Raw genomic sequence first — 57,671 nt, 5'->3', positions numbered from 1 at the left:
TTGCCCTTCTCAGCTTCTGTTCGCTCATAATTTACGTGACCTAATGATTGCCAAGCCGTCTTACTGTCTTTGCATAATTGCGCTAGTTCTTTTGGCTCAAGCGAGAAACTATCGTCCGCGCCTCCACCATTTCTATCCATTGTGACGTGCTTTTCAATTAAACACGCCCCCAGAACAACTGAAGCGACAGCCGTTGCATTGTCGATAGTGTGGTCCGAAAGGCCTGATAATACGTCGTAACGTTCTGATATGTCTGCGATGGTACGAAGGTTGTATTGATCCGCCGGTGCAGGGTAACCACTGACGCAGTGCAGGACTATTAGCTGTTCACACCCATTGCTTCTCGCGCAGTCTACGGCTTCTTGAATTTCATCTTGATTTGCCATGCCCGTAGACATGATCATCGGTTTACCTGTTTTTGCGACTCGAGCGATAAGTGGTAAATCAATCAGTTCAAAAGACGCTATTTTGTAAGCAGGAGCATTTAATTCTTCGAGTAAATCAACCGCTGTAAAATCAAAAGGCGAACTAAAAATGGTAATATCCAGTTCTTTAGCTTTTGTAAATAGTAGTTCATGCCATTCCCATGGCATGTGTGCGCCTTTGTATAGCTCATATAACGTCTGCCCATCCCACAAGCCACCATGTATCTGGAACTCCTCAGAGTCACAATCCATTGTGATGGTGTCATGAGTGTAAGACTGTAGCTTTATCGCATCTGCGCCCGCTTTCTTTGCTTCTTCCATAATTTGGTAAGCACGATTAATATCACCATTATGGTTTGCTGACAGCTCTGCGATGATATATGGCGAGTAATCCGGTCCAATTTTACGACCGTCAATAGTTATAAATTTATTCATGTTCTTCTCAAATTAGTGGGTAGCGTACAAAAGAGCTCGTTGAGGTTTGGTCATAGTTTACAGAACGAAAAAGGTGCTGAGACGCACTGTTTTCTTCCATAACGGTCGCGTGAATGGTGATATCAGGGTGAAGTAGGTCTACATTAATCAGCGCTTGCTTAGCGTAACCTTTCCCAAAGCATTCTGGTTGAATAAATATAGAAATTAGATATTCATCATTAACCTGTTTGTCTAAACGAACAACACCGATGTTAGTACCTGTAGAGAGTGACTCGATCATATAAAAGTAATCACTGGCAACATCTAGTTTCGCTTTCATCCACTTTTTATGATCTTCCCATTTAGGTACATCTGGAGTAAGCGCGTATTTTCTGGTTTCAGGTAAAATCTGCCAGTCATACACTTGACGAATGTTAGTGTAAGTTGCAGGACGTAATAAGATTGAATTTTTCTGTTCATCGAATAGGCTACTAATACACTGGGTGACTCGAAAAGCGCCTAAGCCATCGCACAAGTTCAAGTTAGCAGATTGGAAACTAGCCCACTCATTCAGTACGGTTTGATAAGCACTTCTCAAACTATTGCTTATATCAGACAAGTTAACCTGAATTGCAGCATTAGCCTTGACTAGTTGCTCAGTAACCATTTTCTGGTTATCTGCTAGTGGGACAATAATGTTCGGTAAGCCTAAACAAGCCCTTTCCCAAGACGTAGTACCCGGAGCTCCTATCGCCATATTGTGCTGTAACATCAACTCAGCCATATTATCAACAAAATCGATATGCCTTAGCCAGTCATCATTTACACTGCAAAATTCTTGAACACTGCCATAATTCGGAGCTTTCGGACTCAACAAAACGGTAACCAATGGTCTATCATCAGAAATAGCCGACAACTCATGCAATACTTTCAATGTTGCATTGGGTTGATCAATTCCCCCCATGCTAACAAGAACACGTGGTTTCGATTTGTGAAGTGATGATTGAATAGCTTGTCGGCGGTATTTAACAAAGTTGGGATTTAATAAAGCAAAGTCACAGCCAGTTAAAACGGTTGTTTCCAATTCGGGGTAATCATATTCAGAAGGAGTTCGGGATAACGTTTGGTCGAGAATCATATCTGCGCTATGTGGACGCAATAAATCATCTATCGCAAACACCTTGCACCCTAACTGCGTTTTACAATGCTCTTCCCACTCAGCATTGATGCCATAATGATCTACAATCACTAAATCAATACTATCAAATATTGATACAAAACTGTCTACGTCAACTTTCCAAGATACTTGTAACCACGCTGAATAATCAGCACTGTTTTTAGGTATTAACCATTCTGTTGGTACAACAAGCTCTTTGACTTCAAACCCTTTATTTCGAACAAAATCGATTAAATCCCCCTGCTGAGGACGACATGCAAAACTAACTTGATGCCCTTTCTCTTTCAGCATAGAAGCTAATACTAAGCAGCGCATTATATGCCCGCTACCAATATGAATCGAAGAATCAGTTCGGAAAGCTATCTTCATAATGACCTCTACAGAACGCTAAATAGTGACTCTGCCAACTCCCAATCTTCCGGAGTATCGATATCTTGAACGCGCTTTCTTGGTAACAGAATCGCTTTAGAATGCTCGGAAAAAATCGCTTTACCCGCTAAAAATGCGGATGATTTACCCCAGTAAAACTGGCCTGCATCGTGGTACGCTTCTTCAAGATCTTGAGAACGAGTATTCGCAAATTCAGGAGAGAACATCGCAACGGAACCATTTTTATCTACAGATATTGCACGCTGAATGGCAAAAGGAAAGCTCGTCGCACTGAAAGCATACTCGACACTCTCCGAAGACAGGGCTTCTAACCCCTGCTGGATATATTTAGGCAAGATGAAAGGTGCCGTTGCATAGATACAACACACGTTGTCAATATCGAGCTTCTGATCCAAACACCACCTTATTGCATGCTGCATGACATCCATGGTGGTTGCGAAGTCATCAGAGATATTCTCAGGACGTAAAAAAGGCACGTCAGCACCACACTTTACAGCAACGTCGGCTATCTCTTGGTCATCCGTCGAAACAATCACTTTATCAAAGCAACCCGAGCTACGGGCTGCTTCAATAGAATAAGCAATCATCGGTTTACCATGGAAAGGTTTGATGTTTTTACGTGGGATACGCTTACTCCCCCCACGAGCAGGGATGATTGCAATATTCATATTACCCCTGCAGTACCTTAGTTAATACTGAAACCACTTCATCTTGTTGTTCAACGGTCATTGCGTGAAACAGTGGCAATGAAATTGCTTCCTGATAATAATGTTCAGAAGCTGGGAAATCACCCAAGCTGAAACCAAGTTTTTGATAATAGGGTTGCGTATGCACAGGAATATAATGCAAATTCACGCCAATTCCATTAGCACGCAGTTCATCGAATACTTGCTTGTGCGTTTTATCAATATTATCTAACTGCAAGCGAATGACGTATAAATGTAAACCTGAATAAGTTTCTGATAACTGGTAAGGCAAAGTAATAGGCAAACTATTAAGCAGTTCGTTATAGCGATTCGCTAATACGTGTCTCGCAGCAACAAACTCACTGAGACGAGACATTTGTGAAACACCTAAAGCCGCCTGTAACTCGGTCATTCTGTAGTTATAACCAAGCTCAATCTGTTGGTAATACCAATCACCGTCAGATTCGCCTACCATTAATTCAGGGTCACGAGTAATACCGTGGCTTCTAAAGAGGTTCATTTGTGTGGCTAGGTTTGAGTCATTGGTTAATGCAGCACCACCTTCAGCAGTTGTCACTATTTTTACAGGGTGAAAACTGAATACTGTGATATCTGAATACTGACATGAACCAATTGGGCTATCAAGATAGCTTCCTCCAATGGCATGCGATGCATCTTCAATCACTTTGAAGTTATATTCTTTAGCCAAACGGCTAATTGCTTTCATGTCACAAGGCTGGCCACACAAGTGAACTGCAACGAGTACTTTAGGCAATTTGCCCTGAGCCTTAGCTGCAATTAACTTTTCTTCTAGCTTAATAGGGCAAAGGTTATATGTCGCTGCGTCAATATCAACAAAGTCGATTGCTGCACCGCAATATAGACCACAATTACTCGAGGCTACAAAAGTAACTGGAGTAGTCCATAACAAATCACCCTCACCTAACCCTAGGGCTAAGCAAGCAATATGTAAGGCAGAAGTGGCACTGTTAACCGCTAATGCATGTTTAGCACCAGTAAAGTCCGTTAATGACTTTTCAAAGGCTGGAACCTGAGGACCTTGTGTTAAAAAGTCCGACTGTAATACATTAATCACAGCATCAATATCTTGCTGTGAAATCTCTTGCTTGCCGTAAGGTATCATTTCTTAAGCCTTAAAATTAGGATCTACGTGATCAACGATTAACTGACGTAAACCTTCTACCGTTTCCCACTCAGTATTGGTGCCTGAATTATATTTAAAACCAAAAGGTACTTTTTCTGCTTTGTGGTGCTTTATGTACTCAGCTTCACTGTAAGTGTAAGAGACCGAAGGCAGAATGGCGTAATACGGACCTAAATCAATCGTGTTTAACGAGTCAGTATCTGTGATCATTTCTTCATGTAGTTTTTCACCAGGGCGAATACCTACGTCACGAGTTTCACACTCAGGCGCTACAGCTTCAGCAATATCCAAAATCTTATATGATGGGATCTTAGGAATGAAGATCTCGCCACCCAAATGATTGTCTAAAGCAAACATCACTAGGTTTACACCGTCTTGCAGTGAAATATTAAAGCGAGTCATTTCTTTATGAGTGATCGGAAGAATACCGTCTTTACGCTTCTCTAAAAAGAAAGGGATCACAGAGCCGCGAGAGCCCATTACGTTGCCGTAACGCACAACACTAAAACGAATATCTTTTGAGCCGCGGATGTTGTTTGCCGCTGCAAATAGCTTGTCCGAAGCTAACTTTGTAGCGCCGTATAAGTTAATTGGGGCACATGCTTTATCTGTCGATAGGGCAACAACATCTTTAACACCACAAGCTAGAGCCGCATGGATAACGTTTTCAGCACCGTCTACGTTAGTGCGAATACATTCTGTTGGGTTATATTCTGCAGTGTCTACTTGCTTAATAGCAGCCGCATGAATAATCACGTCGACACCTTCACAAGCTTGTGTCATACGCTCTTTATCACGCACATCACCAATAAAGAAACGTAGTTGAGGGAAGTCGTATGCTGGGTATGATTGTTTAATTACTGATTGCTTCAGTTCATCGCGAGAGTAAATGATGATTTTCTTAACTTCAGGGTAACGCTCAAGAATTGTTTTGATAAATTGCTTACCAAACGAACCTGTACCACCAGTAATTAAAACTGTTTTATTATTTAACATAGAATACTTCACTTTTTTTTAAGTTTTCACTACCACGGAAACCACATAACAACTGATTTGTCCGGGTAACTAATTGTAAGCAATCAACACTCAAAGTACGCTATGTACCAGTACCAAATGCTACTTTAAATTTAGATGTTTCACTTCAACACGCATAACTACAACATATTATAGACAAGCTACCGCCCATTGATAACAAGGCGAAATCACACTACGCAGTTGAAGCCAAGTAGGCTTTGAAAATTCATTACACCTATAACTGTGCCCACATTATCCATAATGTGAACAAACTAAGCAAAGTTTTTGTCTGCTTTGAACAGCTTGAATGTCTCACAAAAATAGTGTCCTCAAAGCATATTAGAGAAAGCTTTTGAGATGAACTCGCAACTAAAAAGTAACAATAGCCCCTTAAAGGAGCAGTAATGCTCTTCAGCACCAAAATATCAGAAAATCAATCAACGTGACGTCCAATCTTATGTACATTATCGCTTCAATCTCGCTATACTCCTGACCTATAGTTTTTCGCCCAATAACGAATAAGAGTTCAAGATATGCAAGAGTTAGTGCCATTTGTTCAAGAGAATATGATTTTAGCCATCGTATGGATCGGCTTGGTTGTTGCCATAATTGCGAACGTTATCAAGACATCAAACGCAGCCTACAAAGAGATCACGGCAGCGCAAACCACACACATGATTAACCGTGAAAACGGCATTGTGGTTGATATTCGTACTAAAGATGAGTTCAAAAAGGGCCATATTACTGACGCAGTTCACATTTTGCCGTCAGATATCAAAGCAAATAGCTTTGGTAGCCTTGAAAGCCACAAAGCAGACCCAATCATCGTAGTATGCAAGACAGGTCAAACCGCTCAAGAAAGCGCGAACTTGCTGGTTAAAGCAGGTTTCGAAAACGTAAGCGTACTGAAAAGCGGCTTAGTGGCTTGGAGCGAAGCTAACTTACCTTTGGTTAAAGGTAAGAAGTAGTTCAAGGTAATAAACCGTTAACGACAAGAAGTAATCTGACCTGATTACACGAATATGACTTTAAGGTTTTGTTCGGCTGATATGACGAACAAAACCTAATTATAAATTTTTAAGGACAAGAAAATGGCTGAAGCAGCACAACAAGACGCACAACAAAACTTCGCAATCCAACGCATCTTCCTAAAAGACGTATCTTTCGAAGCGCCAAACTCTCCAGACATGTTTCAAAAAGAGTGGAACCCAGATGTAAAACTGGACCTAGACACTCAAAGCCGTGAACTTGGCGAAGGCGTTTACGAAGTAATCCTACGTCTAACGGTTACGGTTAAGAACGCAGAAGACACTGCATTCCTTTGTGAAGTTCAACAAGGCGGTATCTTCTCTGCAAGCGAAATGGAAGCTGGTCAACTGGCACATTGCCTAGGTGCTTTCTGCCCGAACATCCTATTCCCATACGCTCGCGAAACGATTTCTAGCCTAGTGGTTAAAGGTACGTTCCCACAACTGAACCTAGCACCAGTAAACTTTGATGCTTTGTTCATGAACTACCTACAAAACCAAGCTCAGCAAACTGAAGGCGAGCAAGCTTAAGTCTCACAGTAGAACTTAACTCTAGCGAACGCTTAAATAGCTTATGTTATAAGAAGCTTAGCTTTTAAATGCACATCGCAGCTTCTGCGATGTGCATTTTTTATTTACACTGTACTTTGATAGAGAGATTTTTTTCTTAGTAGAGCACTTTTTCTTCTTAGTAAAGAGTTTCTCCCGAACTCTTCGATTTCCCTCATTATTTTTTAGGTGGAAGCATGACAGAAACAACTCGCCCGACTCACGCGACAGACGCTTACGGTAAAGATAGCGCTTACGGTAAAGACATTGCGATGACAGTGATAGGCGCAGGTTCTTATGGGACATCTTTAGCGATATCTCTAGCGCGTAACGGTGCCAATGTTGTTCTTTGGGGGCATGACCCTGTTCATATGAATCGCCTCGAATCAGAGCGTGCGAACAATGAGTTTCTACCAAATATTGAATTCCCAGAAAGTCTGATCATTGAATCTGACTTAGAAAAAGCCGTGACTTCAAGCCGAGACCTTTTGGTTGTCGTTCCAAGCCACGTATTTGGTATCGTTTTAAATAGCCTAAAGCCTCACTTAACAGAGAACTCTCGCATCTGTTGGGCAACCAAAGGCTTAGAGCCAGAAACAGGCCGCCTACTTAAGGATGTCGCGCACGATGTACTTGGTGATGGGTACTCGTTAGCGGTTCTATCAGGACCAACCTTCGCCAAAGAGTTAGCGATGGGCATGCCAACGGCTATCTCTGTCGCTTCACCTGATGAAGTTTTCCTAGAAGAGCTTCAAGAAAAAATTCACTGCGGTAAAACATTCCGCGTGTACGCAAACTCAGATTTCATTGGTATGCAGCTTGGCGGCGCAGTCAAGAATGTTATCGCTATTGGCGCAGGCATGTCGGATGGTATTGGCTTTGGTGCTAATGCACGTACCGCACTCATCACTCGCGGTTTGGCTGAGATGAGTCGCTTGGGCGCAGCACTTGGTGCCCAGCCAGAAACCTTCATGGGCATGGCAGGGTTGGGTGACTTAGTACTCACCTGTACTGATAACCAATCACGTAACCGTCGCTTTGGTCTGGCACTTGGCGCAGGTAAAGATGTCGATACCGCACAAGAAGAAATTGGCCAAGTCGTTGAAGGTTATCGCAACACCAAAGAAGTTTGGTTATTATCAGAACGTATGGGCGTTGAGATGCCAATTGTTGAACAAATTTATCAAGTATTGTATCAAGGGAAAGATGCACACCTAGCAGCGCAAGATCTACTTGCTCGAGACAAGAAGTCAGAAAGATAGTAAGAGCAGTAGAGAGATTCGTACCTCTCATCCCGCTACACGTATCTGGTTTAAATGAATGGATGGTAAAATGAAACACTGTGAACAACAAAAAGTTTGGCAATGCATTGTGAAGGAAGCTCGACAGCAGTCGGAGCAAGAGCCTATGCTTGCGAGTTTTTATCATGCCACGATCATCAACCATGAAAGCTTGGGGGCTGCACTCAGCTACATTCTGGCAAACAAGCTTAAGACAGCGTCGATGCCAGCAATGGCGGTACGTGAAGTGGTTGAACAAGCGTTTAAGCAGGATCAATCGATTATCGATGCGGCAGCTTGTGATATCTGCGCGACGGTAAATCGAGATCCTGCGGTCGAGATGTACTCGATGCCTCTGCTTTATCTGAAAGGCTACCATGCTCTACAAGGCTACCGAGTGGCTAACTGGCTATGGAAACAAGGTCGCATTGCGCTTGCCACTTACTTACAAAACCAAATTTCGGTTGCTTGCCAAGTGGATATTCACCCAGCAGCTCGTATCGGCAAAGCTATCATGCTCGACCACGCGACAGGCATTGTAATTGGTGAAACAGCCGTCGTTGAAAATGATGTATCGATTCTTCAAGACGTGACCCTTGGTGGTACAGGTAAAGAAGGTGGCGATCGTCACCCTAAAATCCGCGAAGGCGTAATGATTGGTGCCGGCGCTAAAATACTCGGCAACATTGAAGTGGGTGAAGGGGCGAAGATTGGTTCTTGCTCTGTGGTTCTACAAGCCGTACCACCTCATACAACAGTCGCTGGGGTTCCTGCAAAAATTGTCGGTAAACCGAAAACAGACAAACCCTCTTTAGATATGGATCAAGGGTTCAACGGTCGTTCTCAGAACTTCATCCATGGTGATGGAATTTAAGAGCAGATACGGGATGCGAGTAACCGAGATGCGAAAAGATTTAAAAGCGGCTGTTGATAATGAATAAGAGCAAAATGACGATAATGATGAAACCAGTCCAAGCAATTAGCACTGTTCTTTTGATATCTGCCAGCCTTTGTGTTGCTCTTTTATCTACATCGTTATTTGCCGCCTCTCAGGGGGAACTAAAAGGCGTATCGAGCGAAATATCTCGCCAACAAAAAAACCTTTCCTCACAGCAGAAAAAACTCGATAGCCTACAGGCAAACCTCAAGAAACAAGAGCTCTCCATCGCTTCGCTTGAAAAAGCGATTCTAGACAGTAAAAAGCAACTCAATACTGCTAATGCTAATATTGCGAACTTAAGTACCAAGATAGAAGCACTCACAGCACAAAAAAAAATTCAGACAGACAAATTAGAACAGCTCATTCAAACTTACTACATGACAAGCCGAGCTAAAGCCTCTTCTCACATCCTCAATACTGGGGTAGAAGAAGATCGCATCAGTCATTATTACCAGCACCTTGCCAAAGCTCGCTCCGCAACCATTAAAACGATTGAACAGACGCAACTCGAATTAGAAGAAAGCCACAAACAGCGCCAACTCGAGCAAGAACAGATAGCAACACTGCTAAAACAGCAAACCACCAAGCGCGATACGTTAGCCAAAACCCAAACACAACGTAAGAAAACCGTTGGCAGCATTAAGAAGAATATTTCTGGCGACAAAAATTACCTGGCAGAGCTTCAGCGAAATGAAACTCGCCTGAAAGCTGAAATAGCAAAAGCAGAAAAAGCGGCTCGAGAACGACGTAATGCAGTCCCGATGGATGGCCTAGCAAAACGTAAAGGTAAGCTACCTTGGCCGATCAAAGATAAAGTTCTACATAACTACGGTTCACGTCAAACGGGGCAAATTAACTGGAAAGGCATGGTGATCAACGCCAAGTACGGTCAGCAGGTTAAATCCGTTTACTCAGGTACGGTGGTATTTGCCGAGTATCTGCGAGGCTATGGTTTAGTGGTTCTTCTCGATCATGGTAAAGGTGATATGACGCTCTATGGCTTTAACCAAGCACTACTGAAGAAAGAAGGTGACAAGGTTAAAGCGGGTGAAGCCATCGCGCTTGCAGGTGACACTGGCGGCCAAACACGCCCATCATTGTACTTTGAAATTCGTAGAAACAGCCAAGCTCAGAATCCAAAGAGCTGGTTGGTTCGATAAAGAGCAGATACGGGATGCAAGTATCTTTCTTCGAATCCCGTATATCGCTTACTCGTCTCTTTCTATTTAGAGTTCAACGCCCTTACACCATCTTCCAATAATGTCAGCTGCTCAAAACCTTGAGCTGTCGCAATCGGTTTAACCGTCGCGATCATCTGCAGCATTCCTTGATGTACCACTTGCTCGGTAATTTGGGCTTTTGGAGACATCGCCGATTGATAAGCTAACCAACCCGATGCGATCAAGTGAAGAGAAGTGACCATCGATTTCATTTCCGAATCCGTTGCTTTAAGCAAGTTCAACTCAACAAAGGCCCTCATGATATCGACAAGGTTGGTTTGCAATCTTTCTTGCACTGCCATGTAATCAAGGTGGAGTTTTTCATCACGTGACAATATTTCAGGCAGATTCGCATAGAAGAATCGGTACTTCCACATCAGTGTGAAGATAGAATCTAAGTAGGTCTTTAGTAGCGTCAGGCTTTCTTGTTGGCCTTGAATCGGCGTGAACCTTTCAAGCAACTCTGTTGAATAGAGAGTAAAGATATCACGGACAATTTCTTGTTTATTACGGAAGTGATAGTAGAGGTTACCAGGGCTAATCTCGATATGTTCAGCAATATGATTGGTCGTAATACTGCGCTCGCCGTGCTCATTAAAAAGCTCTAGAGCAGCGTAAACAATCTTGTCACGTGTTTTCATTAGTTATTAGTATCCCTATCCGTTTAGGGGGTCAGTATATCGCCACTAAACGGATAGATCGAGCTGTTAACATCTGGTCTAATTAGCATTAGCTAAAAAAGAGCAGTATCAATCGCTGCCAAACAGATCTCGTGTGTAAACCTTATCTGCAACATCTGCAATCTCTTCTACCATTCTGTTAGATACAATCACATCGGAAACAGCTTTGAACTCTTCGAGGTCAGAATAAACCTTCGAGTTAAAGAAATGCTCCTCCTCTAACACAGGTTCGAATACGACCACTTCGATACCTTTGGCTTTTAAGCGCTTCATTATTCCTTGAATCGAAGAAGCACGGAAGTTGTCCGAACCAGCCTTCATGATCAAGCGATAGATCCCCACCACTTTAGGCGAGCGCTTGATAATTGAATCCGCAATAAAATCTTTTCGGGTGCGGTTAGCATCAACGATGGCACCAACAATGTTGTTTGGTACATCTTGATAGTTAGCTAATAGCTGCTTGGTGTCCTTAGGTAAGCAGTAACCACCGTAACCAAATGAAGGGTTGTTATAGTGATTACCAATGCGAGGATCTAAACCCACACCTTCAATAATCTGGCGAGAATCCAAACCGTGAGCTTCGGCGTAAGAATCTAACTCATTAAAATAAGAAACACGCATCGCTAGGTAGGTATTTGAGAATAGCTTTACCGCTTCTGCTTCTGTGGAATTAGTAAATAGTACGTCGATATTCTCTTTTTCTGCGCCTTCAACCAGCAGATTCGCAAACACTTTAGCGCGTTCAGAACACTCACCAACGATAATACGTGATGGGTGTAGGTTGTCGTACAGCGCTTTACCTTCGCGTAAAAACTCAGGTGAGAACATGACGTTTTCGCAGTTCAGCTCTTGCTTGATACGCTCGGTATAGCCAACCGGCACCGTTGATTTAATAACCATCACCGCATCAGGATTGATCTCCATGACGTCTTTGATGACTGATTCTACAGAGCTGGTATCAAAATAATTGTTTTTAGGGTCATAATCGGTAGGTGTAGCAATGATGACAAATTCAGCATTTTTGTAAGCGGCTTTATCCGTTGTTGCCATGAAGTTCAGCGTCTTATTTGATAGAAAGTGCTCAATCTCATTGTCTACAATCGGTGACTGCTTATTGTTTAGCATTGCCACTTTTTCATCGATGATATCTACCGCAATGACTTCATGATGTTGTGCCAAAAGCATAGCGTTTGATAGACCCACATACCCTGTACCGGCTACTGCAATCTTCATGATAATACCTATATTTTTGAGTAATTAACTCAACATAATTTATAACTTAGCTTGCCGTATCATACTCTGGTTGGGGAATTATTCCACTAGCCCGCTTTATCCATTCCTTGCTATACTCGTGACAGTTTTGTATTCAAAAGAGTTAGAAAATTATGATTATCGTAACGGGTGGTGCTGGCATGATTGGCAGCAATATTGTTAAGGCGCTTAATGAAGCGGGCCACAACGATATTCTAGTCGTCGACAACTTAAAAGATGGTAAGAAATTTAAGAACCTTGTAGACCTAGACATCACGGATTACATGGATCGTGATGACTTCCTAACTCAAGTCATGGCCGGTGATGATTTTGGTCATATTGAAGCTGTTTTCCATGAAGGAGCATGCTCTGCTACCACTGAGTGGGATGGCAAATACATGATGCTCAACAACTATGAATACTCAAAAGAGCTACTTCATTACTGTGTTGAGCGTGAAATTCCTTTCTTGTATGCCTCTTCAGCTGCAACTTACGGTGAGACCGACACTTTCATCGAAGAGCGAGAGTACGAAGGTGCATTGAATGTCTACGGCTATTCAAAACAACAATTTGATAACTACGTTCGTCGCTTAACCGCGGATGCAGCAGCACACAACGAAACGCTTTCGCAAATCGTAGGGTTTCGTTACTTCAATGTTTATGGTCCACGCGAGCAACACAAAGGCAGCATGGCCTCTGTCGCTTTCCACCTAAACAACCAAATGAATGCCGGTGAAAACCCGAAATTGTTCGCAGGTAGCGAAACCTTTAAGCGTGATTTTGTGTATGTGGGTGATGTCGCGGCTGTAAACTTGTGGTTCTTAGAGAATGGGGTATCAGGCCTCTTTAATCTAGGTACTGGCAATGCTGAGTCGTTTGAAGAAGTCGCCAAGGCAGTTATCAAGCACCATGGTAAAGGCGAAATCGAAACGATTCCTTTCCCTGAGCATTTAAAAGGCGCTTATCAGGAATTCACTCAAGCAGACCTAACGAAGCTTCGCGGTACAGGTTGCGATATCGAGTTTAAAGCAGTAGCCGATGGCGTTGCTGAGTACATGAAGATCGTAAACGCTTAACGGTATATTTCAGATTAGGACCAATAATACACCCTACTTTTAGCGTGTATTATTGGGAATGTCTAACGAATATAATCATTCCCAGAGTGACCGATATTAAGTTAACTCTCTGATTTAAATAATGTAGTGAATGAATGACCACACAACGCAATGATTTTGATCCAAAAGCTTACAACCCTGAGTTTGAATGGGGTTTTCTAGCACCTAAATACTGGGGAACTTGGATTGCTGTTTTGTTATCGTCTTTAGTCTGCTTCTTACCTAACAGCATTCGTTTAGCATTAGCTAAGTTTATGGCTAAGCAAGCTGTAAAAATTAAGAATAAGGCTAACCGCCGGGCTCGAGTTAACCTTGAGATGTGTTTCCCTGAGCAATCTATCGAAGAGCGCGAAGAGACTCTCTATCAGTCATACGTTACTTCCATCTCATTTTTGATGGGATTTGCTTCACTGACACTCAAGAGTAAAACTTGGCTAGAGAATAACACTTCGATAAACGGCCTGAGCAACCTAACCGATATTACAGACAGTGGCGAGAATGTGATCTTGCTGGTGCCACACACATGGGCTATCGATATCCCAGCGGTATTATTAGCTTCACGCAATTTACCTGTATCTGCAATGGCGAAAGCACAAAAAAACAAACTCAGTGACTGGCTAATGCACCGACAGCGCGTGCAATACGGCGGTCGTGTTTATGATCGCAGCGGTGGTATCAAACCTTTCATCAAGTCGGTACGTGATGGGTACCTGGGTTACTACCTCCCTGATGAAGATCTTGGCCGTGAGCACAGTGTCTTCGTTGACTTTTTCGCGACTCAAAAAGCAACTATCTCAGGCCTTGGTCGCCTATCAAAACTAAGTAAAGCTAAAATTGTGCCCTTGTTTGCTCAATACGATAGCAGTACAGGCCAATACGCCCTGGACTTCTACCCTGCTCTACCCTTCCCAACAGGAAGCGAAGAAGAGGACGCACGTATGATGAACCAATGTATTGAAAATTACGTGAGCAAAAACCCAGAACAGTATATGTGGATCTTAAGGCTGCTTAAGACTCGTCCTGATAGTAATATAAATCCTTATAAGAAGTAGTTTCCATACCATGTCTCCAACTCACCTATCTCACACAAAAGCAGTGCCATTTTTTACTGCTTGCTTTCCTGTTATATGTGTCGCTTATGGCTCTGGCTACAACTACTCAAGTATCTTCCTACTACTCACTTGTATTACCAGTTTATTTATTACCAAACATAAGCTTCGATTAAGCTCCAATGAAAAACTTTTTATATACGCACTTCTTTACTATTTCTGTACTTTTCTTTTTCTGAAGTTTTTTCATGGTGAAAAGTGGAGCTTTATTGATAAGCCAAGTAGAGCTCTATTAACCATACCAATTTTTATTGCCTTATTACGAAACCCACCATCGTGGAAAAATATCACTATTGGGATAAATATTGCCTCAATTTGTTCAGCTATCGTCGCTTTATTCTACCTAAAGCAATATCCAGAGCTTAGAGCATTCGATGGACGTATTCCCAACGCTTGGTTTGAAGGATATATGCAAATACAAACTGGCGGAATAGTAACAACATTTGCGATATCGAGTCTTGCTATAGCTCTATTTGAACTAAAGAATAAAAAATTCCTATTATCCATATTCTCTTTAATCGCCTTTCTTTTTGCTTCTTGGGCAAGCTTACAATCTGAAAGTAGAGGATCTTGGTTACTTGTTCCTATAACTATTTTATTTATAGTTCATTACAAGTTCAATCTGTTACGCATTAAAATAATAACATCAACCATATTGCTCACAGTTATTGCAGGATTCTATCTCAGTACGAACGATACTGTAACATCACGAGTTGATGAAGCGCTTAGTGATTATAACAAATATAGCTCGAACGCTAATGCATTTACTTCAATCGGAATTCGACTCAACTTATGGAAAAGTGCTTCTATTACATTTCTCGAGAATCCTTTTTTTGGTGCAGGAAAGGACGGAAGACTAGAGAGAAGGAAATCACTTGGTGATCTTGGTGTCATAGATAAAAAGGTTTCAAGGATGACCTATCATGAGCACAATCAATTTCTTGAAGCAGCGTCAGTTGGAGGGGTTGTAGGGATAAGCGCTCTCGGTGTTATATTCTTTATGCCACTACTCATATTTTATAAGATCATTCGTAGTTCAAAATATAATGAGAAAGCTCATGACATTTGCTTGCTAGGGATAATAAATGTAATTCTAATGATTGGGTACTGCTTGACGCAAGCGTTCTTTAATCATAATTCTGGGACAATTTTTTACTTTGTATGGACGTGTATTCTCTTAGGTATGGCTATATCGAATAAAGTAGAGACGAATAATGAATAATAAAAATATTTATATTTGCTCAACCGTTAGACATTTATTATTTAGTTTATATAAATCTCATGATAGCTCGAATCCTTCAGTAATAGTTTTCTTCTATGATTATCAAGATATTGACCCTAAGAGTATAAATTGCAATGAACTGCCAGATAACATTGAATTAATATTAATTAGTAGAAATTCATTAGTGAATGATATAAAGAGAAGTGGATTTATTGGAAGGTATATCTTGTTTTCTTCATTGCATGGAATAGCAATATCTAAAACTATAAAAATTAAACTAGCTGATTTATTACATAAGAAAGGCATAATTATCGATATAGAGAGTACTACTTACAAACTATTTCTATTTAACGATAATAATAAAATGTCTAGATTGTTTCGCCTTCTATTCAAATCATACTCAATAATTGAAGATGGAATGGGAAACTACATAGAACACAAAATACACTCAAAAACCAAGCAAGCCATTCGATTTTTATCAAATAACAACCCTCGACACTATGTGTTTGGAGAAAAAAAACAGTGCGATGAAATTTATGTGGTGCACCCGGATAAATTACCTAAATCTGTATTACATAAAGGCAAAAAAATAACATTATCTAGAGATATTAATATCATATCAAGTATAAAAAAATGTTTTATCTTCGATGAAAATGTAGAGATTGATAATAAATCACTAATTATTGCCACGCAGCCAACCTTCAATAAAATAAAAAAACGACTAAAAGATAGCCAGTTTTTTTTGAAAATTTATGATTCAATCATATCTAAAAGTAAAGAACATAATCTAAATCCAGTATTAAAACTCCATCCGAAGGAAAATAAGCAAGCTTATCAAAAACTCAAAGATAAAGGAGTGGTTTTACTGTCAAACAAAATACCATTAGAGATCTACTTGCTATCTAATGTAGATAAGGTGAATGTAATATCTATTAATTCTTCGGTAGGGATTGGTATGGAAGATTACTGTAATATATACAAATTAATCCCTGATAGTGAAATTTCCAACTTTGAAGAAATTATTATAGCATTTGAAAATAATAATGATAGCCTTGAAGATGCGATATCTCTTCAGCTATCAAATATAATATAGTTCTATTATTTACACCCTAAAATCAGATATTTAAGACTAATTTACTTCACTAGTAACTTCTCAAAAAACTCCAAATGCTTCTTCACTGTCACTCGTGAACTAAAGCTTTCATCTAGGCGCTTCTTAGCCGCTTCACTCATTGTTGTGCACTTTGCCTTATCTTGTGCGAGCTTGTCCATAGCCTCCCCTAACGCCTTGGCGTCACCAGTCGGGACAATATAACCAGTCTCGCCATCTACAACGAGTTCAGGAGCGCCACCGGTAGTTGTCACTACTGAGGTTGTGCCATTTGCCATCGCTTCGACAATCGTGCGTGGTAGCCCTTCTCCGCTAATCGATGGCTGAACTTGAAAATCAGCCATACACATGATTGAAGGGATGTCAGTACGATGACCAATGTAGTAAATGCGCTCACTCATAGGGCTTGCTTTCATCTCATCAAAATGAGGCTCGTAGCCGCTGCCCGCTAAGATCAAATGGAAGTTCGGTGCAGTAATGTATTTGGTCGCCTCAAGTAAGACAGAGATGCCCTTACTTGGCCTTACGTGCGCTGCAGTAATCGCGACGACATCATCTTCATTCAAACCAAACTCAGAACGCTCGGTTGGTGGTACTTTATACCAATCCAATTCATGCCCTTTGTATATGGTAACAACGTTATCTTTGTTCTTCCAAACACGCTTCACCACATCTTGTCGAACCGCTTCAGAAACACAAACTATGCCATCTACACGAGGATGTAGCTGTGTTAGATAAGCACTTGGGTCATGTCGATATAAACCTCCAGTAGTGCCTCGATAAACGACTAATTTAACCTTAAAGCCAATACAGGCAAACGCCGCATTAGGTATCGTTTTTGAGTTGAAAGCATAGCAGATGTCGTAATCATGCGTTTTCAGCTCGTGGCGAATCTTTTTAATGGTGTCAAAACAAACTTTACGCTTTGGATAACCATCAACGACTCGAATACCGCACTCTTCTAGCTTTGATACGTGCTCAGACTCACCTTGGGTCATGATAGTGACTTGGTGACCTTGACGCGCAAGCTCTATAAAAATCGCAGCTTCTGGACGCAAACTATTCCATGCATGTAAGTAAGATGCACAAACTAAAATCTTCATCTCTCGGTTCCTATTTGGCTTGGTCGTTTGAGCGGTTTTCAAGAATCCACAAACCGACGTATTTATTGAAATTCACTTGAGCATAAGTCATCGCCATAATGAAGCCGACACTGCCATCCATAAAGCCACGGCGAATGATATACACAAGGAAGAACGTCCATATTGCACGTAATAAAGCTAAAAATAAGCCGTGTGATTTCTTACCTTTGCGATGATACTTTTGCGATCCAAGCCAAGCGTACTGCGCTGCTTTGTCTAAACCATGACCATAATCGCGATGGGTGTAATGAAGAAGAAACCCCTTCAGTACTCCTGTAGAGCCTTGCTCAGGAACGACGGTCTCGTGAACCTCGTCTAACGTATATCGAGAGCCTTCTCTCTTAAACAGTCTTAATACTGCACGAGCACTGCGGCCATGTTTTAGAGTCGTGCCATAAAGAGTCACTCCCCAAGGCAGTTTGTACGCAGTGTGTTTGATTTGATCTTGTTTTAATAGTTCAACAAGAGCGTCGCTCATCTCTTTATCGAGAGCTTCGTCAGCATCAATTGATAGCACCCAATCACATGTCGCTTTATCTAGCGCTCGCTGTTTTTGCTTACCAAAGCCAGGCCAATCTGTGATTGTCACGTTATCTGTATATTTTTGGCATATTTCAACGGTTGCATCTGTTGAGCCACTGTCTAAAACAATCAGTTCATCGGCAATATCAACAACAGATTTAAGGCAAGTTTCAATTCGGTCTTCTTCATTCTTGGTAATAACAATGACAGACAGGGTATGTTTTCTCATTATTCAGCCCTAGAATTTCCAATAGTTTAATGATTTACGGATTTTAAAGTTACGAATCCAATTTTTTGGCTTGTTATCTTGCCAGCCGCTTTCTAGCACATCAGTAATAGCACTCAGAACTCTCGCTGAGGATTGCCCATCTAAATATGGTGTTATTGACGGGCCGTAATGAGCGATAGCGTTATCTCTTTCTTCATCAGGTAGCATTGCTTGCTTAATTGCTGATTCTAATTGCTCGGCTTGAGTAATGTTAATAAAGCTTGCTTGAGGGTCTCGATTATTTACCGTGACAACAGGCTTATTGAGCAACAAGAATTCCTGAAATATCGATGAGTTGTCACACACCATAACATCAGCACGATGTTGCATTTCAATCACTCGGTCATTATCGAAAAAGAGAAGGTTATCCCCTTCCAGTGCTTGATATTTCGCTCTCGTCTCTTGATTCATTTTCGGATGAAGAGTCACTAACCATTGCCACTGACTCAGTTGACTGAGGCGCTTAAGCTCTTCATAAACCAACTCTGCACACGATAAGCTTGGCGAAAAAGTGGAAGCGAACAGAATTTGAGGTCTCTCATGACGGTTCTCACTAGCTTGATAATTAAACAAGCTATCGAGCTTCAGCCACCCGGTCTCTTTAACTTGAAAATAGCCGCGCTGCTTAGCTAGCGGCTCAAGCGAGCTTGTTCTTTCATGGCCTTCGGTGCAATACAAATCAAATAGACCACGTTCAGGGTATAAGTTCCCACGTTTGCTCTCGTTCAAACCATGAAATACTTGTACCTTCAACCCTGGAATAAACGCTGGAACACGATCACCGGGCACTAGAACGGCAGAAGGATTAAAGGCAATAGCTTCTGTCAAAGAGACGCTCTGCTCTTGATCCAGTAAAAGATGTTCAGAAGCGTCTTCACCAACAAGCAACCACTTAACCTCATGGCCGAGTTGCTTCGCGTAATCATAGAATGGGCGAAGAATAGCAAATGAATAATTTTGCTCGACGTAGAGCAAGAAACGATAGGTTTGATCGGTTTGCATAAGCGATGAGATAAAATTCACCATGTCCGTTTGAAAGCGCAACTAAGCATTTAATTATAACGCTCTTTACTTTCGAGATTGAAGAAAATACTCTTCTGAATATTGATTTTACCTTCTGGTGTCACTGTTCTTATGCTTATACGACTTATCTATACTCTCATATTGTCATTAGCTTCTCCGCTACTGCTGTATGGGCTTTATAAGAGCAAACCTGGAAAGCCAAGTTTTGGTCAGCGTTGGAAAGAACATTTCGGGATCACACCGCAAACTCAAGGTAAGAATCCTATCTGGATTCACGCAGTATCGGTTGGTGAATCGATTGCCGCCGTACCGATCATCAAGCAACTGAAGCGACGCAATCCAAACCAAGCCATTATCGTTACCACGACAACCAGCACGGGTGCAGAGCAGATAGAAAAACTCGGTGATTTAGTCGAGCATCGCTACATGCCGATTGATTTTTCTTGGTGTATTCGAGGTTTTTTGAAGACTGTTCAGCCTAAACAGATGTTAATCATGGAAACCGAGTTATGGCCAAACACACTGCACTGCGTCGCGAAAGCTGGAATCCCCATTTCGGTACTCAACGCTCGCCTATCTGAACGCTCGTGCCAGCGTTATGCTAAATTCCAAGCCGTTTTTGATCTCTTAGCCAAAAATCTCTCTCAAGTACTTTGCCAATACCCAAGTGATGCTGAGCGTTTTATACGATTAGGGTTAGATAAAGCATCTGTGCATGTGACTGGGTCGATCAAGTTTGATATTGAAGTTTCAGCTGAACAAGTATCAAAAGGCAAAGCGTTACGTGAACAAATTGGCTTTGAACGCTGTGTGTGGATAGCAGCCAGCACTCATCAAGGCGAAGATGAAATTGTCTTAGACGCTCATAAACAGCTCCTTAAAGACAATCCGAATACCTTGCTGATGATTGTGCCTCGTCACCCAGAGAGATTTAACCAAGTGTCTGAGCTAGCTCAAGAGCACGGCTTCAAGACTATCACTCGAACGAGTCAGCAACCAATCACCTCTAATGTTGAAGTTTATATTGCGGATACGATGGGAGAAATGTTGGTATTACTCGGCGGATCTGATGTGTGCTTTATGGGAGGAAGCCTTGTGGGCGGTAAGGTGGGTGGCCACAATCTTCTAGAGCCTGCGGCACTGCAGTTACCTTTACTCAATGGCCCTAGCTATTTTAACTTCAGCGAGATCACAGACAAACTGCTTGAAGCTCAAGCCGTCACTATTTGTCAAAATAGCCAAGATATCGCTGGCCAACTCCAACAACTGTTCAAACAATCAGAACTGCGTAAAACTAAAGGCTTAGCGGCTTATCAAGTGGTTGAACAGAATCGAGGGGCGTTGGATAAAACCTTAGTATACATTCTTAATTAATGACCATTCTTAGCTAGTCACCACTCTTAACTAACAGCAACTAACCTTGGTAGCCTTGCAATAACAGTTCCCAATCCGGCTCTTGCCATTGAATCTGGCGCTTGTTCACTTCTTTTAAGAACGAGCGCTTTAAGCGATTCAAGTTGCCTTCTTTCCAGTCATCACCCGCTTGATGACCACACTTATCAAAATCAATGATCCACACCCTTTGCGAGTCATCAAGCAAGATATTATGAATGTTGAGATCGGTATGATTAACCCCAGCATCGTGCATCTTGCGTACCTCTTGCCCAATTCGACGATAAATATCCGCATCTATCGGGCCATTGACCAAGACATCAACCAGATCTTTGGCATTGGGAATTCGTTCAGACATTAAGTCCGCTCGATAAAGTAGTCCGCTTTTAATGGCTCTAGCAGCAATGGGCTTCGGTACATTCACACCTGCGTTTGCCAATGCCTTGAGAACATTAAGCTCCATCGCACAGCGCGTGTTTTCCCAATCAGAGAAGCGATATTGGTCTTCGACGAGCTTCCCAAACAATCCGCCACGGCGATAATGGCGCAATGCGGCCTGTATCCCATCAAGCTGAATGAACCATGTGGTACCGCGTCCTTGAGCACTGCCTGAAATGGCGTCTTGTTGCTGCCAATATTCAGCCTCAAAGATCTGAGCGATATCGCCCTCTGGTACCTGAGCCAAAAGTTCAGGGTCGTACCAAATTGTTTGGTTCTTGGTGCTAATCGTTTCCATCTATGAGGCCTTTGGGTCGCTTTTCGTCATTGCTATTTTACAACTAATGCGAGTATCTGCATAATTCTGATGTTATTCACTTTTTTCGGGCACTTTATGTCACTGTTCTCAACTGCACCTCAATCTCTTTGCATACTTCGCCTCTCCGCGATTGGCGATGTTTGTCATGCTATTTCTGTGGTTCAAGCCATCCAGAAGCAGTGGCCTGAAACGAAAATCACTTGGATAACGGGCAAAATAGAAGCCATGCTGATCGGTGATCTACCCGGTATTGAGGTGATTGTTTTCGATAAGAAACAAGGCTTCAAAGGAATGCGTGAATTATGGCGTCAGCTATCTGATCGTAAATTTGATGCACTTCTGCATATGCAAGCCGCACTCAGAGCCAGCGTGCTATCTTGGGGGATAAAGGCGAAGTGCAAAGTGGGATTTGGCAAAAACCGTACTCGTGAAATGCAGTCACTCTTTACCAACCACCATCTACCTATTTCAGATAAGTTTCATGTGTTAGATAACTTTGCCGAATTTGCTCGCTACATTGGTGTCCCCTTCGATAAGCCTCAATGGGATATCCCTTTAACACCTGAAGATGAACAACTCGCAATTAGCACCATGGCAGACAAGCCGACCTTGGTTATCTCCCCAGCGGCAAGCAAAGATTCACGCAATTGGTTAACTGAGCGATATGCAGCTATTGCTGATTATGCTGTCGAACAAGGCATGCAAGTGGTGTTATGTGGTTCTCCGGCACCAAGAGAAGTTAACCTTGGTAGCGACATCGAAAAATTATGCCAGTCGCCAGTAACCAACTTGATTGGCAAAACGAACTTGAAGCAACTGACTGCCGTACTGAAACATGCAACGGTGGTATTGGCACCTGATACTGGCCCAGCCCACTTGGCAACTACGCAGTCAACGCCTGTAATCGGCTTGTACGCGCACAGCGACCCTCGTAGAACAGGACCTTACAACGATCTCGATATCGTAGTGAGTGTTTATCAACAGCACGTAGAAGCACAACAAGGTAAACCAGTCGCAGACCTTCCATGGGGAACCCGTGCTAAAGGCGATGATCTGATGAAAGACATCACACTCGATATGGTAAAGCAGCAACTCGATAAGGCCTTAAACTCTAGTAAAGCACTGAATTCGAACACTACATTAAGCAAGGACAGCTAAAATGAGCACACACGTTATTTATCCAGGAACTTTTGATCCGGTGACCAATGGCCACCTTGATATCATTGTTCGTGCCGCTAGCATGTTTGACCATATCACTGTTGGAGTAGCAGCGAGCCCAAGTAAAAAAACCATGTTTGAATTAGATGAACGTGTAGAGTTGTTACGTGATGCGGTGTCTCACTTACCTAACGTGTCTGTTGAAGGATTTTCGGGGTTACTGGTCGATTTTGCTAAACAGCAGCAAGCGAATGTGTTGGTGCGAGGCCTAAGAACAACCATGGATTTTGAGTACGAGTTTGGACTCACCAGCATGTACAGAAAGCTACTTCCAGGCCTTGAAAGTGTATTTTTAACACCTTCAGAGGAGTATGCATTCCTCTCTTCGACAATAGTTCGAGAGGTGGCCATTCATGGTGGAGACATTAGCCAGTTTGTGCCACAAAAGGTGGCAGCCGAGATAAAGCTGAAGACAGCCAAGTAATTCTCTTTACCTACACCGAAAAAAATAGCGCTCAGTGAGCGCTATTTTTTATTCAAAGTTTATCAATTACTACAGCGAGTAATAGGCTTTATACCAATCCGCGAAAGCTTTCGCGCCTTCTTGGATCTTCACTTGAGGTTTATAGCCAACCGCTTCAAACAAATCTTCCGTATCAGCGTAAGTCGCGTACACATCACCAGGCTGCATTGGCATGAAGTTCTTTTTCGCTTCAACACCTAGAGCACCTTCTAATGCTTCGATGTAGTCCATTAATTTAACCGGGCTGCCATGACCGATGTTAAACACGCGATACGGAGCAGAACTGGTTGCTGGTGACCCTTGCTCAACGGTCCAATCTGGTTGCTTGGCTGGAATACGATCTTGAACACGAATAATACCTTCAACAATATCATCGATATAAGTGAAGTCACGCATCATGTCGCCGTTGTTATAAATGTCGATTTCTTTGCCCGCTACGATTAGATTCGCAAACTTGAACATCGCCATATCAGGGCGACTCCAAGGGCCGTAAACCGTAAAGAAGCGAAGACCTGTCGTTGGTACGTCGTATAAATGAGAATAGGTATGCGCCATCAACTCATTCGACTTCTTAGTCGCGGCGTACAGTGAAATCGGGTGATCAACACTGTCTGCTGTATGGAATGGCATTTTTTGATTCAAGCCATAAACGGAACTCGATGAAGCATAAACGAGGTGTTCAACCTTATTATGGCGACAGCCTTCAAGAATAGCTAAGTGACCGACAAGGTTGCTATCGGCATACGCCATTGGGTTATCAATTGAGTAACGAACGCCAGCTTGCGCTGCTAAATGAATGACACGGTCAAACTTTTGCTCAGCAAACAGCTTCGCCATGCCCTCTCTATCAGCAAGATCCAGCTCGATAAAGGTCAGGTTTTCATGCTCAATGCGCTTTAGGCGATCATGTTTCAAAGAGACTTCGTAGTAGTCATTTAAGTTATCAATACCGATAACTTCATGTCCTGCCGCACATAGTCGCTCTGAAACTGCAGAGCCAATAAAGCCAGCAACACCAGTTACTAAATATTTCATTCTACTATTCTCAATTCGTATAATTAGTACAATTGTAGCCACTCGCTAGCCTATCGACTAGCAATAAAAAGTGAACACGAGTTCAGATTTTCTATACTTGGCACTCTTCGCAATAAAACGTATTGCGTTGCCCGATTTTTAATTCTTGAATAAGAGCTTCACAAATAGGGCATTTTGCACCCGCTTTACCATACACTTGCAGCTCTTGAGCGAAATACCCCGGCTTGCCATCTGCTTGTGCGAAATCTTTTAGGGTAGTGCCACCTTGTTCGATAGCAGTAGCGAGTACTTGTTTAATATCTTCAGTTAACAAGGTCCATTCAGCTTTGGTTACTTTATTTGCTGGTCGTAGCGGATGGATCTTTGCAGAAAACAAGGCTTCATTAGCGTAGATATTCCCTACCCCGACCACAACTTTGTTGTCCATGATGAACTGCTTGACGGCAACTTTACGCTTTTCTGCCTTCTCAGCTATGTAGTCGGCATTGAAGTCTCTAGTTAGCGGCTCAGGACCAGATCCCAGTAACACAGGATGTGTTTCGTCAGGCGCTGACCATAGCCATGCGCCAAAGCGGCGAGGGTCGTTGTAGCGTAATACTTTGCCATTGGTGAGCTTAAGATCCACGTGATCGTGCTTTGCTGCTGGGAAGTCGGCATCTAATACACGCAGTGAGCCAGACATGCCAAGATGCACAATCGCAGTGCCAGCATCTGTCTCAATCAATAGGTACTTCGCTCGACGTGAGATCGAGCGAATCACCAGCCCTTCTAGCTTTTTAAGCTCTTGTGGGATATCCCAACGCAGCTTCGGCGTGCGAAAGGTAAGTGTTTTAATCGTCTCGCCAACTAAATGAGGCGAAATCCCCATGCGGCTTACTTCAACTTCGGGTAATTCAGGCATAGTTAGTCGTCCGATTTAGAGGAGTGGTTAGCGTTAAAACTTGGAAACAGGTAGCTCTCTTCAGTAGACACCGCCAACCACTGATCATTCCAGTTTTTTAACAACCAGAACTCAGGCAATTGATAATAGGTAATACGCTGGGGCTCTTCTTGGTCTTGATACCATACTTCGATGGTGTGCGGTGTATTTAACCGAGGCGTAAGGTCTGTGTAGGTCTGTGAGTCGACTTCCGTGCCCACAAGCTCTTTCCAACGTTGTGACAGCTCTTGTGCATTGGTGGTTTGAGGGGAGCCTTCACCTTTAAACTGGTAAACCCATTGATTGTCTTGTTGAATGACAGACCACTTAGCAAAGTGTAACGCTTGAAGCTCTGCTATTGGATTCAGGAGATAAGGATAAGGGCTCTCAACCTGAGGTTCAGGTTCGATAAGGTATGCTTTGATCAATGTTGGAAGGTTTAACACTCCGATAAAAGCGATCACGCTGAACATGAGTATGTTGTTCCACCGGCGTCCACGATATCTCATCTGATTCTGCTCATCTAACCTATTGAACATTCAGTATATCGTGAAAGTGGCAATACTTGCTATGTTGCGCGGTTTTCTAGCTATCAGGTTTTATATCAAGCAAGAACAATTGAGTTGCTCAAATTTTAGATATAAAAAAACCCAGCGATTAAACTGGGTTTTTCAATTCTTTCTTCTACTGAAGAAGAGCAAAAAAAGCATCAATTACTTGATTTTAGCTTCTTTGTACATAACGTGTTGGCGAACTACTGGATCAAACTTTTTGATCTCAAATTTGCCTGGCATGTTACGCTTGTTCTTATCAGTTGTGTAGAAGTGACCAGTACCTGCAGAAGATACTAGACGAATTTTCTCACGAATGCCTTTAGCCATTGCTTAATTCCTCTTAAACGTTTTCGCCACGTGCACGGATATCAACAAGAACAGCATCGATGCCTTTCTTATCAATGATACGCATGCCTTTAGCAGTTAGACGTAGTTTAACAAAACGTTTTTCGCTCTCTACCCAGAAACGATGAGTTTGTAGGTTCGGCAGAAAACGGCGCTTAGTAGCATTGCGTGCGTGTGAACGGTTGTTACCCGTTACTGGACGCTTACCAGTTACTTGGCATACTCGGGACATGAATGTCTTCTCCAATCGTTTCAGCTCGATATCAACCTTGGTGGCCGAACCTCTCTATCAATTAAAATAGAAGGTAAAAACCGTTATGGAAAATCCATACAAGGCTATCAAAGGTCGCGCATTATACTAACTTGACACGCATTGCTCAAGACCCGAACAGATCCTTTTTACGGATTTCGTGATCTTTTTTTGTGCAGCGCAGCTTGCTTGAGTAATCAGAGCTGATTTTAGGTCTAAAAATGTGGGCGGAATAATAGCAGATTTAACGCAACTAACAACCTAAAATGTGATTCAAATCCATCCACGCTCTGCAAAAGAGACAACTTCGCCATCTCCAACGACAAAATGGTCGAGAACTCGGATGTCCACCAGCGCTAATGCGTCGGTTAATCGGCGTGTAATCCGCCTATCCGCTTGGCTGGGCTCCGCGACGCCCGAAGGATGGTTATGAGCTAAGATTAATGCCGCCGCATTGTGATGAAGTGACCGTTTAACAACTTCCCTCGGGTAAACCGATGCGGCATCGATGGTTCCTTCAAACATCACCTCGTCCTTTATTACCCTATTTTGGTTATCGAGGAACAGTATATAGAAGGCTTCTCGCTGGCGATCACGCAACATGCTCGAAAGATAAAGCTTTGTATGGCTTGGGCTAGTGAGCGCATCTCCACGAGATAAAGTCTCTGCTAGATAACGCTGCGTCATCTCTAACACAGCCTGCAACTGAACATACTTGGCCTGCCCCATCCCTTTATGGGCACAAAACTCTTCCTGCGTTGCTGAAAAAAGGTGACGGAGCGAGCCAAAATCCTTGATCAACTTGTCTGCGAGTTCTAACACGTTCATTCCTTGTGTCCCTGTTCGCAGAAATATCGCGAGCAGTTCCGCATCACTCAAAGAGTCAGGCCCTCGACTCAATAACTTTTCTCTCGGCATCGATTCGGCAGGCATTTTGTCTATTGGCATATCAAAGCTAATCACTGGTCATGAACATGACCCACCACCCTAATGAGATCGTAATAAGAGATCCTTCGATAGAGATAGAAGGGGACGAGTCACTAGCAAAACCATGTAATTGATAAGTTTGATAACACCAACTTGATGAGCGTCAACTCTGTTCGAGTTCTGCTTCTAGGCACTTATCCTTTGTTCTGATATCGTAAGTCGCAGAGAAATTAAGGAACAGAATCATGCAAACATTGGTTAATCAACTGAGTAACGCTGACCAACAAGGCCTAGCTGGAAAAAAAATCCTACTTGGCATTAGTGGTGGTATCGCTGCGTATAAATGTGCCGAACTGACTCGACGCTTAATTGAACGTGGAGCACAAGTACAAGTCGTGATGACAAATGCAGCCAAGGAGTTCATTACTCCTCTCACCATGCAAGCCGTTTCTGGAAGGCCTGTGTCTGATAGTTTGCTTGATCCTGCAGCTGAGGCTTCCATGGGGCACATTGAGCTCGCAAAATGGGCTGATTTGGTATTACTAGCGCCAGCAACCGCTGATCTGATTGCTCGCATGACCGCAGGCATGGGTAACGACCTACTGACCACTTTGGTTCTAGCAACCGATGCGCCAGTTGCGGTATCTCCGGCAATGAACCAACAGATGTACAGCCACCCTGCCACTCAAGAGAACATCGCAACGCTAAAACGTCGTGGCTGTGAGATCTGGGGGCCTGCGGCTGGTGAGCAAGCGTGTGGTGATGTCGGCATGGGTCGCATGCTAGAACCTATGCAGCTCGTGCACCGCTGTGAAGACTTCTTCCAACCTAAACCGCTTGCAGGCCGTTCTGTACTGATTACTGCAGGCCCGACTCGTGAAGCCATTGACCCAGTGCGTTACATTACCAACCACAGCTCAGGCAAGATGGGCTATGCAGTGGCTGAAGCGGCAGCTAAACAAGGCGCAAAGGTGACGCTAGTCAGTGGCCCAGTATCACTTGCGACACCAAGCCAAGTGACTCGTATTGATGTCGACAGCGCTCAACAGATGTTTGATGCGGTGACAGCAAGCGCTTCTCAACACGATATTTTCATCAGCTGCGCCGCAGTTGCCGATTATCGCCCTGAGTCCATCGCAGACCAAAAGCTCAAAAAGGTTGATGGTAAAGACGACATGACGATTCAAATGGTTAAGAACCCTGATATCGTCGCTTCTGTTGCTGCAATGACTGAAGGTCGCCCATTTACTGTTGGGTTTGCTGCTGAGACGCAAGATGTTGAAAAATACGCGCGAGGTAAGTTAGAAAGAAAGAACCTCGACATGATTTGCGCCAATGATGTGTCTGTCGAAGGCCAAGGCTTCAATAGCAGTAACAATGAGCTGCACCTTTATTGGAAAGGTGGCGATAAATCTCTGCCGTTGGATAGCAAAGACACCCTTGGTTTCCAGATCCTCGATCAGATCCAACAGCTTATTGATGCATAAACGCACAAATTTGCTCTGACAATCTGCTGACACCTCTCGATTCTGTTGACCTAGGGCTTACAAAACTAGGAAACAGAATTGAATGGTGTTTATAATCCTTCTTCACTCAATCCTCATCTTTAGGAAAGGAAGTAAATAGATGGCTGGTGCTCGAAAATCAAACCGTCGTGAAGAAATCCTACAAGCTCTCGCACAAATGTTGGAATCGACCGAAGGTGCTTCTCGTATCACAACGGTAAAGTTGGCCAAGCAAGTGGGTGTTTCTGAGGCTGCGTTATACCGCCACTTCCCTAGCAAAGCTCGTATGTTTGAAGGCCTAATCGAGTTCATTGAAGAAGCGTTGATGTCTCGAATCAACCGCATTCTCGATGAAGAAAAAGACACGCTAGAGCGCATACGACTCGTGATGCAACTTATCTTAGTTTTCTCAGAACGTAACCCAGGCCTGACTCGAATTTTGTCTGGTCATGCTCTAATGTTTGAAAATGAACGTCTGCGTGATCGCATCAACCAACTTTTCGAACGCATTGAGACGCAACTTCGCCAGATCCTGCGTGAAAGAAAGCTTCGTGAAGGGAAATCATTCCCGGTTGATGAGAAAATCTTAGCCGCTCAACTGCTCGGTCAAGTTGAAGGCAGCTTGAATCGATTTGTTCGCTCAGACTTCAAATATCAACCGACAGAAAACTTTGATGCTTATTGGGCACTACTCAGCGCTCAGATTAAGTAGCAATCAAATTAAGTAGCAATCAAATCTTAAGTGATGGTTATGACGACGAAAACTTCTCCGACAAACAGCACTGCACAACACGTTATTACTAAGCCACCTTTTACTCTGGCGTTACTCCACCCTAAGTATTGGGGAGTATGGTTCGGTTTTGGGTTATTGGCGCTTATCGTTAACGTTCTCCCTTACCGCCTGTTATTACTGTTAGGCCGCTCATTAGGCTCTTTAGGCGCTCGCTATGGTAAAAAACGCGTCGCAGTCGCAACTCGCAATTTAGAACTCGCCTTCCCAGACAAGCCAGCAGATGAAGTTGCTGCTATGGTCAGCGAGAACTTTAAGAATACGGGTATGGCGCTGATCGAAACCGGTATTACTTGGTTCTGGCCGACGTGGCGCTTTAAGCGAATCTTAGTAGATAAAGACACTCAGATGCTGCGTACACACAAAGCCAATGGCAAAGGTGTCCTTCTGTGCTGTGTGCATGCCTTGAACCTAGAGATCACCGCACGAGCAATGGCGGTTCTTGGTATTTCAGGTTTAGGTGTTTATCGCCCGCACAACAATCCGGCTTATGAATTCATTCAATACCGTGGTCGTACTCAAAACGGCAACCGTCTGATTCACCGTAAAGACGTGAAACGCATGATTCGAATCCTGCGTCAGGGGGAGATCCTTTTCTATCTGCCGGATCATGATTACGGTCGTAACAAATCAGTGTTTGTGCCTTTCTTCGCGGTAGAAGATGCATGTACTACCACAGGCACCAGCATTCTGGCGTACACCAGCCGATGTGCACTCGTTCCGGGTTCAGGTTTTAGAAATGCCGATGGCAACTATGAAATCATGGCTGACGAGTCGATCGAAGATAACTATCCGCAAAAGGATGAGAGAGCGGCGGCGGCTTACATGAACAGCTACCTAGAGAAGATTATCTTACGAGCGCCAGAGCAATGGATGTGGCTGCACAAACGCTTCAAGACTATGGAAGATCCAGAAGTTGAACGCGGCATTCGTTATAAATAGAGTAGCCGTTACAAATAGAGCGCCTATCTTCAGGTAAGAAAGCAGCTCACCTCAATAGAAAAGTAAAAGGCCCGAAAGAGTTTTATCTCTCGGGCCTTTCTCTTTTTGAAATTCTAAACCTAGGGAGCTAGACCGTCAGGTTCAGAGCTTCAGGCATTAGATACCATATTGAGCGCGGTACGCTTTTACAGATTCTAGATGTGCTGCGTCTGTGCCTTTCTCTTCAAGGAAAGTAACAAGGTCAGTTAGGCTAACGATAGAGATAATCGCACAACCAAAGTCGCGTTCAACTTCTTGAATTGCAGAAAGCTCGCCTTTACCTTTCTCTTGGCGGTCGATAGCAACAAGAACACCCGCTAGATCCGCACCGTTCGCTTGGATGATTTCCATCGACTCACGAATCGCTGTACCTGCAGTGATCACGTCATCCACTAGCATGATGCGACCTTCAAGTTCGCTACCCACTAGGTTGCCACCTTCACCGTGATTCTTCGCTTCTTTACGGTTGAAGCAGTAAGGCGTGTCTACATCATGGTGATCAGCCAAAGCAACTGCTGTTGTCGTTGCAATTGGGATACCCTTGTATGCAGGGCCAAATAGTACATCGAACTCAATGCCTGAATCTGCCAATGCTGCTGCGTAGAAGCGACCTAAACGCGCTAAGTCACGACCTGTATTAAACAATCCAGCATTGAAGAAGTAAGGGCTCTTACGGCCAGACTTTAAAGTAAACTCACCAAACTTAAGTACTTCTTTCTCTAGTGCAAATTCAATAAATTCACGTTGATATGCTTTCATGCTCATCCTCTAAATTAATTTACTTTCCAATTCCTAACTTCCAATCGCTCAGGAAGCTAACAATGATGTATTTTCTAAATAGATAGCTCTACAACAAGGCAGCAAGGTTTTTCAGCCCTATGAGCATAGGGGACCTATGTGATTAGGGTGAAAAATTGCAGCTAACGCTGGTGTAGAGTTATATATGACGAAAATAAAAAAATAGCCCCTTAAAAAAGGAGCTATCTAAAAACTATTCTGCTAACGCCGACTTCTGCGCTTCAACAATATCAGCAATGCCCTTATTCGCTAGGGCTAAAAGCTGCATCAACTCTTCGTGGCTGAACGGTTCGCCTTCTGCGGTACCTTGAATCTCAATCATCTTACCGTCTTCCGTCATTACAACGTTCATGTCGGTATCGGCTGCTGAGTCTTCAACGTACTCAAGGTCACACAGTGCTTGTGCACCAACGATGCCCACTGAAACTGCCGCTACGTGGCCTTTCATTGGGTTCTTTTTCAGTTTGCCGCTTGCTAGTAGGCTGTTGATAGCATCAGCCATTGCAACGCTTGCACCTGAGATAGAAGCAGTACGAGTACCGCCGTCTGCTTGGATAACATCACAATCGACAGTGATCATAATTTCACCCATTACTTTCAGATCAACAACAGCACGTAGGCTACGAGCGATCAGACGTTGGATTTCCATCGTACGACCACCTTGCTTGCCGCTCGCCGCTTCACGACGGTTACGAGTGTGCGTTGCACGTGGCAGCATGCCGTATTCAGCCGTTACCCAACCCTTTCCTTGGCCTTTTAACCAACGCGGTACGTTTTCTTCTACCGTCGCATTACATAGAACTTTAGTGTTGCCGAACTCAACTAATACAGAACCTTCAGCATAAGCTGTGTAGTTACGAGTAATTTTAATTGGACGAATTTGATCTACAGCGCGGTCATTTGGACGCATTGGTATCTACCTTATTAACAGTCTGAAGTGATTTACTATCGAAAGAGTGCATCACCTAAGAAAGGGGTGAGACAGTTTTGATTGGGGCAAGATTATATAGCAGTTTATCGTGCAAATCTATTTACCGTTCAAAGCTATTTATCACGAAAGGCTATTTATAGTGAAAAGCGACAGGCTTCGAGAGCACACCATATCGTGATACTATGCGTGCGCGTTATTTTCAGAATGATAAAAGACAGGAAAATTCGATGATTTATAGTATGACCGCGTACGCACGCAAAGAAGTAAAAGGCGATTGGGGCAGCGCAGTATGGGAAATCCGTAGTGTAAACCAACGCTACCTAGAAACTTACTTCCGTATGCCAGAACAGTTCCGTGGTTTAGAGCCAATCCTACGCGAGCGTTTCCGCAAGCGCCTAGCGCGCGGCAAGGTAGAATGTAACCTACGCTTTGAAGCAAACCCTGCAGCAAAGGGCGAGCTAAGCATTAACGAAGGTTTGGCTCAGCAAGTAATCAATGCTGCGAACCAAGTTATGACGATGACTGGCGAAGAAAGCCGCCTGAACCCATTCCAAGTGATGAACTGGCCTGGTGTGATGGAAACGCCAGAGCAAGACATGGATGCTATTAACAAAGACCTGCTAGACGCATTCAACGATGCAATCGCAGAGTTCATTGACGCTCGTGCTCGTGAAGGTGAGAACATGAAGGCGCTAATCGTACAGCGCTTAGATGCGATCACTGAAGAAGTCGTGAAAGTTCGTGCACGCATGCCTGAGATCCTAGAGTGGCAACGTGAGCGTCTTCTTACCAAATTTGAAGATGCGAAAATCGAACTGGAAGGTTCTCGTGTTGAGCAAGAGCTTATCCTACTAGCGCAGAAGTCAGACGTAGCAGAAGAGTTAGACCGTCTAGACTCTCACGTGAAAGAAGCGAATGTCGTATTGAAGAAAGGTGGCGCTTGTGGCCGTAAGCTAGACTTCATGATGCAAGAGTTCAACCGTGAGTCAAACACGCTAGCGTCTAAGTCTATCAGCACAGACATCACAGCATCAGGCGTAGAGCTTAAGGTTCTTATCGAACAGATGCGTGAGCAGATCCAGAACATTGAATAACAGTTTGTCAGTAACACACTGTGAATAGCCATTATTAGCTTAATCAGTGTTGATTAGATCAAGATAAGCTCCTAGTTTTAGGGGCTTTTTTTTATGGATACAATAATGACAATCAGGATGAGTAAGTTGAGCAGGTTGTTACGCAGGAGATTTGTTTGGAGCAAGATATAGATACAGCTATAGATAAAACAGAGAAGCGGATGTAACAAAGGATTTTAGAATATTTTGAGGGGGATATTGCAGGTGGAACTAGAGGAGAAAGTGACGCAAGTTGCTAATGCAACCTGCGCCGACTTAAAATCTTATAGAGCTACAACGTTTGCAGCTTGAAGACCTTTTTGGCCTTGCTCTACTTCGAAAGACACTTGTTGGCCTTCTTTAAGAGTCTTGAAACCTTCAGAAGCGATTGCACGGAAGTGTACGAATACGTCAGCGCCGCCGTTGTCTTGAGTTAGGAAACCGAAGCCTTTCTCTTCGTTAAACCATTTTACTACGCCGTTTACTTTGTTAGACATGATGTGTCCCTTATATAAAAATAAAAAATTAATCGCCAAAAGTGCGATGCGCTGAAAGCTTGAATTATTTAATGTATCTATGAAGCTAAGGGAAACACTGAGAATAACAATGAAGCAATACTAAGGGTTCTACTTTACAACTGGATGTTTCATTTAATAACCCTGAGAACAGAGCGACGCCATTCTTGGTGATCTGAGCCTGCTTGTAAAGCGTTATTTGGAAAATTTGATGTTTTTTTGCTCAACCGACTTAAATTAAAAGCCCAACGATATCGTTGGGCTTCATTTATAAAACTTTAACCTTCAAAGTGTTACTCATCTGGCTGCTTGGTTCTAAGGTCTACATACGGCCAATAATGATGTCCAACACGAATCAACAATGTTGCCGCGGCCAAGATAAATGCTGCTAAAGATAACCAAACGATCAATACCGCATCGAGTTCTTTCATGCCCAAAGTGATATAACGAGCAATCGCCATCATCGCGATATAGATTGGGTATCGTACAGGGATCTTACCGTTCATCACAAACTGCTGAACCATCGCCAACACTTCTAAATAGATAAACATCAGCAGAATGTCGGTCAATTGCACTCGGCGTTCAGCGAAGACATGCATGAACTCTTCGACCATCGCAAACAAGGTCGCGAGCGTGATCGCCACCAGCAGTACCGCTTCCATAATGTGGAATACTTTTAAAAACGGCTTACTAAAAGATTTAGGTAAGTGAGAAGGCATAGTCACTCTTCAAGAAATAATTAATCCAGTCTCTACAATAGCATGCATCAATATAAGTCGCGTACTCTCAAAGCATTAACGCCATCAATTGCACACGCTATAGAGAAGCAACAGATACAAAAATGGCCCCACATTCACTGCAGAGCCATCTGTTTGTCTTTTACTTAGCGACTTCTTAGTGGCTAATTAGCCTTAAAGCAGAATCAGGTAAGTTAAGAACACCACACACAGTCCGTAGATAAGCGGGTGTACTTCTTTGCGCTTACCTGCCACAACCATTGTGAATGCGTAGCTGATGAAGCCCATCGCCATACCGTTCGCTGGAGAGAAGCTTAGCACTGTGAACATGATGGTAAAGAAGGCTGCAATGCGTGACTCTTTCTTTTCCCAGTTAATCTGACCAAGGCGACCTACCATGTAGATGCCAACCACTACCATCGCAGGCGCAACCATAGCTGCCGAGAAGATAGAGAAGATTGGGTATAGGAATAGCGAGATTAGGAACAGACCAGCAACCATCACCGCCGCTAAGCCCGTTTTTGCACCTTGAGAAGAAGCGATGCCAGACTCAGAGAACGCAGTGATCGATGTGGTACCAAGAATAGAGCCAATCACAGTACCGCCCGCATCTGCCACTAGAGCCGATTTCGCGTTTGGCACCTTACCGTCTTTATCGATGATGCCCGCATCACGGCCAACGCCGACAATGGTGCTCAAGCCATCAAAGAAATCGACAATCAAGAAGATAAGTACGATGAACAGTAGGTCGAACATTTTCTCTGGCGTGAAAGCAGAGAAATCGAAGATAGCGCCAAAGCTGCCAGCCATACTTGGTGGCATAGCAGTGAACTGTTCTGGGATTGGTGCATTTGAAGTGCCCATGAAGACGTCAGCAAGAATCGTCAACACAATAGCTGAAACGAACGAGATGAACGTTGCTAGCTTGATGTCACGAACCATACAACCCAATGCGATAAAGATACTCACGTAAGCGATGATCACTTTTGGATCGGAAATGTCGCCTAAGCCAACCAATACGAATGGGTTAGAAACGATGATGCCCGCATTCTTAAGACCTAAGAAAGCAATGAACAGTCCGAGAGACACGGTGATCGCCAACTTCAAATCTTCAGGAATCGATTCAATCATCGATTTACGAATATTGGTTAACGAGAACGCGAGGTACAGGATACCTGACAGGAAGATGCCGAACAGCGCCTCATTCCAAAGTACCGCGACTGAACCACTCAATAGTAAGCCTTTGAAGAAGCCGTTCATGCTCATGCCCGGCGCAAGCATCACTGGGTAGTTGCCCCAAATGCCCATAATTAGGGTTGCGATTGCCGCAGACAGAGCTGTTGCAGTAAACACGGCACCTTTGTCCATGCCTGGAATATCACCCAAAATTGCTGGGTTAACCGCCAGAATGTAACTCATCGCCAAGAAAGTAATGAAACCCGCGTACAGCTCAGTGCCAATCGTGGTTTTTCTTTCAGTGATTTTAAACATCGAATCAAGCGAGCCAGAGGTGTTCTGGGCTTTCAGGGTGGAATCGGTACTCACAACAAAACCTATGCAATAAATTAAGAATTTGGTGATTCAAATGCTGTGAGAATAGAGAGGTCTCTACACTAAAAACTGTAGTCACCAAGGTAGGCTCGGTAGTAGAAACATCTAGTCCATATCACTAGATATATACAGCATTTAATCGTTTGCGCGGATTGTAAGGATTGAGATTAAAACTTCAACAAATTTTGTCCAGATCACATAAAAAAGTACCGATGACGAGTCATTACATTTATACAAAGATCTTTGAGAAGATCATTCGCTAATAAATAACGATCAAGCCAGTTGTTCTCAATCATCTAAATATGCTACTCTTCGCCTCCATTTTTCTGACCTAATTTTCACCAGTTGCTTCTATTAGTTTTACTCGTTATCTCTTTATAGACGTAACCAACGGAACAATTAGTAGATGCACCATCGGAACAAAAATTAGAGTCAGTGCTATCTTTTAAAGTGTAGGTTTATTGCCTTCACTCAATCCAACCAACAGTGGAAATATACAGATGGGCAAAGGTACTCTTTACATCGTATCTGCACCTAGTGGCGCAGGTAAGTCGAGCTTGATCTCAGCAATGCTAGAAACCAATCCAACCTACGCAATGAAGGTATCTGTTTCACACACCACTCGCGGTATGCGCCCTGGTGAAGAAAATGGTGTTCACTACCACTTCGTAGAGAAGCATCATTTTGAAGACCTTATTACTAAAGGTGAGTTCCTAGAGTACGCTGAAGTGTTCGGCAACTACTACGGTACTTCACGCGTTTGGATTGAAGAAAACCTAAACCGCGGTATCGATGTATTCCTAGATATCGACTGGCAAGGTGCTCGTCAGATCCGTGAACAAATGCCTCAAGCGAAGAGTGTCTTCATTCTTCCACCATCAAATGGTGAACTAGAGCGTCGTTTAAATGTTCGCGGTCAAGACAGCGACGAAGTTATTGCGAAACGCATGAGCGAAGCAAAATCAGAGATTTCTCACTACGCAGAATATGATTATGTGATCGTGAATGACGACTTTGATGCAGCCCTAATGGACTTCAGAGCTATCATTCGTGCGGAGCGCTTGAAAGAAGATAAGCAAGCAGCGAAATACAGCGGCATGCTTACTGCTTTATTGGCGGAATAATCTAGATCCCCTAGATTTTCCATTGAGATAAGTATACGGTGATCTAGAAAGTCTCTAGTTAAACTTGTATACTTTCTCGTCATCAAAAATTTATTAGTTAATTACTATTTGGAGTCCTCATGGCACGCGTAACTGTTCAAGACGCTGTTGAAAAAGTTGGCAACCGTTTCGACCTAGTTCTTATTGCGGCTCGCCGCGCACGTCAAATGCAAACTGGCGGTAAAGATTCACTAGTGCCTGAAGAAAACGATAAGCCAACGGTTATCGCTCTTCGCGAAATCGAAGAAGGTCTTATCACTAAAGACGTACTAGATGCTCGTGAACGTCAAGAGCAACAAGAGCAAGAAGCGGCTGAACTTGCAGCAGTAAGCAGCATCGCTCACACTCGTTAAGAACGTCATTCGAACTAATTAACCTTCCGGGCCTTTAATTTGTATCTATTCGATAGCCTCAAAGACGTTGCCCAAGAATACCTAACAGAGCCTCAAATTGAGGCTCTGCGTCAATCTTATGTGGTAGCGAGAGACGCCCATGAAGGGCAAACCCGCTCAAGCGGTGAACCATACATTATCCACCCTGTAGCTGTTTCAAGAATCCTAGCAGAAATGCGTCTGGATATCGAAACCCTGCAAGCTGCTCTGCTTCATGATGTCATCGAAGACTGTGATGTCACTAAAGAAGATCTAGAGGAAAAATTTGGCAATACCGTTGCTGAATTGGTTGATGGTGTATCTAAGCTGGATAAGCTTAAATTTCGTGATCGCAAAGAAGCGCAAGCAGAGAACTTCCGCAAGATGGTTCTCGCCATGGTGCAAGACATCCGCGTTATCTTGATCAAATTAGCTGACCGTACTCACAACATGCGCACGCTTGGGGCACTTCGTCCTGACAAAAAGCGTCGTATCGCTCGTGAAACCCTAGAGATTTATTCTCCACTAGCTCACCGTCTTGGTATTCATAACATCAAGACCGAACTAGAAGAGCTGGGCTTTGAAGCCCTCTATCCTAACCGTTATCGCGTACTTAAAAACGTAGTGAAAGCTGCGCGTGGTAACCGTAAGGAAATGATCCAACGTATCCATAGCGAAATTGAAGGCCGCCTTGAAGAGGTCGGTTTGCCTGCTCGCGTACTTGGTCGTGAAAAAAACCTGTTCTCCATCTACAACAAGATGAAAACCAAAGAGCAGCGCTTCCACACCATTATGGACATCTACGCTTTCCGCGTAGTGGTTGATACCCCAGATACTTGTTATCGCGTGCTTGGTCAGGCTCACAGCTTGTACAAGCCTCGTCCTGGCCGCATGAAAGATTACATTGCGGTACCAAAAGCCAACGGCTACCAATCTCTGCACACATCAATGATCGGCCCTCATGGGGTGCCAGTTGAGGTTCAGATCCGTACTGAAGATATGGATCAAATGGCAGACAAAGGCGTCGCGGCGCACTGGTCTTACAAAGGCAACGGCTCACGCAGCAGTAACGGCACAACCGCACAGGTTAAAGCACAACGTTGGATGCAGAGCTTACTTGAGCTGCAACAAAGCGCAGGTAACTCATTCGAATTCATTGAAAACGTTAAGTCTGATCTGTTCCCAGATGAGATCTTCGTGTTCACGCCGAAGGGTCGCATTGTCGAACTTCCTGCTGGCGCGACAGCGGTCGATTTTGCTTACGCGGTACATACCGATGTCGGCAACATGTGTGTAGGTGCTCGTGTAGACATGAACCCTTACCCACTAAGCAAATCGCTGAAGAACGGCCAAACCATTGAGATCATCAGTGCTCCGGGCGCACGTCCGAATGCAGCATGGCTCAACTACGTAGTGACATCTCGTGCGCGTACTAAGATCCGTCAGGTTCTGAAAACGATGCGCCGTGAAGAGTCGATTACGCTAGGTCGTCGTCTACTGAATCACGCACTTGGTGAACACTCTATTGCCGATATCGGCCAAGAGAACCTTGAGCATGTGTTGTCAGACTTACGTCTAGATAACGTTGAAGACTTGCTAGCCTCAATTGGTCTTGGTGAGCTGATGAGTATCGTTATTGCTCGTCGCTTACTTGGTGATGCAGACGAATTGACTGAAGTGGAAAACAACAGCGATACACCTAGGAAGAAGCTTCCAATCCGTGGTGCTGAAGGTCTACTGCTAACGTTCGCTAACTGTTGTCACCCGATTCCTGATGATCACATCATTGCCCATGTATCTCCAGGTCGTGGCCTTGTGGTTCACCGTGAAACGTGTCCAAACGTTCGTGGTTACCAAAAAGAACCAGACAAATACATGGCGGTGGAATGGTCTGACGATTACGACCAAGAGTTCACCGCTGAACTTCAGGTTGATCTGCAGAACCACCAAGGTGCACTGGCTGAGTTAACTAATGTTATCTCAAAAACAGGCTCTAACATTCACGGTATTTCTACCGAAGAACGTGACGGGCGCCTGTACACAGTGACAATCTTGCTGACCACCAAAGATCGTGTTCACCTTGCAAGTATTATGAAGAAGCTACGTGTGATGCCACACGCGCTGAAAGTAAGACGTCGTAAGAACTAACGTTCGAATTTGTTAGCAGCTTTGCTAAGAATTTAAATCCCCTTAATGCTTTATCGCTTAAGGGGATTTTTTATGTCTGCAATCCTAGAATTTCCCTAGCTTCATTCCATTCCTGCCTGTACAAAAATCCAGTAAAATGCTTGAATAGATTATCTCTCTTACGTTTATGAGCCTTGTTATGTCACAGCTTTTATCTGCTATCCCTCTCAACTCTTTATCTGGAGTCGGCGCTAAAGTCGCAGAGAAACTGGAGAAGGTTGGGCTTAACAACGTACAAGACTTACTATTTCACCTCCCTTTACGCTATGAAGATAGAACACGCATCTATCCGATCATCAAACTGCACGCCGGAATCTGGGCCGCAGTTCAAGGCAAGGTGATGAGTGTGGATACCATTTTCGGTAAACGTAAGATGTTGGCGGTAAAGATCAGCGACGGTAATGGCACCATTACACTGCGCTTTTTCAACTTCACCGCAGGAATGAAAAACAACTTTGCCGAAGGCAAACAAGTGCATGCTTATGGTGAAATCAAGCGTGGCAACATGGGGCTGGAGATCGTCCACCCTGATTACAAATTCTTTGCGCCTAGGCAGCAGCCAGACGTTGAAGCGAACCTAACGCCGGTGTACCCAACCACCGAAGGGCTAAGACAAGTCACGCTGCGTAACCTGACAGACCAAGCGTTAGAGCTTATCGACAAAGCAGCCGTCAATGAGTTGCTACCATCTGGTTTATACGATCACCAAATCACCCTAGCACAAGCGCTGCATACCATTCACAGACCACCTCCGGGCATTGACCTAGAGCTATTTGATGAAGGTAAACACCCTGCGCAACTGCGTCTGATTATGGAAGAGTTACTGGCTCAAAACCTGTCGATGCTGTCAGTTCGCAGCAAAGGGCAACAAGACAAAGCGATGCCATTTCCCCCAGCGAACACCTTGAAAGGTAAGTTATTGGCTCAGCTGCCATTTTCTCCAACCAATGCTCAAGCACGAGTGACTAAAGAGATTGAAGCTGACTTAGAAAAACCACATCCAATGATGCGTTTAGTACAAGGGGATGTAGGTTCAGGTAAAACCTTGGTTGCTGCACTGGCGGCGGTTCGCGCATTAGAACATGGTCAGCAAGTAGCACTAATGGCACCAACAGAACTATTAGCCGAGCAGCACGCGATTAATTTTACTAACTGGTTTGAAGCAATGGACATTCAAGTCGGTTGGCTGGCAGGTAAACTCAAAGGCAAAGCCCGTGAAACCGAACTGGCACGCATTGCTAGCGGCGAAGCGCAAATGGTTGTCGGTACTCATGCCTTGTTCCAAGAACATGTCGAGTTCAAAAACCTTGGCCTCGTAATCATTGATGAGCAGCACCGATTTGGTGTCCACCAGCGATTAGAGCTGAGAGAAAAAGGCGCTAAGCAAGGTTATTACCCTCACCAATTGGTGATGACGGCAACGCCAATTCCACGAACACTAGCAATGACGGCCTATGCCGATCTCGAAACCTCAATCATTGATGAGTTACCGCCGGGTCGAACACCGATTCAAACCGTTGCAATCCCGGATACCAAACGAGATGACATTGTTGAGCGGGTGCGTAATGCATGTCTTAACGAGGGTAAGCAAGCCTATTGGGTGTGTACGCTGATTGATGAGTCCGAAGTATTAGAAGCGCAAGCCGCTGCTGATACTGCAGAAGAGCTGCAACGCAAACTGCCAGATGTGAAAATTGGGCTAGTACACGGGCGAATGAAACCTGCCGAGAAACAGGCGGTGATGCAGGAATTCAAAGAGAACAAACTGCACCTATTGGTTGCTACAACCGTTATTGAAGTAGGTGTAGATGTGCCGAATTCGAGCTTAATGATCATCGAGAACCCAGAACGTCTTGGCTTAGCTCAACTTCACCAATTACGCGGTCGTGTAGGCCGAGGGTCAGTCGCAAGTCATTGTGTACTGCTGTATCACTCTCCACTATCAAAAACCGCTCAGAAGCGCTTAGGCGTACTGCGTGAAAGTAACGATGGCTTTGTTATTGCACAGCGTGACTTAGAGATCCGTGGCCCTGGGGAACTGCTTGGTACTAAACAAACCGGCTTGGCCGACTTTAAGATTGCCGACTTGGTACGAGACCAACGTCTAATCCCAGAAGTGCAGCGTATTGCTCGTCATATTCACGATAGCTACCCAGACAACGCCAAGGCGATCATTAATCGCTGGTTGGGTGAGCGCGATGTTTATTCGAAGGCTTAATTAGCCATAATATTTCAGCTTAAAACGCAGAAAGGCTTCCACAAGGAAGCCTTTTTCATACGCGTTACTTTCATCAAGCAAGAGCGAGATTCCCTACTCGTTCGTTCCTCGCGATAGGGAATGACGATCAAAGTAAACTTCCATCATCAAGGTCCATGGTTAGCAACTCGTCATCCCCGAGAGGAAGCATGACCGAGTCGGGGATCTCTTAACAGTTCCCCGAACCGAACTTATCGTCATCAAACGGACCGATGATAACTAGGGCTTAACCGGGAAACTGATCTGCGCCTTCAAGCCACCTTCACTGCGATTATTGACTACTACCGCGCCTTGATGTTGGCTGACAATCCGCTTCACGATCGCCAAACCTAAGCCTGTACCCTCACTGCCGCGAGCAGTATCGCCACGAGTAAATGGTTCAAACAGCTTACCAACCTGGTCTTGCGGGATACCTGGACCGTTATCTTCCACTGTCACCCAAGCAAGCTTGTTATCCGCCGTCATACCAGTTGATACCTTAACCCAGCCATTACCGTAACGCAGCGCATTCACCACTAGGTTACTCACTGCTCGCTTCATCGCAATTGGGTTGCCCAGTGCAGGTTTCATATTTTCAGGAATATCGGTTTCAATCTGAATCTCGTAGCCGCCTTCTGAGCTCGACACTTCGCGCGCAATATCATCAACAAATACCGCTTGGAATGAATCACGATCGACTGGCTTTAAGTAATCCATAAACTGACTGATGATCTCATTACACTCTTCTGTATCACTGATAATTCCTTCCGCTAAATACGCATCTTCTGGCGACATCATTTCGGTTGCCAAACGGATACGTGTTAACGGGGTGCGCAAGTCATGGCTGATACCTGCCATCAACAGAGCTCTGTCTTCTTCCAACTCTTGGATGCCTTTCGACATCTGGTTGAAGGCTCGAGTTACCGAGCGAATCTCTTGTGCACCTTGTACAGGCAATGGTGGTGGAATATCACCTCGTCCGACACCTTGCGCAGCTTTCTCTAGCGCTATCAACGGCCGATTTTGCAAGCGAATAAACAGCCAACCACCCGCGACAATCAATAACGCCATGATCAGGCTGTTACGAAATAGTGGTGCAAAGTCTTCTTCTTGCAACTCAGAGAGAGGTATACGAATCAAAGAGTTAGGCAGCTGAGCAATGTCCATCCACAACACATAGCTCTCTTTACCCAAAATCAACCGCACTTTCGTTTCAGAACCCAGCTCTTTGGTCATCTCCTCACTCATCAGGTCGATCTCTACCGCATGATAATACTCACCCGCGGCTTCGCTGTCCTTGGCGTGAACAGTTACCCCTAACTGCTCAAGCACACGCTGACGCAGTGGTGCATCGATTTCGATATCACTGCCTTGGTCCAACACCAAGTTTAACTCATGTGCCAATATCTTATTAAACTGCTGCAAACTCGGCATCAAAGCGTAGTTAAACACGGCGTAGTAAGAAAAAATTTGGCTAGCGACCAATAGCGTTAAGAAAAGCACTATCGACTGAGTAAAGGAGCTACGTATACGCATAGAGTACCCGAGATGTAGAAAGATAAAGAAAATGTTATATGACTATAACTCTAATACCAATCACAGTAAGTAAATGAGCATAAATAGCGCAGGAAAAATGCTCGAGAACAAGGCAGAAATTTTCGGTAAGTAGTCATTCTACAATCAAAATTTCTAACGAAGTTATCGAGCGTTTTAACAAGCTAGGATGACCAGTTACTTGCTACGATTGGTATAACAATTGTGCTGAATAGAAAACGGGCCATCACATATCAATGAGATGGCCCGTAAATAGAGAATTCTGAATCACAGAATCAATAAAGCTGCTGTAGAGCTTATTAAGCTGACTTACACAGCCTTACCATCAGGAACAAAGACATAACCTAAGCCCCACACCGTTTGGATGTAGCGAGGTTTGCTTGGGTCTTCTTCCACTAGACGACGTAGACGTGAAATCTGAACATCGATAGAGCGCTCCATTGCTGAGTACTCACGGCCACGAGCCATATTCATCAACTTATCGCGAGACATTGGCTCACGAGCGTTAGTAACCAGCGACTTAAGCACTGCAAATTCGCCCGAAGTAAGCGGCATTGGCTCTTCACCGCGGAACATTTCACGTGTACCTAGGTTTAGGCGGAACTCACCAAACTCAACCACAGACTCTTCTGTGCTTGGTGCGCCCGGCGCTTCAATCACTTGGCGACGCATTACCGCTTTGATACGAGCAAGCAATTCGCGCGGGTTAAATGGTTTTGGCAGGTAATCATCCGCACCCACTTCCAAGCCCACAATGCGATCCACTTCATCCCCCTTAGCCGTCAGCATAAGGATAGGTAGCGAGTTGTTTGCGTTTCTTAGACGACGACAGATCGAAAGACCATCTTCGCCCGGCAACATTAAATCCAATACCATCAAGTGAAAATTTTCACGGGTTAACAGGCGGTCCATCTGCTCACTGTTTGCCACGCTACGCACTTGAAAGCCCTGCTCTGACAGATAGCGTTCTAGCAGTGCACGTAAACGAGCATCGTCATCGACCACTAAAATTTTGTAGTTTTCTTGCATGTAATGGTTCCACCTATTAAAGCTTAAACCTGAGGTTAAGCATTCTTGGTAAATTGTATATTGGTATAAGACATTAAAAATGTAACATTATTGGAGAAAAAGTCGCCTAAATAATTGTTAACGTATGTTGCCTTTCTATATATTCTATCTTAGATCATCATTTCATTAAGTCAGATTTATGAAAACCAAACTTATCACTCGAGAAGGTTATAACAAGCTTAAAGCAGAACATGACCACTTATGGCACGAGAAGCGTCCAGAGATCACTAAGATAGTCACTTGGGCTGCAAGCCTTGGAGATCGTTCAGAAAACGCAGATTACACCTTCAATAAGCGTTTGCTGCGTCAGATTGATCGCCGAGTGCGTTTCTTAAGAAAGTTCCTACCTGATGTCACGATCGTTGATTACTCGCCACAACAAGAAGGTAAGGTATTTTTCGGGGCTTGGGTCGAAATTGAGAATGATGATGGGGAAATTAAGAAGTTTCGAATTGTTGGCCCCGAAGAGATCTACGGCGATGCTAAAGGCTATATCTCTATAGATTCACCAATGGCTAGAGCTCTGCTCAAGAAAGAAGTGGATGACGAGTTTACGGTAACCACACCGGAAGGCGACAAAGAGTGGTTCATTAACTCGATTCGCTACGCAGACGACGAATAATCAAACCTAATAAACACTTAGCGATGAGCTGAGTGTTCAAGCAAACCCAAACGCCAGATAAAAGAAAACCCCGCTAGGCTTTCGCCTGACGGGGTTAAGTCTCTATCGCAGCAATCCGGCTACTGTTTATCTCTTCGAGATAAGGTGCTCCCTGCATCTTTCCTTGATAGTGGCTAAATCCTTTAACCAATTTCCTTTTTGTTCATCGCCATCCTAGCGGTGTCCATTCTAGCCTGTCATCCTGACTGGCGAATCTCATCCAGAGATTATAACTTCCTTGCTGACCACTCATCCTAAGTAATCAAATCTTCATCCTGAAGATACCTAGTCCATTAGGCTTTTTCCTGTTCCTGCCAACTCCCTGTCGACAAGTTAAATATTACGGCATTTGGGCGAGTTTCCTAGATAGTCCCAAAAAACATTTCAGGTGAGAAATACGCCCACAAACACACAACCAAATAAAATCAATAACTTAGTTTTGTTTTAAGACGATCACATCGATTTAAAGTGACTTAGTCGCACACCACGTGTGAGAGATCTCGCACAAAGTGGGTATCACAAACGGAAATGGGACTTCTGACAGGATAATTACACAGCCAAAGCTAGAAAAAGCGTACGCTCACCCCCATGTATTTGTCATGATATTAAATAAGAGATTCATCGGATGAGCCAAGCTATCTGTCGACTGATTGCTGAAGAACTGAATGTTCGTTCAGAGCAAGTCACCGCCGCAGTAAACCTAATTGACGACGGTAACACCGTTCCCTTTATTGCCCGCTACCGTAAAGAAGTCACGGGTGGCTTAGACGATACCCAACTACGTAACCTTGATAGTCGCCTTTCATACCTTCGCGAGCTCGACGATCGTCGCCAAACGATTCTTAAGTCGATTCAAGACCAAGGAAAACTCACGCCAGAACTCGAGCGTGATATCACTCAAGCAGACAGCAAGACGCGCCTTGAAGATTTATACCTGCCATACAAACCAAAGCGCCGTACCAAAGGTCAGATCGCGATTGAGGCAGGTTTAGAGCCACTTGCCGATACGTTATGGAATGAACCACAGCACGACCCTGAAACCGAAGCCGCTAACTTCATCAGTAGCGATAAAGGCATTGCTGATACTAAAACCGCGCTCGATGGTGCACGTGCAATCGTGATGGAGCGTATTGCAGAAGACGCAAACCTACTTGAAAAAATTCGCCAACATCTAACACGTAACTCTGAGCTCGTTTCACGTGTCGTGGCAGGCAAAGAGCAAGCTGGCGAGAAGTTCAAAGACTATTTCGAACACAACGAAACACTCAACAAAGTGCCTTCTCACCGCGCACTTGCTATGTTGCGAGGTCGAAATGAAGGCTTCCTAACGCTGGCAATGAATGCAGACCCAGAGCAAGAAGAAGGTGTACGTGGTTCTTACTGCGAAAACATCATCTCTGATCACTATGGCATTACTCTAAGCAGCGCACCTGCAGATGCATGGCGTAAGCAAGTGATTAGCTGGGCATGGCGCATCAAGGTTTCGATGCACATGGAAACCGAATTGATGGGCGCAATGAAAGAGCGTGCAGAGATCGAAGCGATTGAAGTATTCGCAACCAACCTAAAAGACCTACTCATGGCTGCGCCTGCTGGCCCTCGTGCAACTTTAGGCTTGGACCCGGGTTTACGTACCGGGTCGAAAATCGCTGTCGTGGATTCAACCGGTAAGGTTCTAGCAACAGAAACGATTTACCCTCACCCACCTCAAAAGCAATACGACAAATCTGCACACGTGGTTGAGCAGATGGTTCGTCAATACAATGTTGATTTAATTGCGATTGGTAACGGTACGGCTTCACGCGAAACCGACAGCTTTGTTGCTGATGTAATTAAGCGTGGCAACCTAACAGCACAAAAAATCATTGTCAGCGAAGCCGGCGCATCGGTTTACTCTGCTTCTGAGCTAGCGGCAAAAGAATTCCCAAACATGGATGTATCAATTCGTGGTGCGGTGTCTATTGCTCGTCGTCTACAAGATCCACTGGCAGAGCTAGTGAAGATTGACCCTAAATCGATCGGTGTGGGCCAATACCAACACGACGTTAGCCAAACCATGCTCGCTAAGCGCCTAGATGCGATTGTCGAAGACTGTGTAAACGCGGTTGGTGTTGATGTGAATACCGCTTCTGCTGCGCTTCTAACCCGCGTAGCTGGTCTTTCTAGCACCATCGCTCAAAACATCGTGGATTTCCGTGATGAAAACGGTCGCTTTGAAGCCCGTACTACCTTGAAGAAAGTCGCTCGTTTAGGGCCAAAAGCCTTTGAACAGTGTGCCGGCTTCCTACGTATCATGGATGGTAAGAACCCGCTAGACGCATCATCGGTTCACCCAGAAGCTTACCCATTGGTGAAAACCATCGCCGAGAAAAATCAGAAAGACATCAAGTCTCTGGTAGGTAACACAGACTTCTTACGTGGTTTACATGCGGTTGATTACACTAATGAGAATTTTGGTGTACCGACAGTAACCGACATCATCAAAGAGCTGGATAAACCGGGTCGAGATCCTCGTCCTGAGTTCAAGACGGCAACGTTCGCCGATGGCGTAAATAGCATGTCTGACTTAGAACCTGGCATGATCTTAGAAGGTGTGGTGTCGAACGTAGCTAACTTTGGTGCGTTCGTTGATATTGGTGTTCACCAAGACGGCTTGGTGCATATTTCAGCACTGACCGATCGCTTTGTCGCTGACCCACGTGAAGTGGTAAAAGCCGGTGACATCGTCAAGGTGAAGGTGATGGAAGTGGATGTTCAGCGTAAACGTATTGCACTCAGCATGCGCATGAAAGATGAACCAGGCCAAGACAACCGAGCACAACGTTCAAGTACACCTCGTACGCAAAGCCGACCGAATCAAAACTCACAAGGTGGACAACGCCGTCGTGAGGAGCCGCAACAAAACGCGGCGATGGGCGGTGCTTTTGCCGCAGCCTTTGCTAAAGCGAAAAAATAATCCATTAGCTCATCTAAAAAGCTGATGTGCTTAAAACAAAAAACCTGCATCCCTTAGGGTATGCAGGTTTTTATTATGTGTTCAAAAAAGACATCGAAGCTGAGCTGTATTCTACGTATTTTATACTCGAAATAATTGGGGTTGCAGCTAGGCAACAAGTAAGTTCATCCCTATGAGCATAGGGGTTCTATGTAATTAGGGTGAACTTACGCAGTTAACAACGCTGCGGCTTCAAGTATGAAGAGTATAATTACAACACAATCAGCATTTCTGATGGAGCATGAGGCGCAACAGCATGACCATAATGATATTTTATGACCTTACGTCGTTTCTCCATCTGTCCCTCCTGAATCGCCGCATCTAAAACATGCTTTGGCAGGCGGAAACGCATGGTATAGCCTTTTCCTTGGTCGGCACTGTATGTTCTCAGGGCCAACAAGCTGAACAGTCTATCAAAAGGATCTTGTGACTCTTCTTGGCTAACCGAATTGGCCTCTGACTCGTTCTCCATTTCATAACCAGGATGGTCTGAAGGATCCCAAGCCGACTGCTGCCTTCGTTTATCGTCCGACTTTACCTTGCGCTCTGCATTGGTTTTCGCCAATGCTACTGCGGGAGCAACAGGCTCTCGGACTTTATTATCACGCGCAACTTGCTCTGTTTGCACATTAACGGACGGGGCGATTAGTGGCACACTCACTGCAGTTGCAGGTGACACAATCATCGCGAACTCTCCTCAAGAATCGCCCATCACTATTGCCATAACACTGCTGTGCTGAGTTACACAACAGGCATAGCCCAAAACTTACCGCAATCAGCTCAGGAGAGAGTGAGGTCTGAGTATCATGCAACGCTTTGGTTAGGTTATATATCGACCAAGCCGGCGATAAATTTAGCGATTATTTTTGGGCGAAGCTGACAAGTTCACTGCAAAAGGCATCCGCTTCAGTCATAAACGGCGCATGTGAAGACTGAGTAAAGATATATTGCTCGGTATGAGGCAAAGCTGCGCCTAAGTCTTTCGCAACCTTGATTGGCACCAATCCATCTAATCGACCATACAAGCGCAGCATTGGCACTGAAATCTCAGGCAGTTGTTCACGCAGATCGACATCCGACAGCATCTTTAATCCTGCCAATAATGATTCAGGGTTCGGCAACGGACGAGACAGCACCGCTTGCTTGAGCTGTTTTACATCTTGTCTTGCTGAAGGGCTACCCATGGCTTGCAATGCCATAAAGCGTTCGATAGTGGTTTGGAAGTCTTCCACCAGCTGTTCGGTGAATGCGCTTAATACGTTTGGCTGAATGCCTCGCCATAACACGGGCTCTTTTGCGGCCGCGAATTTAGGAGAGCTGGCGACAGTCACAAGCTTGCTCACGTAATCTGAGTGATGGAGAGCCATGTGCGTTGCGACCAAACCTCCAAGTGACCAACCTACCCAAATCGCTTGCTTTGGTGCTTCGGCCAAAAGCTGCTGAGCTATCTCTTCAAGATCTTGAGCGTGGCAGTGCGCGCTGTGTCCATACCCTGGTAAATCGACAACATGCACTCGAAAATCAGCTTGTAATGCATTAACGGTTTGTTGCCATACCGCACCGTTCATTCCCCAACCGTGAACCAGTACTAAATCAGGCCCTTGCCCAGAAACATGCCAATATAACGCGTCACTCATTCTCAATATTCCCTACTTTTTCCATCAGCGATAATCCGCGCTTTTCAGTATGGTTAGCAAAAGGAACACCATAACCCAAAAGCATCGCGAGCTATGTTATCCGATTGGCTACAAAAACACACACCACGTCTGGTCACACCTCAATGCCACCTGTGCAAACTTGATAAACTGCCCAGTGATGCTCACCCTCGATGGTGCAATTCTTGTCTCAAACTCTTTGAGCCAGTGCCACGCTGTCAGCGATGTGGCTTAAAAACAGTAATCACTGTCGATCAGTGTGGTGAGTGTTTATCTCAACCTCCACCGTGGCATCGCCTCTATTGTGTCGGCGACTACACCTTTCCTACAGCAGGTTACATTCAGCAAATGAAGTACGCTGATAAGTTTTGGTTTGCACGTGATTTATCTAAGCTATTAGCATCACGTATCGAACATTCTGCTCCCCTGATCACCAGCGTACCGCTGCATTGGCGCCGATACACTCATCGTGGCTTTAACCAAAGTCAGCTGCTAGCCGACTACACGGCTCAAGAGCTTGGCGTTGAAAGTGATGTGCTCTTTCGTCGAATTCGCTCAACTGCTTCCCAGCAGGGGCTGACTAAATCCGCACGATTACACAATCTAAAGAACGCTTTTGCGCTGCGAAAACAAGACGTTCAAGGAACTATCCCCTCTCACGTCGCGATAATTGATGATGTTGTAACCACCGGCAGTACTGTGTATCAATTATGCCAATTACTACTTGAAGTGGGCGTTAAAAGGATTGATATTTACTGCATCTGCCGCACTCCTGAGCCCTCTGGATAAAAGCTGTGAATCACTACTTGTACAGCAATCCAACAAAAAAGGGCTGAATTACAAATCTGACAGGAGTAGAATGGCGCTAATAACCTACAAATCTACTCAGGTATTCGTCGTGTCAAATATTACTATTACAGAAACAGCTCAAACTCACTTTGCCAATCTGCTGTCACAGCAGCCTGAAGGTACAAACATTCGTGTGTTCGTGGTAAACCCAGGCACACAAAACGCTGAGTGTGGTGTTTCTTACTGCCCAACAGATGCTATCGAAGCGTCTGATACAAAGCTTTCTTTCGAAGCATTCTCTGCATACGTAGATGAGCTAAGCCTACCATTCCTAGACGAAGCTGAGATTGACTTCGTGACTGACAAAATGGGCTCTCAACTAACGCTTAAAGCACCAAACGCTAAAATGCGTAAAGTATCTGATGATGCACCACTTGTAGAACGCGTTGAATACGCAATCCAAACACAGGTTAACCCACAGCTTGCTGGTCACGGTGGTCACGTTAGCTTGGTAGAAATCACTGAAGACGGCGCTGCTATTGTTGCATTCGGTGGCGGTTGTAACGGTTGTTCTATGGTTGATGTAACGCTAAAAGAAGGCATCGAGAAAGAACTTCTTCAACAATTCGAAGGTGAACTGACTGCTGTTCGTGACGCAACTGAGCACGATCGTGGTGAGCACTCTTACTACTAATTACTCAGTTAGTATGAATCACTGATTAAAAAGGTTGATGCGCAAGCATCAACCTTTTTTGTTTTGAGGCTAAGTTGATACGCCCCCTATGCTCTTGTATTCCTGAACGAAATAACCAGAATTCTCGGTTGGTTACCATCTTGAGTAAGGTATTCAAGTGATCGCAATCGGTTCCTGCTCTAATAATTCTAGGATATGAAAACTCGGATCTAGGAACTCAACGTCATTTCCCCTATATTAGAATGACTTTATAAGAAAGAATTCCAATGAGCTAAGGAGCGAGCGCAATGACAAAAAGGACCAAGCCAGAGGTTTTGGCTCAGCAAACTGTCGCTCAATCAAAACTATTCTCTATCGAGTCTCTCGATTTACGCTTTTCAAACGGCGAACAGCGCACTTACGAACGCATGAAGCCTAGCGGCCGCAACGCAGTAATGATGGTTCCGATTACTGAACAAGGCGATATTCTGTTGGTGCGTGAATACGCAGCGGGCACAGAACGCTATGAGCTGGGCTTTCCTAAAGGGCTTATCGACCCAGGTGAGCAGCCAAACGAAGCCGCCGTTCGCGAACTCAAAGAAGAGATAGGCTTCGGTGCCAACAAGCTAACTCCGCTGAAGGAAGTGATCCTTGCGCCCTCTTACTTCTCTAGCAAAATGACGCTGTTTATTGCAGAAGACCTCTACCCAGAAAAGCTAGAAGGTGATGAGCCAGAGCCTCTCGACATTGTGCGCTGGCCACTTGTTCAAGCCGAAGAACTGTTAACACATCTCGATTTCTGTGAGGCTCGCAGTATTACAGCCCTGCTTTTAAGCCTTCGTGTATTAAACAATAACTAGAACATTCAGGCTCGCTCTAAGAGTAAGAGAACATTTATGCCAATAACAAAAGATTTGTCTCACCTCCTACCCTCTGTCATTGAGATTGCTCGCTCTGCTGGTCAACTCATCTTAGAGATATACGAGAAAAAGGATTACGAAGAGTTCATTAAGAGTGATGACACTCCAGTAACCAGTGCCGATCTTGCAGCACATAAGCTGATATTAAAAAAACTCAGTGAATTGACGCCTGATATTCCCGTATTATCCGAAGAAGACGCCGACATCAGCCTAGAGCAGCGTTCTCAATGGGATCGCTACTGGTTAGTTGACCCACTGGACGGCACCCAGGAGTTCATCGCACGAAGTGGTGATTTCGCGACAATTATCGCCCTAATCGAGCATAACAAGCCAGTGATGGGCGTGGTATACGCACCCGTTTCAGGTGTGAGCTATTACGCTTATAGCGGTAAAGGCGCTTGGAAAATTCCAGACCTCAACGACAGCGTGAAAATCAAAACGCATCATCACGAGCTACCAAACCAGTCAATTGCCATGGCGATCAGCCGTCGCCAGGACATCAATCGCATCACTAGCCGTATGAGCTCAGCATGGAATTATGATTTGGTTCCTCTAGGCTCAGCAGCGCTTAAGGCATGTTTAGTCGCAGAAGGTGCTGTGGATTGTTATCTGCGCCTTGGACCAACCGGAGAGTGGGATACCGCCGCAACCCAGTGCATTGTTGAAGAAGCGGGAGGCCGAATCCTAAGCACTCAATTAGAGCCGCTTTCTTATAATGAAAGAGAGACGCTTGAGAACCCGAACTTCATTGTTCTTGGTGATGCAGATTTACCTTGGGCTGAGATACTTCAGGGTAAAGATTAGCGTCTGTAACTTACCGATATTCAAACACCAACAGCGACTATCTCAGAAGTAGATACCGAGCTAAAAACGACCTTGATAAGTAAACTGGTACTTACCTTGGCTATCAGGGTTGCCCAACCACTTAAGCTGACTCTGCATTGCTGGCGGGAATTCCGCCCCCGGCTTAAACCATGCCGCCGACGTATAGCGTTGGTTGGGTGTTACGCTCGCTGAAAACTCACTGTCTACCTGATCGCTCTTCTGAGTGCCTTTCGCTGCAATTGTGCTGTCTTCACAGCTGATGTCAGCAATCACAGGGCCGAGATCTAGCGCACCCACAGGGGAATCAACGGCAGCGCCAGACCAAGCAAGCGTGCCTTCGCCCGATTGGCACCAAGGCTGAGCGTGAACCGCATGCTTGATCGTCAGTTCAACTTGTCCACCAATAGAAACCGGTACTGGAATAGCTGGAGCGTATTTCATCACGTTCATAGCAGGCATTGAAGCTACTAAGTTCTCTGCGTACGCGCCGCTCATGCTGTACCCGACACGCCCTTTACCTGATAAGTTCATGTCACTGTTACGACCAAAACGAACCGCCAGTTCTGCTTTGGCTTGAAATAGCTTAGAAAACTGGAAATCCCACTGTACTGAGCCGTAATTAACACGCTGCCACACGATGTTGTTAGCGCTGCCTTGCCAAACGGTGCCCTCCACACCTTCGATACTCAAGCCGCGCACAGCAGGAGCCTGCTTGAGAGCAAAAGAAGCCGGCAAGTGCAGCAACAAGCTGACCGAGAAAAAGACGATAAAGATGCTACTGAAGAGCAGGCCATACTTAAAAGATAAACCGCGTTTCACATTAACCTCGTTTAAACTGTAGTCGGTTGACGTCAATAACCCCAGGGTTATCAGAGCGATCAATATCCATAAACTCGACCTCAACACCCTGTTTTTCTTTCAGATATGTTAGCCAGTCAACGAACTTATTAAAAGGCACTGGTTTTACCCACACTTGCAGCATCTCGCCCCGTGGTTGCACACGTATCAGCTCGATATTAAAGCGACGCATAGAAGCAGGCACAGATTGGTTCAGAGGTTGACTGGCACTAATGCCACCACTGCCTCGTAGTTCAACCACTTCATTGGCTTTATTGGTTACCCAAGCCAATAGTTGCTTCTCGCTTTGAATACGGGTCTGCGCGAGTTCAGCTCGCTGACTGAGTGGCTGGATTAGCCCCCAATAAACGACACCGACCACCAACAGAATTGAGCAACCAATAACTAATCGTTGCTCTCTTTGACTTATTGAAGTCCACCACGCTTGGAGTGGCTCAATCATATTTCTCATCACTGATCTCCTTACGCAGGTTATTGATGGGGTTTAAGAGTAAAGCTGCCAAATACGGCATCGCCATTACGGTTTAACGGACCTTGTTCGACGGTAAATTTCTCTTCGAGCTTCACTCTCGCGGTCTCAAAATGTTGGAAGTCAGAACTTTTCGCCTGTAGTCGAATCTCAGAACGATTACCATCGTAGCGAATGCTTTCGACTTCGATCGATTTCACTTGTCCTAACGTTTCTGGCAGCAATGCTAACCAACCAAGTAAGGAGTCACCATCGCCTGAGCCACCGTATTTCTTAGCTTCATCATTCATCTGACGCTTAAGGTAGCTTACTGTCGGAATACGTTGTTTACCTGGCAGCACAGCCCTAAAGATACGCTCACTCTCCATGCGGTAAGCTTGTGCTTGAGCTTCGAATTGCTGAACCTTCAACACTTGTTGAGTCACGATCACAGCCACCAGCAAACAAGCAGCAATCGCGACTTTCTGCCATACGCGCCAATATTTACTGAATGAAGATTTGGTTTTAAAGGTGCCAGTCAGTAAATTTACGCCGCTTGTGATCGCTTGCTGGCTCAGCAAAGACATCACTAATTCCGCAGGCTTTGCTTGCCAATTCGCACCGCTTTGCTGTTGAACGTCATCGCTCGGCATTGCGGTGTAGCTGAAGATAGTCGTCGCTTGCTCTTCGTCATCAGCAACAACCCAATCACTTTGCAAAAACATCGGTAACCATGCTTCGCTGATCGATACGGCTTGATAGTTACCCTGGCGTAATAGCCAATGCTGGTCGATCTGTAATGCACTGATGCCTTGCTCTTCAAAAGGCACAGCCAGTGTATCTGGCAACACCTTACGGAAGATAATATTGGCTTCGCGAAACAGGTCTAACGCTTGCTTTAACCATTCACGATCGACACCACACACTGTCGCGTGCGTTGCGTCTTTATCTAAAATAGTCAGGTGTAAGTCTTCGATATCTTGTGCGACTTCGTCTTCTAATAAAAACGGCAGCATAGAGTCGAACTGGCGAGCAGCACCTTTCGGGATCTCAACACGCTTAATTAAGCATTCATTTCCCGGCAATAAAGCGATACAGCTGCGCTTTTCAGCGTAAGGCGTTAACTCATCAAGCTGCTCCCAGCTAGACAGTTCGCCACTTGCTATCACTTCTTGTTGGCTTGTCGACCAAACTAACCACTGCACAGGGCTTTGTGGTTCGCTACTCAGTCGAACGGTCAGAAACTCGCTCACTGATTCCTCCAAAACGACGGCGTACTACCGTCACTGTTTCTCGATTACTACTATAGAAAAGCGTCCGTATACGTACACGTGACTGCTCAACTAATACCTCTGCATCAAGCTCAAAATAGGCGCTATCTACAGTTAAATATGCTTTCGCTTTCTTGCTGACTTCGGCACTCACACCCACAATGGCCGGTTCAGCCATAAACGCATCCACCGTATCCCAGCCATCGAATGGGCGTTTGTCTATCAGCTGTTTGGCATCCGATTCACTTAAGCCGGGGGCAAACATCGCTTCCAATAACGGTGCCTGCTTTTCCGTAAGTGTATTCACGTTCAAGCGAAAATCGTCACTCGGCAGAGCACAAACAAAGGGGCGAACCTTATTCATCACCTCACCGGTAACTTGATAAACCGCTCGTAGTTCGGACTCATCGGCCATTAAGCCATTCGTCGCCAAATAAGGTGGCTTCATCGCCTCATAAGTACTGTCTTCTACACCTGCTGAAGAGGTGGTTCGGGTATCGCTATCAACAAATTCCCAGCTTGAATGCGCGATAACCTCGGCCTGATAAGGCTCAACATCTTGGTTTTCCAACAAGGTTTGCCAAACCGTAATTAAATAAGGTGTTTGGTTACTTGAAGTCGCCGTCACACCAGCCAACGCATTGAGATTAAAACATGCCTGAGCATCAACAATACGGCCTTTAACTTGACCATAATCCAATGGGTATACCTGTTCTTCTAACGCCCATGGTTGGCTCAAATTGACGGTATCACTGTCTTTGTAGCTTTGCCTAATGCCGTCTTGCACCAGTGCTTCGACACCAATGCTGTACCAGTAAGCCTGTTGGTAATTCAGTTGATTGCCAACGCGCTTAAATTGAGTAAACAGGCGTTCCGACATACTGCCAGCTATGGTTGCCATGATCGCCAATAGCATCAGAATAATGATCAGCGCGACACCACGCTGCTTGCGCCCCATGGCAGACCTTGTCAGTGCAAGCTTGTTAGTTCGATGAGTCATTATTCCCCTCATTACTACTTGAAGAGTCACTGTTTGAAGAATCATCGGCCTGATCGAGCGTGCCACCTGGGGTGAGATAAATACGCTCTATCTCGCCATAATCTTTCAAGGTTAGCTTTAACCTTACCGCTTTCGGTAGAGATTTGTCGGTTTGCCACTCTTTCCCCCAGCGGTTTCCGTCATAAAACTCGAATTCCAAGCTTTCAACATCATCAAGCAAAGGCGTAATCACACCTTCTTGACCTGCAGGGGTATCGGGGTAACGCCACCACACACGCTCAAGTGTTTCTTCTTTAATGCGGTAACCCACTTTGGTGACTTCTCCGCGAGGAAACTGCTGCTGTGGGTTATGCCAGCCAAGGCGAGTAAACATGATGCCAACGCTGTCGGAATCCAGTAAATACTCTTTAATTAAGATCAGCTTAGATGATGCTTCTTCACCGTTGGTACGAAATTGTCGTACCGCCATCTGGCGAAAATCATTAT

57 protein-coding genes and 1 riboswitch (2 of these 58 cut by a window edge) are annotated in these 57,671 nt (G+C 44.5%); of the genes, 26 read left to right on the top strand and 31 right to left on the bottom strand.

Annotated elements, in window-relative coordinates:
* The 5 genes in view from pseI to pseB are tightly spaced (at most 8 nt apart) and all read right to left on the bottom strand, a layout consistent with a single transcriptional unit that may run on beyond the window.
* On the bottom strand, positions 1-860 hold the 5' portion of the coding sequence (pseI, locus tag AC3CH3_RS00800) for a pseudaminic acid synthase (RefSeq protein WP_488537506.1). Its footprint begins 190 nt before the window's first position; only the first 860 of its 1,050 coding nucleotides appear in the window; the start codon lies at positions 858-860; the stop codon falls past the left edge of the window.
* 7 nt (positions 861-867) lie between these two features.
* Entirely contained in the window at positions 868-2,385 is a 1,518-nt protein-coding gene (pseG, locus tag AC3CH3_RS00795; protein WP_488537505.1) for a UDP-2,4-diacetamido-2,4,6-trideoxy-beta-L-altropyranose hydrolase, read from the bottom strand.
* An 8-nt stretch (positions 2,386-2,393) separates the two neighbouring features.
* Complete coding sequence (pseF, locus tag AC3CH3_RS00790; protein ID WP_488537504.1) at positions 2,394-3,074, bottom strand: pseudaminic acid cytidylyltransferase; 681 nt, start codon at positions 3,072-3,074, stop codon at positions 2,394-2,396.
* A 1-nt stretch (position 3,075) separates the two neighbouring features.
* Positions 3,076-4,236: a UDP-4-amino-4,6-dideoxy-N-acetyl-beta-L-altrosamine transaminase gene (gene pseC / locus AC3CH3_RS00785; protein WP_488537503.1), complete on the bottom strand. Its 1,161-nt coding sequence runs from the start codon at positions 4,234-4,236 to the stop codon at positions 3,076-3,078.
* Between the two features lie 3 nt (positions 4,237-4,239).
* Positions 4,240-5,253: a UDP-N-acetylglucosamine 4,6-dehydratase (inverting) gene (pseB, locus tag AC3CH3_RS00780; protein WP_102270377.1), complete on the bottom strand. Its 1,014-nt coding sequence runs from the start codon at positions 5,251-5,253 to the stop codon at positions 4,240-4,242.
* A 551-nt stretch (positions 5,254-5,804) separates the two neighbouring features.
* Between pseB and AC3CH3_RS00775 the strand changes: the two genes are divergently transcribed.
* From AC3CH3_RS00775 to AC3CH3_RS00755, 5 genes are all read left to right on the top strand, one after another.
* Positions 5,805-6,239, top strand: a complete 435-nt coding sequence (locus AC3CH3_RS00775) for a rhodanese-like domain-containing protein (protein ID WP_012603060.1) — start codon at positions 5,805-5,807, stop codon at positions 6,237-6,239.
* A 123-nt stretch (positions 6,240-6,362) separates the two neighbouring features.
* On the top strand, positions 6,363-6,830 hold the full coding sequence (gene secB / locus AC3CH3_RS00770; protein WP_061023745.1) for a protein-export chaperone SecB: 468 nt from the start codon (positions 6,363-6,365) through the stop codon (positions 6,828-6,830).
* 215 nt (positions 6,831-7,045) lie between these two features.
* Complete coding sequence (gene gpsA / locus AC3CH3_RS00765) at positions 7,046-8,110, top strand: NAD(P)H-dependent glycerol-3-phosphate dehydrogenase (protein ID WP_372259430.1); 1,065 nt, start codon at positions 7,046-7,048, stop codon at positions 8,108-8,110.
* A 70-nt stretch (positions 8,111-8,180) separates the two neighbouring features.
* Positions 8,181-9,002: a serine O-acetyltransferase gene (cysE, locus tag AC3CH3_RS00760; protein ID WP_009847961.1), complete on the top strand. Its 822-nt coding sequence runs from the start codon at positions 8,181-8,183 to the stop codon at positions 9,000-9,002.
* A 74-nt stretch (positions 9,003-9,076) separates the two neighbouring features.
* A complete protein-coding gene (locus tag AC3CH3_RS00755; protein WP_488537502.1) occupies positions 9,077-10,228 on the top strand; it encodes a murein hydrolase activator EnvC family protein in 1,152 nt (383 codons plus the stop codon).
* A 62-nt stretch (positions 10,229-10,290) separates the two neighbouring features.
* Here the strand turns inward: AC3CH3_RS00755 and AC3CH3_RS00750 are convergent, their stop codons facing one another.
* Both AC3CH3_RS00750 and AC3CH3_RS00745 read right to left on the bottom strand, forming a co-directional pair.
* Positions 10,291-10,929, bottom strand: coding sequence for a TetR/AcrR family transcriptional regulator (locus tag AC3CH3_RS00750; RefSeq protein WP_065675998.1), 639 nt, complete (start codon positions 10,927-10,929; stop codon positions 10,291-10,293).
* A gap of 108 nt (positions 10,930-11,037) precedes the next feature.
* Complete coding sequence (locus tag AC3CH3_RS00745) at positions 11,038-12,201, bottom strand: nucleotide sugar dehydrogenase (protein WP_488537501.1); 1,164 nt, start codon at positions 12,199-12,201, stop codon at positions 11,038-11,040.
* A gap of 152 nt (positions 12,202-12,353) precedes the next feature.
* Between AC3CH3_RS00745 and rfaD the strand changes: the two genes are divergently transcribed.
* From rfaD to AC3CH3_RS00725, 4 genes are all read left to right on the top strand, one after another.
* Complete coding sequence (gene rfaD, locus AC3CH3_RS00740; protein WP_010433822.1) at positions 12,354-13,295, top strand: ADP-glyceromanno-heptose 6-epimerase; 942 nt, start codon at positions 12,354-12,356, stop codon at positions 13,293-13,295.
* A gap of 134 nt (positions 13,296-13,429) precedes the next feature.
* On the top strand, positions 13,430-14,386 hold the full coding sequence (gene lpxM, locus AC3CH3_RS00735) for a lauroyl-Kdo(2)-lipid IV(A) myristoyltransferase (RefSeq protein ID WP_193846783.1): 957 nt from the start codon (positions 13,430-13,432) through the stop codon (positions 14,384-14,386).
* Positions 14,387-14,396: 10 nt separating this feature from the next.
* Positions 14,397-15,665, top strand: a complete 1,269-nt coding sequence (locus tag AC3CH3_RS00730; protein WP_488537500.1) for an O-antigen ligase family protein — start codon at positions 14,397-14,399, stop codon at positions 15,663-15,665.
* Positions 15,658-16,758: a polysialyltransferase family glycosyltransferase gene (locus tag AC3CH3_RS00725; RefSeq protein ID WP_488537499.1), complete on the top strand. Its 1,101-nt coding sequence runs from the start codon at positions 15,658-15,660 to the stop codon at positions 16,756-16,758. Before AC3CH3_RS00730 ends, AC3CH3_RS00725 begins: the two co-directional genes overlap by 8 nt.
* A gap of 41 nt (positions 16,759-16,799) precedes the next feature.
* Here the strand turns inward: AC3CH3_RS00725 and AC3CH3_RS00720 are convergent, their stop codons facing one another.
* Genes AC3CH3_RS00720 through AC3CH3_RS00710 form a run of 3 tightly spaced genes read right to left on the bottom strand, consistent with a single transcriptional unit; the run spans position 16,800 to position 19,710 of the window.
* Positions 16,800-17,879 (bottom strand): glycosyltransferase family 4 protein, encoded by a 1,080-nt coding sequence (locus AC3CH3_RS00720; protein WP_488537498.1) that lies wholly within the window; start codon positions 17,877-17,879, stop codon positions 16,800-16,802.
* Positions 17,880-17,889: 10 nt separating this feature from the next.
* Entirely contained in the window at positions 17,890-18,669 is a 780-nt protein-coding gene (locus tag AC3CH3_RS00715; protein ID WP_488537497.1) for a glycosyltransferase family 2 protein, read from the bottom strand.
* A 9-nt stretch (positions 18,670-18,678) separates the two neighbouring features.
* Positions 18,679-19,710, bottom strand: a complete 1,032-nt coding sequence (locus AC3CH3_RS00710) for a CDP-glycerol--glycerophosphate glycerophosphotransferase (RefSeq protein ID WP_010433799.1) — start codon at positions 19,708-19,710, stop codon at positions 18,679-18,681.
* 132 nt (positions 19,711-19,842) lie between these two features.
* On the opposite strand from AC3CH3_RS00710, the gene waaA reads away from it, so the two are divergent.
* Positions 19,843-21,105 carry a lipid IV(A) 3-deoxy-D-manno-octulosonic acid transferase gene (waaA, locus tag AC3CH3_RS00705; RefSeq protein WP_016792883.1) on the top strand — a complete coding sequence of 421 codons (1,263 nt, stop codon included), beginning with the start codon at positions 19,843-19,845 and terminating at the stop codon, positions 21,103-21,105.
* Between the two features lie 40 nt (positions 21,106-21,145).
* Here waaA and AC3CH3_RS00700 read toward each other — a convergent pair whose 3' ends face one another.
* Positions 21,146-21,859, bottom strand: coding sequence for a 3-deoxy-D-manno-octulosonic acid kinase (locus tag AC3CH3_RS00700; RefSeq protein ID WP_016788461.1), 714 nt, complete (start codon positions 21,857-21,859; stop codon positions 21,146-21,148).
* Positions 21,860-21,955: 96 nt separating this feature from the next.
* On the opposite strand from AC3CH3_RS00700, the gene AC3CH3_RS00695 reads away from it, so the two are divergent.
* Both AC3CH3_RS00695 and coaD read left to right on the top strand, forming a co-directional pair.
* Positions 21,956-23,038 carry a glycosyltransferase family 9 protein gene (locus AC3CH3_RS00695; RefSeq protein ID WP_016768948.1) on the top strand — a complete coding sequence of 361 codons (1,083 nt, stop codon included), beginning with the start codon at positions 21,956-21,958 and terminating at the stop codon, positions 23,036-23,038.
* Position 23,039: 1 nt separating this feature from the next.
* Positions 23,040-23,522, top strand: coding sequence for a pantetheine-phosphate adenylyltransferase (gene coaD, locus AC3CH3_RS00690; protein ID WP_010433787.1), 483 nt, complete (start codon positions 23,040-23,042; stop codon positions 23,520-23,522).
* Between the two features lie 69 nt (positions 23,523-23,591).
* Here coaD and AC3CH3_RS00685 read toward each other — a convergent pair whose 3' ends face one another.
* From AC3CH3_RS00685 to radC, 6 genes are all read right to left on the bottom strand, one after another.
* Positions 23,592-24,596 (bottom strand): NAD-dependent epimerase, encoded by a 1,005-nt coding sequence (locus AC3CH3_RS00685; protein WP_016797636.1) that lies wholly within the window; start codon positions 24,594-24,596, stop codon positions 23,592-23,594.
* Positions 24,597-24,687: 91 nt separating this feature from the next.
* Positions 24,688-25,497 carry a bifunctional DNA-formamidopyrimidine glycosylase/DNA-(apurinic or apyrimidinic site) lyase gene (mutM, locus tag AC3CH3_RS00680; protein ID WP_488537496.1) on the bottom strand — a complete coding sequence of 270 codons (810 nt, stop codon included), beginning with the start codon at positions 25,495-25,497 and terminating at the stop codon, positions 24,688-24,690.
* A 2-nt stretch (positions 25,498-25,499) separates the two neighbouring features.
* Positions 25,500-26,024 carry a hypothetical protein gene (locus tag AC3CH3_RS00675; protein WP_488537495.1) on the bottom strand — a complete coding sequence of 175 codons (525 nt, stop codon included), beginning with the start codon at positions 26,022-26,024 and terminating at the stop codon, positions 25,500-25,502.
* Between the two features lie 204 nt (positions 26,025-26,228).
* On the bottom strand, positions 26,229-26,396 hold the full coding sequence (rpmG, locus tag AC3CH3_RS00670) for a 50S ribosomal protein L33 (protein WP_002535344.1): 168 nt from the start codon (positions 26,394-26,396) through the stop codon (positions 26,229-26,231).
* Between the two features lie 13 nt (positions 26,397-26,409).
* Complete coding sequence (gene rpmB, locus AC3CH3_RS00665) at positions 26,410-26,646, bottom strand: 50S ribosomal protein L28 (protein ID WP_004728407.1); 237 nt, start codon at positions 26,644-26,646, stop codon at positions 26,410-26,412.
* Positions 26,647-26,937: 291 nt separating this feature from the next.
* Complete coding sequence (gene radC / locus AC3CH3_RS00660; RefSeq protein ID WP_050619728.1) at positions 26,938-27,612, bottom strand: RadC family protein; 675 nt, start codon at positions 27,610-27,612, stop codon at positions 26,938-26,940.
* A gap of 224 nt (positions 27,613-27,836) precedes the next feature.
* On the opposite strand from radC, the gene coaBC reads away from it, so the two are divergent.
* The 3 genes from coaBC to lpxL all read left to right on the top strand — a co-directional run bounded on the left by coaBC (position 27,837) and on the right by lpxL (position 30,828).
* Complete coding sequence (gene coaBC, locus AC3CH3_RS00655) at positions 27,837-29,078, top strand: bifunctional phosphopantothenoylcysteine decarboxylase/phosphopantothenate--cysteine ligase CoaBC (RefSeq protein ID WP_488537494.1); 1,242 nt, start codon at positions 27,837-27,839, stop codon at positions 29,076-29,078.
* A gap of 139 nt (positions 29,079-29,217) precedes the next feature.
* Positions 29,218-29,808: a nucleoid occlusion factor SlmA gene (gene slmA, locus AC3CH3_RS00650; RefSeq protein WP_019826445.1), complete on the top strand. Its 591-nt coding sequence runs from the start codon at positions 29,218-29,220 to the stop codon at positions 29,806-29,808.
* A gap of 39 nt (positions 29,809-29,847) precedes the next feature.
* Entirely contained in the window at positions 29,848-30,828 is a 981-nt protein-coding gene (gene lpxL / locus AC3CH3_RS00645) for an LpxL/LpxP family Kdo(2)-lipid IV(A) lauroyl/palmitoleoyl acyltransferase (protein WP_488537493.1), read from the top strand.
* Positions 30,829-30,984: 156 nt separating this feature from the next.
* Here lpxL and pyrE read toward each other — a convergent pair whose 3' ends face one another.
* A complete protein-coding gene (gene pyrE / locus AC3CH3_RS00640) occupies positions 30,985-31,626 on the bottom strand; it encodes an orotate phosphoribosyltransferase (protein ID WP_004735727.1) in 642 nt (213 codons plus the stop codon).
* Between the two features lie 232 nt (positions 31,627-31,858).
* Positions 31,859-32,575 carry a ribonuclease PH gene (rph, locus tag AC3CH3_RS00635; RefSeq protein WP_019826449.1) on the bottom strand — a complete coding sequence of 239 codons (717 nt, stop codon included), beginning with the start codon at positions 32,573-32,575 and terminating at the stop codon, positions 31,859-31,861.
* Positions 32,576-32,823: 248 nt separating this feature from the next.
* Between rph and AC3CH3_RS00630 the strand changes: the two genes are divergently transcribed.
* Positions 32,824-33,690, top strand: coding sequence for a YicC/YloC family endoribonuclease (locus AC3CH3_RS00630; RefSeq protein WP_029405731.1), 867 nt, complete (start codon positions 32,824-32,826; stop codon positions 33,688-33,690).
* A 302-nt stretch (positions 33,691-33,992) separates the two neighbouring features.
* Here AC3CH3_RS00630 and cspE read toward each other — a convergent pair whose 3' ends face one another.
* From cspE to AC3CH3_RS00615, 3 genes are all read right to left on the bottom strand, one after another.
* Positions 33,993-34,205, bottom strand: a complete 213-nt coding sequence (cspE, locus tag AC3CH3_RS00625; RefSeq protein WP_017071067.1) for a transcription antiterminator/RNA stability regulator CspE — start codon at positions 34,203-34,205, stop codon at positions 33,993-33,995.
* 311 nt (positions 34,206-34,516) lie between these two features.
* Entirely contained in the window at positions 34,517-34,942 is a 426-nt protein-coding gene (locus AC3CH3_RS00620; RefSeq protein ID WP_017062464.1) for a phosphate-starvation-inducible protein PsiE, read from the bottom strand.
* A gap of 192 nt (positions 34,943-35,134) precedes the next feature.
* On the bottom strand, positions 35,135-36,505 hold the full coding sequence (locus AC3CH3_RS00615; protein ID WP_019826452.1) for an NCS2 family permease: 1,371 nt from the start codon (positions 36,503-36,505) through the stop codon (positions 35,135-35,137).
* A gap of 58 nt (positions 36,506-36,563) precedes the next feature.
* Positions 36,564-36,663, bottom strand: a riboswitch (purine riboswitch).
* 348 nt (positions 36,664-37,011) lie between these two features.
* Here AC3CH3_RS00615 and gmk point away from each other — a divergent pair.
* From gmk to recG, 4 genes are all read left to right on the top strand, one after another.
* Positions 37,012-37,635: a guanylate kinase gene (gene gmk / locus AC3CH3_RS00610; protein ID WP_017062466.1), complete on the top strand. Its 624-nt coding sequence runs from the start codon at positions 37,012-37,014 to the stop codon at positions 37,633-37,635.
* A gap of 119 nt (positions 37,636-37,754) precedes the next feature.
* Positions 37,755-38,027: a DNA-directed RNA polymerase subunit omega gene (gene rpoZ / locus AC3CH3_RS00605; RefSeq protein ID WP_009848003.1), complete on the top strand. Its 273-nt coding sequence runs from the start codon at positions 37,755-37,757 to the stop codon at positions 38,025-38,027.
* A 39-nt stretch (positions 38,028-38,066) separates the two neighbouring features.
* A complete protein-coding gene (gene spoT, locus AC3CH3_RS00600; protein ID WP_017629494.1) occupies positions 38,067-40,193 on the top strand; it encodes a bifunctional GTP diphosphokinase/guanosine-3',5'-bis pyrophosphate 3'-pyrophosphohydrolase in 2,127 nt (708 codons plus the stop codon).
* Between the two features lie 178 nt (positions 40,194-40,371).
* The gene (gene recG, locus AC3CH3_RS00595; RefSeq protein ID WP_488537492.1) at positions 40,372-42,450 is read left to right on the top strand and encodes an ATP-dependent DNA helicase RecG; all 2,079 of its coding nucleotides are present in this window, start codon (positions 40,372-40,374) and stop codon (positions 42,448-42,450) included.
* Positions 42,451-42,708: 258 nt separating this feature from the next.
* On the opposite strand, the gene envZ is transcribed toward recG, so the two are convergent.
* Together envZ and ompR are read right to left on the bottom strand one after the other, a co-directional pair.
* Complete coding sequence (gene envZ / locus AC3CH3_RS00590; RefSeq protein ID WP_019826455.1) at positions 42,709-44,004, bottom strand: two-component system sensor histidine kinase EnvZ; 1,296 nt, start codon at positions 44,002-44,004, stop codon at positions 42,709-42,711.
* A gap of 327 nt (positions 44,005-44,331) precedes the next feature.
* Positions 44,332-45,051, bottom strand: a complete 720-nt coding sequence (gene ompR, locus AC3CH3_RS00585; RefSeq protein ID WP_009848007.1) for an osmolarity response regulator transcription factor OmpR — start codon at positions 45,049-45,051, stop codon at positions 44,332-44,334.
* A 178-nt stretch (positions 45,052-45,229) separates the two neighbouring features.
* On the opposite strand from ompR, the gene greB reads away from it, so the two are divergent.
* Together greB and AC3CH3_RS00575 are read left to right on the top strand one after the other, a co-directional pair.
* A complete protein-coding gene (gene greB / locus AC3CH3_RS00580) occupies positions 45,230-45,712 on the top strand; it encodes a transcription elongation factor GreB (protein ID WP_012603019.1) in 483 nt (160 codons plus the stop codon).
* A 664-nt stretch (positions 45,713-46,376) separates the two neighbouring features.
* A complete protein-coding gene (locus AC3CH3_RS00575; RefSeq protein ID WP_488537491.1) occupies positions 46,377-48,707 on the top strand; it encodes a Tex family protein in 2,331 nt (776 codons plus the stop codon).
* 250 nt (positions 48,708-48,957) lie between these two features.
* Here the strand turns inward: AC3CH3_RS00575 and AC3CH3_RS00570 are convergent, their stop codons facing one another.
* Positions 48,958-49,431 (bottom strand): hypothetical protein, encoded by a 474-nt coding sequence (locus AC3CH3_RS00570; RefSeq protein ID WP_019826458.1) that lies wholly within the window; start codon positions 49,429-49,431, stop codon positions 48,958-48,960.
* Between the two features lie 175 nt (positions 49,432-49,606).
* Entirely contained in the window at positions 49,607-50,383 is a 777-nt protein-coding gene (gene bioH / locus AC3CH3_RS00565; protein ID WP_488537490.1) for a pimeloyl-ACP methyl ester esterase BioH, read from the bottom strand.
* A 93-nt stretch (positions 50,384-50,476) separates the two neighbouring features.
* Between bioH and AC3CH3_RS00560 the strand changes: the two genes are divergently transcribed.
* From AC3CH3_RS00560 to cysQ, 4 genes are all read left to right on the top strand, one after another.
* Positions 50,477-51,190, top strand: coding sequence for a ComF family protein (locus AC3CH3_RS00560; RefSeq protein WP_019826460.1), 714 nt, complete (start codon positions 50,477-50,479; stop codon positions 51,188-51,190).
* Between the two features lie 109 nt (positions 51,191-51,299).
* Entirely contained in the window at positions 51,300-51,884 is a 585-nt protein-coding gene (gene nfuA / locus AC3CH3_RS00555; protein ID WP_029405734.1) for a Fe-S biogenesis protein NfuA, read from the top strand.
* A 287-nt stretch (positions 51,885-52,171) separates the two neighbouring features.
* Positions 52,172-52,723, top strand: a complete 552-nt coding sequence (gene nudE / locus AC3CH3_RS00550; RefSeq protein ID WP_488537489.1) for an ADP compounds hydrolase NudE — start codon at positions 52,172-52,174, stop codon at positions 52,721-52,723.
* A 36-nt stretch (positions 52,724-52,759) separates the two neighbouring features.
* Positions 52,760-53,587, top strand: coding sequence for a 3'(2'),5'-bisphosphate nucleotidase CysQ (cysQ, locus tag AC3CH3_RS00545; protein ID WP_488537488.1), 828 nt, complete (start codon positions 52,760-52,762; stop codon positions 53,585-53,587).
* 60 nt (positions 53,588-53,647) lie between these two features.
* Here cysQ and AC3CH3_RS00540 read toward each other — a convergent pair whose 3' ends face one another.
* The 5 genes in view from AC3CH3_RS00540 to gspJ are tightly spaced (at most 20 nt apart) and all read right to left on the bottom strand, a layout consistent with a single transcriptional unit that may run on beyond the window.
* Positions 53,648-54,427 carry a type II secretion system protein N gene (locus AC3CH3_RS00540; protein WP_488537487.1) on the bottom strand — a complete coding sequence of 260 codons (780 nt, stop codon included), beginning with the start codon at positions 54,425-54,427 and terminating at the stop codon, positions 53,648-53,650.
* Between the two features lies 1 nt (position 54,428).
* Positions 54,429-54,917 carry a type II secretion system protein M gene (locus tag AC3CH3_RS00535; RefSeq protein ID WP_019826466.1) on the bottom strand — a complete coding sequence of 163 codons (489 nt, stop codon included), beginning with the start codon at positions 54,915-54,917 and terminating at the stop codon, positions 54,429-54,431.
* Between the two features lie 20 nt (positions 54,918-54,937).
* On the bottom strand, positions 54,938-56,167 hold the full coding sequence (gspL, locus tag AC3CH3_RS00530; RefSeq protein ID WP_019826468.1) for a type II secretion system protein GspL: 1,230 nt from the start codon (positions 56,165-56,167) through the stop codon (positions 54,938-54,940).
* Positions 56,136-57,185, bottom strand: a complete 1,050-nt coding sequence (gspK, locus tag AC3CH3_RS00525) for a type II secretion system minor pseudopilin GspK (protein ID WP_488537486.1) — start codon at positions 57,183-57,185, stop codon at positions 56,136-56,138. The genes gspL and gspK overlap by 32 nt, the downstream gene beginning before the upstream one ends.
* On the bottom strand, positions 57,169-57,671 hold the 3' portion of the coding sequence (gspJ, locus tag AC3CH3_RS00520) for a type II secretion system minor pseudopilin GspJ (RefSeq protein WP_019826472.1). Its footprint extends 247 nt past the window's final position; the window shows 503 of its 750 coding nt (coding positions 248-750); the start codon falls outside the window, past its right edge; the stop codon is at positions 57,169-57,171. The genes gspK and gspJ overlap by 17 nt, the downstream gene beginning before the upstream one ends.

The sequence above is a fragment of the Vibrio sp. QJM3NY_35 genome (genome assembly GCF_057785915.1).
Note: the sequence above shows the minus strand (reverse complement) of the source record. Positions and strands in the feature narration are given on the sequence as shown.

Coding starts and splice junctions, on each gene's coding strand:
- pseG (WP_488537505.1), bottom strand. CDS start 2,385: ATGAAGATAGCTTTCCGAACTGATTCTTCGATTCATATTGGTAGCGGG.
- pseF (WP_488537504.1), bottom strand. CDS start 3,074: ATGAATATTGCAATCATCCCTGCTCGTGGGGGGAGTAAGCGTATCCCA.
- pseC (WP_488537503.1), bottom strand. CDS start 4,236: ATGATACCTTACGGCAAGCAAGAGATTTCACAGCAAGATATTGATGCT.
- pseB (WP_102270377.1), bottom strand. CDS start 5,253: ATGTTAAATAATAAAACAGTTTTAATTACTGGTGGTACAGGTTCGTTT.
- AC3CH3_RS00775 (WP_012603060.1), top strand. CDS start 5,805: ATGCAAGAGTTAGTGCCATTTGTTCAAGAGAATATGATTTTAGCCATC.
- secB (WP_061023745.1), top strand. CDS start 6,363: ATGGCTGAAGCAGCACAACAAGACGCACAACAAAACTTCGCAATCCAA.
- gpsA (WP_372259430.1), top strand. CDS start 7,046: ATGACAGAAACAACTCGCCCGACTCACGCGACAGACGCTTACGGTAAA.
- cysE (WP_009847961.1), top strand. CDS start 8,181: ATGAAACACTGTGAACAACAAAAAGTTTGGCAATGCATTGTGAAGGAA.
- AC3CH3_RS00755 (WP_488537502.1), top strand. CDS start 9,077: ATGACGATAATGATGAAACCAGTCCAAGCAATTAGCACTGTTCTTTTG.
- AC3CH3_RS00750 (WP_065675998.1), bottom strand. CDS start 10,929: ATGAAAACACGTGACAAGATTGTTTACGCTGCTCTAGAGCTTTTTAAT.
- AC3CH3_RS00745 (WP_488537501.1), bottom strand. CDS start 12,201: ATGAAGATTGCAGTAGCCGGTACAGGGTATGTGGGTCTATCAAACGCT.
- rfaD (WP_010433822.1), top strand. CDS start 12,354: ATGATTATCGTAACGGGTGGTGCTGGCATGATTGGCAGCAATATTGTT.
- lpxM (WP_193846783.1), top strand. CDS start 13,430: ATGACCACACAACGCAATGATTTTGATCCAAAAGCTTACAACCCTGAG.
- AC3CH3_RS00730 (WP_488537500.1), top strand. CDS start 14,397: ATGTCTCCAACTCACCTATCTCACACAAAAGCAGTGCCATTTTTTACT.
- AC3CH3_RS00725 (WP_488537499.1), top strand. CDS start 15,658: ATGAATAATAAAAATATTTATATTTGCTCAACCGTTAGACATTTATTA.
- AC3CH3_RS00720 (WP_488537498.1), bottom strand. CDS start 17,879: ATGAAGATTTTAGTTTGTGCATCTTACTTACATGCATGGAATAGTTTG.
- AC3CH3_RS00715 (WP_488537497.1), bottom strand. CDS start 18,669: ATGAGAAAACATACCCTGTCTGTCATTGTTATTACCAAGAATGAAGAA.
- AC3CH3_RS00710 (WP_010433799.1), bottom strand. CDS start 19,710: ATGCAAACCGATCAAACCTATCGTTTCTTGCTCTACGTCGAGCAAAAT.
- waaA (WP_016792883.1), top strand. CDS start 19,843: ATGCTTATACGACTTATCTATACTCTCATATTGTCATTAGCTTCTCCG.
- AC3CH3_RS00700 (WP_016788461.1), bottom strand. CDS start 21,859: ATGGAAACGATTAGCACCAAGAACCAAACAATTTGGTACGACCCTGAA.
- AC3CH3_RS00695 (WP_016768948.1), top strand. CDS start 21,956: ATGTCACTGTTCTCAACTGCACCTCAATCTCTTTGCATACTTCGCCTC.
- coaD (WP_010433787.1), top strand. CDS start 23,040: ATGAGCACACACGTTATTTATCCAGGAACTTTTGATCCGGTGACCAAT.
- AC3CH3_RS00685 (WP_016797636.1), bottom strand. CDS start 24,596: ATGAAATATTTAGTAACTGGTGTTGCTGGCTTTATTGGCTCTGCAGTT.
- mutM (WP_488537496.1), bottom strand. CDS start 25,497: ATGCCTGAATTACCCGAAGTTGAAGTAAGCCGCATGGGGATTTCGCCT.
- AC3CH3_RS00675 (WP_488537495.1), bottom strand. CDS start 26,024: ATGAGATATCGTGGACGCCGGTGGAACAACATACTCATGTTCAGCGTG.
- rpmG (WP_002535344.1), bottom strand. CDS start 26,396: ATGGCTAAAGGCATTCGTGAGAAAATTCGTCTAGTATCTTCTGCAGGT.
- rpmB (WP_004728407.1), bottom strand. CDS start 26,646: ATGTCCCGAGTATGCCAAGTAACTGGTAAGCGTCCAGTAACGGGTAAC.
- radC (WP_050619728.1), bottom strand. CDS start 27,612: ATGCCAATAGACAAAATGCCTGCCGAATCGATGCCGAGAGAAAAGTTA.
- coaBC (WP_488537494.1), top strand. CDS start 27,837: ATGCAAACATTGGTTAATCAACTGAGTAACGCTGACCAACAAGGCCTA.
- slmA (WP_019826445.1), top strand. CDS start 29,218: ATGGCTGGTGCTCGAAAATCAAACCGTCGTGAAGAAATCCTACAAGCT.
- lpxL (WP_488537493.1), top strand. CDS start 29,848: ATGACGACGAAAACTTCTCCGACAAACAGCACTGCACAACACGTTATT.
- pyrE (WP_004735727.1), bottom strand. CDS start 31,626: ATGAAAGCATATCAACGTGAATTTATTGAATTTGCACTAGAGAAAGAA.
- rph (WP_019826449.1), bottom strand. CDS start 32,575: ATGCGTCCAAATGACCGCGCTGTAGATCAAATTCGTCCAATTAAAATT.
- AC3CH3_RS00630 (WP_029405731.1), top strand. CDS start 32,824: ATGATTTATAGTATGACCGCGTACGCACGCAAAGAAGTAAAAGGCGAT.
- cspE (WP_017071067.1), bottom strand. CDS start 34,205: ATGTCTAACAAAGTAAACGGCGTAGTAAAATGGTTTAACGAAGAGAAA.
- AC3CH3_RS00620 (WP_017062464.1), bottom strand. CDS start 34,942: ATGCCTTCTCACTTACCTAAATCTTTTAGTAAGCCGTTTTTAAAAGTA.
- gmk (WP_017062466.1), top strand. CDS start 37,012: ATGGGCAAAGGTACTCTTTACATCGTATCTGCACCTAGTGGCGCAGGT.
- rpoZ (WP_009848003.1), top strand. CDS start 37,755: ATGGCACGCGTAACTGTTCAAGACGCTGTTGAAAAAGTTGGCAACCGT.
- recG (WP_488537492.1), top strand. CDS start 40,372: ATGTCACAGCTTTTATCTGCTATCCCTCTCAACTCTTTATCTGGAGTC.
- envZ (WP_019826455.1), bottom strand. CDS start 44,004: ATGCGTATACGTAGCTCCTTTACTCAGTCGATAGTGCTTTTCTTAACG.
- ompR (WP_009848007.1), bottom strand. CDS start 45,051: ATGCAAGAAAACTACAAAATTTTAGTGGTCGATGACGATGCTCGTTTA.
- greB (WP_012603019.1), top strand. CDS start 45,230: ATGAAAACCAAACTTATCACTCGAGAAGGTTATAACAAGCTTAAAGCA.
- AC3CH3_RS00575 (WP_488537491.1), top strand. CDS start 46,377: ATGAGCCAAGCTATCTGTCGACTGATTGCTGAAGAACTGAATGTTCGT.
- AC3CH3_RS00570 (WP_019826458.1), bottom strand. CDS start 49,431: ATGATTGTGTCACCTGCAACTGCAGTGAGTGTGCCACTAATCGCCCCG.
- bioH (WP_488537490.1), bottom strand. CDS start 50,383: ATGAGTGACGCGTTATATTGGCATGTTTCTGGGCAAGGGCCTGATTTA.
- AC3CH3_RS00560 (WP_019826460.1), top strand. CDS start 50,477: ATGTTATCCGATTGGCTACAAAAACACACACCACGTCTGGTCACACCT.
- nudE (WP_488537489.1), top strand. CDS start 52,172: ATGACAAAAAGGACCAAGCCAGAGGTTTTGGCTCAGCAAACTGTCGCT.
- cysQ (WP_488537488.1), top strand. CDS start 52,760: ATGCCAATAACAAAAGATTTGTCTCACCTCCTACCCTCTGTCATTGAG.
- AC3CH3_RS00535 (WP_019826466.1), bottom strand. CDS start 54,917: ATGAGAAATATGATTGAGCCACTCCAAGCGTGGTGGACTTCAATAAGT.
- gspK (WP_488537486.1), bottom strand. CDS start 57,185: ATGACTCATCGAACTAACAAGCTTGCACTGACAAGGTCTGCCATGGGG.